Source organism: Shewanella sp. SP1S2-4, assembly GCF_031932075.1.
GTDB lineage: Bacteria > Pseudomonadota > Gammaproteobacteria > Enterobacterales > Shewanellaceae > Shewanella > Shewanella baltica.
Map to the genome: position 1 here is coordinate 1 of NZ_JAUOET010000021.1, position 57,671 is coordinate 57,671.

Genomic DNA, 57,671 nt, shown 5'->3' on the forward strand with positions numbered 1-57,671 from the left:
AGAATATCGACACTTGATAAAGTTAAAGACTCAAACAAAGCAAATCAGCTTTCCGAATTATTATTAACGTGGTCCAGAGATGGACACGGTAATAAACAGAATTTGCTTGGTGACAATAGCCTTGTGGAACCACCTGATCCCATCCCGAACTCAGAAGTGAAACGCAAACGCGCCGATGGTAGTGTGGGGTCTCCCCATGTGAGAGTAGGTCATCGCCAAGCGCCTAATTATCTCGTAGAGATGTAACGAAGCCAGCTTAATAAGCTGGCTTTTTTGCGTCTGAGGTTTGTAAAAATCAGCCTAATACCATTCCGCATTAAAGTTCAGTCACCTTTGCCCATTCCCGAGAGCACATTTTTACCACGCGTTTTGTACAACTGATAAAGCTGTTCCATGCCTGGCTGCAGGCATCCACTATGTCCTCATATCCTTTAAAACAGCGATTGGCGAGATAATGTTGGCGCAGCCAACTCCATACCTGTTCGATGGGGTTTAGTTCTGGGGAATATGGCGGCAGTTTGAGTATAGACAGGTTGGGGATATCAGCAGCAATGTCATTGGTATGCCAACCCGCACCGTCCATTACCACGACAGCATGGCGGCCAGGTTTGGTGCGTTTTGCAATCAGCTCCAAGTGCTGGTGCATGATGTCCTTATTAACGAATGGCGTGATGATGGCTTCAGTTTCTCCTGTTGCAGGACAGACTGCGCCGAAGAGATGCACATATTCAAACTGCTGCTGTCTTAGCGCTCTTGGTCTACTGCCTTTGGGGGCCCAAAGTCGTGTCGTTGTATTTTGCTGGCCGAATCTGGCTTCGTCCTGAAACCAAATATCAATCTGGTGTGGTTGTATATGAATGGGAGCGTGAAGGATCGTTTCCAGAGGAAACTTTTTTAAAAGCGTCCTGTAAGCTCTGAGTTTGTTTTGGATGCCTGGAGCGGCTGGTTATCCAACAGAATCCCATGCTCTTTAGTAGCTTATAGATGTGATTGGGATGGTACTCGACATTAAACTCACTCGAGATGTATTGCTGGATGTCGGCCCCAGTGAGTCTGCCGCTCTCATCTGATTGTGCTTTGAACTCAATGTATCTGGCGAGTCTCCTTTTTTGCTCATTTGACAATGACGGCTTCTTCCCTAGGCGTGGTTTATCTTCAAGTCCTGCCAGTCCTTGCCCAAGATAGCTGGAGACCCATAAGTTGACGCTAGATCTGGCCACCTTCAACTGGCTTGCCACCTGAGTGCGGTTATGGCATTGCAAAAATAGCGATACAGCGAGCAATCGCATGCGCTTATGCGGATTTTTTTCTCTTTTGGAGAGGCTAAGCAGACTTTCAGCAGTTTCAGGTTTCATAATCCAATTTCAAGCTGTTGGGTTGCTTGCTATTAGATCAGACTTCAATGCGGAATGGTATTAAATGACATTAAGCTGTGAAGTGGGAATGGTTTACTGGGCGCATTTTTAATGAGCTTAAGTTTTACTAAGTTCTAATTTTACGAACTGAATAGAGCCGCCAGTTCATATGTGACACTAAGCTGGCGGTCTGAAATAGATAGCCGAAGCGTTGTTGATGGTTGGAGGACAAATATCCTCTACAACGCGGGCGTATTCTATGGGTTATTCTTTATTGATTTTGGCTTTGAAGCTGGCTTTGGTATTGTCGTTTGCTTGTTTGTACCAGTAATCAAGCATTTGACTGATTTCAGTTTGGCTAGGTGCGGTTGTAGAAGTCACTGAAGTCGTTGGCTGAGCCTTGTCATTTACCGCTGCGGCAGCTGACGACATTACTGCTGGCGCGATCAAGTTCGTGGATGTGACTGCTGCTGTTTGGCGTATTTGTGGTTGGCTTGCCAATACTGGTGCAATGGCGTCGTTTGCTTGTGTTGTCGCGGTATTCATAGTGAGATTTAATGAAGCCGGATTATTGCTAAGGTTGTACTGCAGTATCTCGTGTTCGAAATCCCGTCCCAGTTGGATCCCATTCTTAATCAATTTATCGCTGGTAAAACTCACTGCTTCATCTTGAGTATTTGATAGTGTCAGCTTGGGTGACTCATCAAATTTCTTGGCATCTCTGGCTGAGTTGATGGCGGGAAGTGTCAGGGTAAGTGTTTGTGCTGACGCATCAAAACGGACGATAAGTACGTCGGATAGATAATGCACTGAGTCAGCTTGTTGCCGGTATTGCGCGGCATAACGGAAGGCGATTTGATTGATACCATCGGCTAAAACAAGGTTGCTACTCTTTACTGCTGGCTTGCCATTGACCGTTAACACTTCAGCATTTTTAGGCAGATTGAGATTAACATCGGCCATTGCAGGTTGCACAACTCCCAGTATTAACGCGGTGGCACATAAGATTGATTGATATTTCATAAGCTTTCTCTGTTGTTGCGAGGACGCCGCTAAATAATAAGGTAGATATCTGACGACACAAAGCAGGTTTAACCTTTAGTGTGGAGCATGATGAACTAAATGGCGACACGCCGTTTATAGCGCGCAGATTAGCGTTAATTTTATCTGTAGGGAATAAAAAAGGCTCACGAGGAGCCTTTTTAGCATGATATTGCGGGATTAACGCTTATTTGGTTAGGTTGATGCTATAAACGGCGAAACCCAGTTCATCCTTGCTGATCTTCTTCATTTCACGTTGTTTATTGGCTTCAATAAAGGCAGCGGCTTTATCACTGTCTTGGGTTTCGAAGCGAACGTCTAATGTGACGTTAGTAGTGATGGTTTTGAAATCCCAGTTGTAATCGGCACTTGGATTGACCATAGCTTCGTACTTACCCGTGGTTTCGTTGTACTGAGATTGCGCTGTGATATAAGCCGCTAACGCCTCACGGTTGGTATCGGGCAGTTCGAGCACGACGTGGTCACTACCCGTACCGGCAAACTTACCACCAAAGGCGCGGTAGTTATTTGAGGCGACGATAAACTCTTTCGCGGCAAATTCTTCACCTGTGATGACTTTACCGTTTTCGTCTTTATAGCTTAAATCAACGATACGGTTCGCATTGGCATTGACAACGGCGCAATCGCGGTCAAACTTGTTCGGTTGAGTGACATCAATCTTGTAGGTTAAGCCATCGAGTACGTCGAAGTTATAGGTTGGATGACCATCCCAGTTGATTAACCCTTGTGGGGTGGTTTTTGTTGGGTCGATTTGATTGAACTGGTTCGCTGAGCACTCGAGCCAATCTTTCAATTCGGCGCCCGTTGCTTTGACTGCCACCATAGTGTTGGGATATAGGTACAGATCGGCGGCGTTTTTAAAGGTCAGTGGACCTTTATCGACTTGCACAAATTGATCGGCATCACTGGTTGTACCGTGGCGACCGCCCGCTTTAAAAGGCGCAGAGGCTGACAGTACTGGCAACCCTTTTAATTCCGGAGGTAATTTTGCTTTCACGTTTGCGATTTGCGCATCGGAAACGATTTGTACCGTAGGGTCGTCCTGCACTAAGGTAAGGAAGCTATACATGTCCGCCGCGGCGACACCAATAGGCTCATCCACAAAGGCGAGGGTACCTTGGTGCTCGGCGGCAACGGCATCGTGAATAGCAGCATCCGCTTCAACTAATGGGGCTTTATTTGCGCCATCATAGATAGGGCGAGCTTGCGTTTTGGCACTAAGGACATGCCACTTGTCATCTCTACGCTCAAGTTTAAAGTCAACCACCCCTAAGTTATCGCCCCAACGACCTGGCATCACCGCGGGGACGCCGTTCAGTAGGCCTTTTGTGACATCGGTATTGGGTAAGTCGGCATACTTAGCATCTGGGAAGATAGAGTGGCTGTGGCCGAATAGAATCGCATCGATACCGTCAACATAAGTCAAAGCGTAAGTGGCGTTTTCAGCCATAGGATCGCCAGGATTTTCCGTTGAACCAATGCCAGAGTGAGGAATGGCGATAATGATATCGGCCCCTTTGGCTTTCATTTCTGGGACATATTTTTTTGCGGTGGTAACGATATCTTCAACCGTCACTTTCCCCGTCAGATTTTGCTTATCCCACAATAGAATTTGTGGTGGCACAAAGCCAATATAACCAATGTTAATGGTTTGATTATTGCCTTCGCTGTCGATAATATTTTTTTGTTTAATGATATAAGGGGTGAATAAATGCTCACCTTTTTTCACCTCTTTCCAGCAACCCTTATCGTCGGCGCAATAAACGTTTGAGTTGATATAAGGGAAATCTGCACCACTAATGGATTTATTTAAGAAGTCTAAACCATAGTTAAATTCATGGTTACCGATATTACCGACTTCATAATCTAATAGGTTCATGGCTTTATAAGCAGGGTGAACATCGCCCATTTGCAGGCCAACTTTGGCCATATAATCACCCATAGGGCTGCCTTGCAGCAGATCGCCGTTATCAACGAGGACGCTATTCTTGGCTTCGCTGCGTGCAGCGTGGATCAAGCTTGCAGTGCGGGCAAGACCGATAGTGGGATCGTCTTTACCACTGTAGTAGTTGAAATCCATGATATTTGTGTGCAGATCTGTGGTTTCGAGTACCCGTAAATCGGCTTGAACGACTTTGTCGTCATCAGAATTACAGGCGCTGACACCAAGGGCGGCAGTGATCATCACTGCGAGTATTTTCTTATTTAACATAGTTATCTCTATTTATATTTATTTGACCCCAACGCATGTTCCGTCAAGAGCATGCCCATCATCCCGTTAATTCAGCGTCATTTAACTGTTAGGTTAATTTGTCGCTAAGTTAACGAGCGGGAATTATAAAGACATTTGATGATCTGAATGTGACATTAATCGGAGAAAAGCTGTTTCAAATTGTGACTTAGAGTGCGTCTGCCTAAATAATGAGCCATTTGGCCTGTGTATTTGTTACATTGAGGTTTAAATAATCACAGCAAAAAGTTTATTAAGAAGAATTAATATTTGTTATAGAAACGGTGTTTTATTTGCTTATATCGTTTTTTATGTTGAGGATATTTGGCTTAAAAATCCACTTGGATTGTTTTAAATAATTCTTTTTACATTGAATTTTAGCTAATCCTCATCACCTTTGCTTGCAAGCACTTAGTAAGGATCGCAGCACATTAGGTGTAGCTAAGCGTTGGCATAAGCACATATAGACTGGTAATACACATAAAGTGATACAAATTCGCGCCGCTGCTGCGGGGTAAAACTTGGCTGAAATGCGCGTAACTTGTTAAGGTAGCTCATCGAAATTAACGACCGTAGCAACAAGCGTTCGTTAATTCAGACTGTTTTAAACTGAAAGCCAAAATCCGTTAGCGCGCACCTTTCACCTTAAAAATACAAACGAAAGGGCAGCAACATCCAAGGGAGTTAATATGCGTAAGTCCGTTATAACCACAGCCGTGGCCGCGGCATTGTTACTTGGCGCTTGTTCAGACAAGCCAGCCGCCAGTGCCAATGAAGCCAAAAATGCCGTAGCGACTCAAATCGCTGCTAAAGCAGAAGCAACCAATGTATTGCTGAGCAAGAGTCCGCTGCAGGATCAAGCGCCACAATTTAACCTTATCCATACGGCAGATTATGCTCCTGCCTTCGAGCAAGGCATTAAAGCCCATGATGCTGAAATCGCTGCAATTGTGAATAACAAGCAAGCGGCCAGTTTTGACAACACCATTCTGGCGATGGAAACCTCAGGTGAATTATTAACGCGTGTGTCGCGGACCTTTTTTAATCTCGCCGGTCTGATTTCTGATGATGATTTCCAGAAAACCGAAGCTGATCTTGCACCTATGCTATCTGCCCATCGCGATAATATTTATCTCGATCCAACGTTATTTGCCCGTGTTGAAGCGGTATATCAACAAAAAAGCAGCTTAAATGCGGAAGATCAGCGTTTAGTTGAATACTACTATGAGCAGTTTGTTCGCGCTGGCGCGAAATTGTCGGCTGAAGATAAAGCTAAAATGCGCGACTTTAACGCCGAGCTTGCAACCTTAGCGACGGACTTTTCACAAAACAGCTTAAAATCATTTAAAGATGATGTGATTGTTGTGACTGATAAAGCCCAGTTAGCTGGTTTATCTGACAGCGAAATCGCCACCTTAGCCGCTGCCGCCAAAGCTGCTGGAAAAGAGGGCTATTTGATTACCTTAGTGAACACGACACGCCAACCTGTACTTTCTAGCCTGAGCAACCGTGAACTGCGCCAAAAAGTGTGGGAAACCTCGGCGCACAGAGCCGTCGCAATCAATGGTCCATTGATTGTCAAAATGGCGCAAATACGGGCTAAAAAAGCCAATTTACTGGGGTTCGATACTTGGGCATCCTATGCGGTTGCCGATCAAATGGCGAAAACCCCAGCCGCTGTGTATGAAATCCTCGATGATTTAGCGCCAAAAGCTTTAGCTCGCGCCAAAGTGGAAGCGGCTGATATTCAAGCTGAAATCAAAAAGGCGGGCGGTGATTTTGAGCTGCAACCTTGGGATTGGGCTTACTACGCTGACAAAGTGCGTCAAGAGAAATACTCCCTCGATGAAAGCAGTATCAAGCCTTATTTCGAGTTTAATACTGTGCTGCAAGACGGGCTGTTTTTCGCGATGCATAAACTGTATGGCATCAGCTTAAAACCGCGTACCGATTTACCTGTGTGGCATTCCGATGTTTTAGCTTTTGAAGTCTTTGATAAAGATAACAGTTCTATTGGCTTATTCTACCTAGACCCGTATGCCCGTGAAGGTAAAGGCGGCGGTGCGTGGATGGATGAGTTCGTCACCCAAAGCGGTCTGCTCGGCACTAAGCCCGTTGTCTATAACGCGCTTAATATTCCTAAGCCAGCCGATGGCCCAACGCTAATGACCTTCGATGAAGTGACCACTCTGTTCCATGAATTTGGCCATGCGATACACGGTTTATTCTCGCAGGTGAAATACCCAAGCGTGGCTGGCACATCAACCGCACGTGACTTTGTTGAGTTCCCATCACAGGTTAACGAAGATTGGAATATCGTCCCAGCTGTGATTGCTAACTATGCCAAACACTACAAAACGGGTGAGCCAATTCCTAAGGCACTACTCGATAAAATCTTAGCGGCAAATAAGTTTGGCCAAGGTTTTGATACCGTTGAGTACCTGTCAGCGGCCTTGTTAGATATGGAATGGCACTCTATCAGCGCCGATACTCAAATTAGCGATGTAGAGAAGTTTGAGCACCAAGTGCTAGCTAAACATGGTCTTGATTTTGCGCCAATTCCCCCGCGTTATAAGTCGAGCTACTTTAGCCATGCCTTCTCTGGCGGTTATTCGGCTGGATATTACGCGTATTTGTGGACCGAAGTGTTTGCCGCCGATGCCTTTGCCTATATGGGCGAGCATGGTGGATTAAAAGCCGATAATGGTGACAAATTCCGTAAGGAAGTCTTATCTAAAGGTAACAGTGAAGATCTCATGCAAGATTACATTCACTTTACCGGTAAAAAACCGACAACCGATGCACTGTTAAAGCGCCGCGGTTTAGTCGACTAATCGATTCGTTGTAAAAAGGCCCAAAGGCTTGTTAGGGAAACCTAGCAAGCCTTTTTATTGATATCGGGGCGGATTTATTAACCATTTTTTGTTTCAAGATGGAAAGTGTAGAGGATGTAAAATCTACCGATAACGCGCTAATCACAGTTTCAAAATAGTTTGTTGAAAGGCAGCATTGAACCATTTTGTTTTTAATCAAATACTTATGTTTGATTCTCACGCATAAAGTTAGCAATAGTCTCCGCCTTTAAGAAGTTTAAGTGTAAGTTCCGTAGCATCTTTTTCCCAAGATGTTACTTGCCAAGCTGTACTCTGTCATCTTGACCCTTCCTTGCCATTTCCCTATTTGGTATCAGTAAAATAAAAACAGGGAGTGTTAGCTCCCTGTTTATGATATTTAAAACTTCAATTTAGAGGGATGATGTTATGTTACTCGGCCAGTAATCCGCGGCTACGCAGTAGCGGTTCGATACCGGCTTCTTTACCGCGGAAGTTTTTATACATCAGCATAGGATCATCGCTGCCGCCTTTCGACAGGATATTATTACGGAAGGAATCCGCAGTGGCCTTGTCGAAAATGCCGTTTTCTTTAAAGGCTTCGAAAGCATCCGCGCCTAAAATATCCGACCACAGGTAGCTGTAGTAGCCTGCAGAATAACCGCCTGCGAAAATATGCGAGAAGTAAGTGCTGCGATAGCGTGGGCTAATTTCTTCAATCAGTCCCATTGCCGCTAACGAGTCCGCTTCAAACTTGGCCGCATCTTTTGGCGTAGTGTCGGTCAGTGTGTGCCAATCTAAATCGAGCTTAGTGGCCGCCATATATTCAACGGTGGCAAAGCCTTGGTTGAACTTGCTGGCCGCTTGGATTTTTTTCACTAATTCTTGTGGGATCACTTCGCCGGTTTTGTAGTGCTTGGCAAATTGGGCTAACACTTCTGGCTGGGTCATCCAGTTTTCATTCACTTGCGATGGGAACTCAACGTAATCGCGAGGAACGGCTGTGCCGCCCTGTGAGCGATATTCCACATTCGATAACATGCCGTGTAGGGCATGGCCAAATTCGTGGAATAGGGTGCTGGCTTCATCGAAGGTCAGCAGCGCTGGCTCATTGCCCGCAGGGCGAGGGTAGTTCAATACGTTAACAATAATAGGTTTAGAATCAACGCCATTTATATTGTATTGTTTGCGGAAGGAATTCATCCAAGCGCCGCCACGTTTGCTGTCGCGGGTGAAATAGTCACCCATAAAGATGGCCATCAGCTTGCCGTCTTTATCGTAAACTTCCCAAGTACGGACTTCTGCATTGTATTTGGGTAAGTCGGTACGTTCTTTAAAGGTCAAACCGTACAAACGGTTAGCCGTGTAGAACACACCTTTTAGTGTACTGTCGAGGGAGAAATACGGGCGGGTTTGTTGCTCGTTAAAGCTGTACTTAGCGACACGAATTTTGTCGGCGTAGTAATCCCAGTCCCACGCTTGCAGCTTAAATTTGCCACCTTGTGCGTCAATCATGGCTTGCATATCAGCCACTTCGGTTTTGGCTTGGGCTAATGCCGCTGGCCATACTTTGTTGAGTAAGCCATAGACGTTTTCTGGTGTTTTAGCTGTGCGTTCTTCTAACACGAAATCCGCATGGGTTTTATAGCCCATCAACTGAGCACGTTCGGCACGCAGGGCGGCAATCTTCGCGAGGATAATCTTGTTATCGTTGGCGTTATTGTTGTTACCGCGCTCGATATAACCTTTGTAGAGTTTTTCACGTAACTGGCGGTTATCGGCATAGGTTAAAAACGGCGTGATAGAAGGGCGAGACGTAGTGAATACCCACTTGCCTTCATGGCCACGTTTTTTGGCGGTTTCAAAAGCGGTCGCAATCACATCAGCGGGTAAACCTGCGAGATCGGCTTTGTTATCAACCACTAATTCGAAGGCATTGGTTTCGGCCAATAGATTGTCACCAAAGGCTAAATTGAGTTTGCCGATCTCTTCGTTTAATGCGCGCAGTTTGGTTTTATCTTGTTCGCTTAAGTTAGCGCCGCCACGGGTGAAAGATTTATAGGTATCTTCCAACAATTTGGCTTGGGCAGTGCTGAGTTTTAGGCTGTCTTTCGCGTTGTGAACGGCTTTGACTTTTTGAAACAGTTTGTCATTGAGCAATATATCGTCTTCGGCGGACGATAACATAGGCGACACTTCTTTGGAGAGTGCTTGCAATGCTGGCGTAGTATCGGCGCCTGTCAGGTTAAAGAAGACATTAGAAACGCGGGTCACTAGATCGCCAGAAAACTCCATGGCTTCAATGGTATTGGCGAAGGTGGGCTTTGCTTTATTATCAACAATCGCTTGAATTTGCTCGTGTTGCTGAGCTACGCCCGCCTTAAAGGCTGGGAGGAAGTGCTCTGGCTTGATCTTATCAAAGGCCGGAATTTCCATAAACGTATCATAGGGTTTAAAGAATGGATTGGTCGCATTCTGACTGATAATCTGCGCTGACACGGCATTGGGTGCTGCGTTGGCTTGAACACTGGCTTCGGGTTGTTGTGTGCTACAAGCGCCCAAAGTTAAGGCTAAAGCGATGGCACTTAGCGTGAGCTTAGCCGTGCGGGCTTGCGGTTTAAGGGTTAGTCCCTTCATTATTTGTTCCCCGTTAGGTCGATTATTGTTATGGGTGATTGTTTGATGATGGCCATGGATTTCAGCAAAAATTGAAGTCTACGCGCGGCTAAAACCATTAATTTATCTTAATGTGACTGTTTAACATGTATCGGACTAGGGGTTCCATTGATTTTGTGTTTAGTTTGTAACAAATGTTTTGTTTCAGGCTTTTAAGCAAAATAATATGGCAAACTGGCTGCGGATGTTATCGCGTCTCGGTGCGCTTTCTTGGCAACATCATTGGTCAAGGCTGCAGTCGAAGATAATAGCCGCAAACACGTCGCAGATGACTGGCGTAAGCCACACCTTGCACTAAACCAGCTTAATCCATTTTCAACCGTCTCTTGCAGTACGGTCCTAAAACACGAATAACAATAATAGGATCTTCTATGTCTCAATCTGATATTCAACATGCTCGCGTGCGTCGAGCGTTATCCTTGGCATTACTGACAGCGTCTAGCTGGGTTATGCCGCAGTGTATTGCAGCGCCAGCAACAACAGCGGCTCAAACAAACGTCACCCAGTTAAGCCAAAATGTACTAAAGGTCGCCGATTACGCGGTCGCAAAATACGATGCGGCTATGGTGCAGAGTTTGACTCAGTTGGTGAGTTTTAATACCCAAGCGGTTGAAGGGCAAACGCCAGATACCAATCCCGCCTTTGTGGGCTTCAAGTCGAGTTTAAAGCAACTCAGTCAGGATCTCGGGTTAGATTATGCCGATCATGGCTATGTGGTGTTGATTGGCTTAGATGCCAATTCGGCTGTTAACAATGAATCTAAAAAGTTAGGCATAGTCACCCACGGCGATGTGCAACCTGCTAATCCTGCATTGTGGGCGCAGAGCCCTTATCTGCTTGATACTCAATCGGAACCGGGCAAACTGATTGGCCGCGGCACAGAGGACGACAAGGGCGCCATTGTCACTGCCATGTATGCGATGAAGGCGATTAAAGATAAACACATTAAGCGAGATAGACGCATTGAACTCTTGGTTTATCTTGCTGAAGAGTCCGACTGGGGACCACTGAAAACCTTTTTAGCCAGCTACACGCCAGCGGATATGAACATTACTATTGATGCTGAATACCCCGTGGTCACCGCCGAGAAAGGCTGGAGCAAGATTACCTTTACAGTGCCCAATATTACGATCTCCAATAAAGAAACTAAAGCAGAGGCTTCAACTCAAGCGCCCACGTTAACGGCTTTCTCTGGCGGCTATTTCGCAAGCCAAGTACCGCAGCAGGCTGAAGCAGAAATTGAGGCGGTTTCACCTGCATTGCTGACAAAGTTACAGACCAGAGCAGCCGCGCAGCAGGGGATGAAATACCGTTTTGAAAACCATTGCGTCGATAAGCTGTGTAACTTGCATATTTTTGCCGACGGTAAAGCCGCCCACTCATCCACCCCTGAGGATGGAGTGAATGCTGTGACCCATTTAGCGGCATTATTAAGTCCCGAGTTGAATGATAAACCTTGGCCGCAAACCAGCGCCTCCTTAACCGTTGCCGCCATGAACGAGCTGGTGGGTTTAGGCATTTACGCCGAGCAGTTTGGTGACTTAGCTTATAAAGATGATTTTATGGGACCGCTGACCTTAGCCCCAACTGTGGTTGTGCAAACGCAGAAGGGTACTGAGGTGACTATTAACTTACGTCGCCCTGTCGGCAAGACGCCAGAGTTACTCGCTAAGCAAGCCCGTGAAGCCCTAGCCCTGTGGCAGGAGAAACACCAAGTGCAGCTAGCTGATATCGAAAGTTATTGGGGCGAGCCTATGGTGATGAAAGGTGCGCCGCAGCAACAAACCCTGCTTGACGTGTTTGCCCACTTCACTGGCATAGTCGACCCTAAACCCGTTGCAATTGGCGGCTCAACCAACAGTAAATTATTCCCCAATGCCTTAAGTTTTGGCCCAGCCATGCCGGGCGTGGAATACACTGGCCATACCGAAAAAGAGTTCATCACCCATAAGCAATTTATGCTGAATCTAAAAATGTACACAGCTGCATTTATCGAGCTATCGGCGGCAAAATAGTGCTCTTTGTTAAAGTGATTGTGGAATGGCATAAAAGTGTAGGGGAGCAATAAAGTCTGATATCAAGTATTAAGCCAAGCATTAAGGGTTAATAGAACAATGGCGGTTAAATCTTAGATTTCCGCCATTCCAACTCTAAATACTCAAAGGCAGAAAGGCTCTGAAAGAAAAATGGACATCCAGTCTCAATGGCATGGTAATTAACCTCCGACTATGCTTGGTTAAGCATTTAACAAGGAGGTTTGTATGCCGCGCCCACGTAGAACTCAGATAAGTGTTGAAGACACACCCTATTACCATTGCTGTAGCCGCGTTGTGCGGCGTGCGTTTTTGTGTGGTGACGATGCCTATTCGGGAAAAAACTATGACCATCGCCGCGCATGGGTAGAGTTGCTACTGTTTGAACTCGAAGCGGTTTTTGCTATTGATGTGGCGGCCTTTGCAGTGATGTCCAATCATCTGCATGTGGTGCTGCGGGTCGATATCGACAGCGCCAATCGTTGGACTGACCGCGAAGTACTTGAGCAGTGGCATAAGCTGTTTAAAGGCGATGAATTAACGCAAAAATTCGCCAAAGGTGAATTAGTTGAGGCGCATGAAGTTCACAGATTAAAGCATTCAATTGCCATTTATCGCAGCCGATTATGCGATATTTCATGGTTTATGCGCTGCCTTAATGAACCGATAGCAAGACAAGCAAATCAAGAAGATAACTGTACAGGTCGTTTCTGGGAAGGTCGCTTTAAATCGCAAGCCCTGCTCGATGAAGCCGCTGTGTTAACTTGTATGGCCTATGTTGATTTGAATCCTATTAGAGCGCAACTAGCTGATACACCAGAACAATCCGACCATACCAGTATTCAGCTGCGTATTCGGGCCGCATTAAAAGGTGAGCAACCTAAAAATCTACTGCATTTTATCAGTAATGAGCGCGACAACCAGCCCAATGGCATTGCGTTTTTATTATCGGATTACCTTGAATTGGTCGATGATACAGGTCGAATTATTCGAAGTGATAAACGTGGGGCAATCAGTATAAATAGCGCTAAGTTACTGGCAAGATTAAATATCCCACATGACAATTGGCTCAAGCTCACCACTGAGTTTGGCAAGCTATTTCATGGTCCGGTGGGTACGCTGCAAGCACTCACTGATTACTGCGAACATCTAGAAAAGCGACGACGGCACTTTGCGGCAAGCTGTCAGCACTTTCACAGCAACTAACTGTAATACTGCTTAACCAAACCAATCTCTACCCATTTGTTTTATTGGGTGGGTTAGCATGTCTTAAATACACTATTTTTTAATGAGTTAGCTCATTTTTATGCCTCAGCTTTAGCCCTTCAACTTTTGATGACTCTCATTCAAGCAATTTTAGCTCGTACAAGTTGTAGACAAACCAAAAGTGCATTATGTTGTTGATCTAAAATGGGTGGCAAGATTTTCGTTGTGCGCCGTCCTGTCGGCAAAACACCAGAGTTACTCGCTAAACAAGCCCGTGAAGCCCTAGTCTTGTGGCAGGATAAACACCAAGTGCAGCTTGCTGATATCGAAAGTTATTGGGGCGAGCCTATGGTGATGAAAGGTGCGCCGCAGCAACAAACCCTGCTCGACGTGTTTGCCCACTTCACTGGCATAGTCGACCCTAAACCCGTTGCAATTGGCGGCTCAACCAACAGTAAATTATTCCCCAATGCCTTAAGTTTTGGCCCTGCCATGCCGGGCGTGGAATACACTGGCCACACCGAAAAAGAGTTCATCACCCATAAGCAATTTATGCTGAATCTAAAAATGTACACCGCAGCGTTTATCGAGCTATCGGCGGTGAAATAATACTCTTTGTGAATGTGATTGTGGAATGGCATAAAAGTGTAGGGGAGCAATAAAGTTTCTTATCAAGTATTAAGCCAAGCATTAAGGGTTAATAGAACAATGGCGGTTAAATCTTAGATTTCCGCCATTCCAACTTGAAATGCTCAAAAGCTCAAAGCTAGTGAGTTATATCGTCAGTTGTGCTGCATGAATTGTCATTGTTTCCCCTGTGACTCGCCATAAACTCGTCCCTGAGGGCTCGACGACGGCATCCATGCCGCCAACGGTCACAGTTGCAACAATGCCAATCTTAACTAACACTTTTGCTGTTCGTTTAGCTAAAAAGATATTGCCCCTTTATGATTCAGAGCAAAGGCTCATACACACTTTGTTCATAACAACTTTGCCCTACCAGTAGTTATCCGAATGCGACAGCTCAAAGTGCTATTGGCTGATGGTGTTCGGACGGGATATTTCGAAAAAAACTTGAGTTTAATTTTGCCGAGTATTTATCGTATTGCCAAAAATAATGACAATGAAATCTATTCCCAGTGAGGGCCATCAAGCTTTTTTAGTTTGCTGGATAACAGTATTCAGTATAATCTTATTATTTATAGTGGCTTATGGTGGTTGAATGTCTAAAACAAGAGATAATCATTACGTACCTCAATGGCATCAAAAGGGTTTCTTTAGTGAAAGAGAAAATGAGCTTTGTCATCTCAAGGAAAAATCAATTGGATTGCCTAATGGGGACGTCAAAATTATCCCTCCATCTAAAAAGTGGCAGACTCCGACCCAACGTTTTTATCAAAAAGACCTATACACGACTTTCTTTGGAGATGAAATCAACGATGAAATTGAGAAGAAACTGTTTGGGTATATTGATGACAATGGCTCACATGCTGTAAGGGCGTTTCTAACTGATGACCCAGCTGAGTGGCATCAGCATTTTGAAAGTTTCTTTTCGTATTTAGATGCCCAGAAAATCAGAACTCCAAAGGGCTTAGATTGGATAAAAAGCCATTACCCAGAGCTTAGCCAAAATGACCTGATGAAAGAAATGCAGTCAGTAAGGTCGTTGCATTGTACTCTGTGGACTGAGGGAGTACGAGAACTCGTTTCAGCCGAAGATTCAGCGGTTAAATTTATCGTTTCAGACCATCCCGTAACTGTATACAACTATGCGTGCCCACCTGACTCAAAGTTATGTGAATACCCCAACGATCCAGATATTTCCCTAAAGGGCTCACAAACTATTTTTCCATTGGATAAAAATAGATGCTTAATTTTGACCAATCTTGAATATGCAAAAGCCCCTGAATCAGTAAACCCTTTAGAGCCTCGCACTAACGCTGTAAAGATGCGTCAAAGCATGGTTAATACAATAGAGTTTATCAATACTCGAAAGTTGTCAGATGAAGAAGTAACCAAGATTAACTATATAATCAAAAGTCGTTCAAATGAGTCTGTAGCTGCTGGCTCTGATGCTTGGCTACATCCTGATAAAGAAGTTGATTGCGATTGGGCTGATTTAAAACATGTATTGTTACCACCATCTAGCGAACTTTATCGTTATGGTGGGGAGATGTTTGCAAAATTTGATGATGGCCATGTTCATTATCAAGACGCATTTGGCCGAAAAAATCCCGAAAGTAGTTTTCTCAAAAAGACAATTGATGAAAAAATGCTAGGCCCCAATGACAATTGTGGGTGCGGTAGTGGTAGAAAGTACAAGAAGTGCTGTAGAGATATACCGATAGAGAAGCGTTCAACTTGGTCGGTGCTAAGTATTAGGGAACGAAATCTAGCATTGTGTAATGCAATCAGACATGTGCTCGGGCTCAACAAAGGAAAGTCGTGGGATGATGTTAGGCGCGAATTGTCAGATGATCAGGTGTCAGAAATCTATAAATTCTATTCCGTATTATGGCCCGCTGATACCGATATCTATTCTATGTTGCCTAAACCAGATAGTAAGTTTCGTGGACTTTATACTGGCCCATTAGATGTTAGAAGGATAGGTATACACGCACTTACTATGGCTCCTCATTTTGAGGAGTTTCTGATTCAACACCCATTTATCAATCCTAATAATGTAAAGCCTGAATTTAGTCCTGTTGAAACACCTAGTAGTTACAAATATCAGGCCATGAAAGATTTTTACTTCATGTTAACTATTGAGCCATATATTGGTTTAGGGTTGGTAAATCTTATTCCTGATCCTTGTTGCTTCGACTATAGCTTGCATCGTGAAATGCTAGACATGGCAACTTCTAGAAAAGGAACTTTCATTAGTCCGTCAGATCGTCAGCTGTACTTGCATTTGATGACAGAAGACCTTTTAAACTCTACATATTCGAAGCCTAGAGATGTTCGAAAGAGAATGTTATTAAGTGAGTTTCCTCATTTGACGGACAAGCAAGCTGAAGATGTTAATGATACTTTAGATGAGAAAGCTCAAATTGATCCGTTAATCCCCCTACAAGACTTAGTCAGTGGACAAGGCGGTCAGTTTATGCCCTTTAGCATGGCCCCAAACTACGAGATGGGCTTATTTTTAGCACAAGTAACAGGCTCGGTAATTGTAACCGACAGTGAATCTAGATGGGCTGAGTTTCATGCCGCTCAACATCGGAACCAAGGAATAGCTAGTTATCCTTGGAGTGAGGTTTACGATACAGTCACGATGGCTCCTGTAGACTCTCAAGCATTGAATTCGTTTTGTAAATCAACAAGTGCGAATTTTGTTATGTACCGAGATTGGCTTAAGTCTTCCCATGAGTTAGTAGCTTCAAATAACTCAGAGCAAAATTCACTATCAGTGAAGAGGATGCAGGCGGTTGAACTAGATAAAAAAATCAAAGCTCATGATCTTGGGGGTGATTCAATTAACTTTAAAGCTTTAGTCCCCAAAGGAGGGTTTTATGACAAAAATGTGCAGCGGTTACTTCTTAAGTCAAACTGTACTGATTATAACGACAAGGCATTAGCTGTGTATTACTTGTCTTCGTAGCATTTCATTTTTAAGGTATGAATTGCCACCCACTTTGTAGACCTTAACAAGTCCATTTTGCCCAAATTCAGCTTATCAATATCTAACAGTTTAGAGCGACAGATCTAAACTGTTTCTGTCCCAAAGCGTGCTGGGTATCTCCTTTATACAGACAGGTTACACTAGTGCCAAAAAGGTGAGCCATGGTGATTAGCGAGACGACCGTCCGCCCCATGGACGGGGCGGTCGAGCATCCAAGGACGGACTAGCTGCGTGTCGGAGAGTGAATGCCATGGCAAGCCTATATGATTGGATACAAGCCAACGCTACGATCCCAACGACTGAAATAACAGGCCACCCAGTACAGTTTGCCTAAACTATTAGGTCTAAAAGTCAGCTATGTTCAGTACGATTACTTGTTGCCACACAATAAAAAGCCCTGCTTATACAGTGATGTATAGCAGGGCTTTTTGATTGCGAGTTTGCAATAGCTGAGCGGAAGTACGAGCTTTACTCAGGATTTATGACCTAGATCGAATAGGTCATAAATCCTTTTATCTCATCCACCTATTTCTCTCACTCATCTCTTTACATCCATATCTTTTACTAACATTGGCATCAGGAGATGCTAGTAGCCGATGGCTTCGCTACCCGAGTGGCGTGGATCAGACGCGCCAAAAATCCCTTGTTCAGTCACCATGATTGATTGTGTGCTGCCCATAGCGGACTGTACTTTCACTTTGTGGCCTTTGGCTTCGAGCAGGGAAATGGTATCGCGGTTTAAGCTGGATTCTACTCGTAGCTCATCGGGCAGCCATTGATGGTGTACCCGCGCTGCATTACTGGCTTCGGCGATGTTTAATCCATGGTCGATCACATTCATGATGATCTGCAGTGTGGTGGTGATAATGCGTGAGCCGCCCGGGCTGCCAGTGACGAGGAAGGGTTTGCCATCCTTCATCACTATTGTTGGGCTCATGGAGCTCAATGGGCGCTTATTGCCTTCGACCGCATTGGCATCACCGCCAACTAAACCGTAGCCGTTTGGCACGCCGGGTTTGGCCGAGAAATCATCCATCTCGTTATTGAGCAAAATGCCAGTACCCTTGGCCACTAAACCTGAGCCGTAGCTGAAGTTTAAGGTGTAAGTGTTTGAAACCGCATTGCCCCATTTATCCACTACCGAGAAGTGAGTGGTTTGGTCGCTCTCATAGGGCGCGAGTTTACCTGGCTTGATTTCGGCGCTTGGCGTTGTTTTATTCATCGCGATTTGGCTGGCGATTTTTTGGGCGTAGTCCTTACTGGTTAAGGCTTTGACGGGCACCTTATAAAAGTCGGGATCGCCTAAGTATTCGCTGCGATCGCTATAGGCATGCTTCATGGTTTCTGCCATCAGATGAATCGTCTGAGCCGTATTGTGGCCGAGTTTATCAATCGGGAATTGTTGCAACACATTAAGCATTTCTATGATGTGTACGCCGCCCGATGATGGCGGTGGCATAGACACAACCTCGTAGCCACGGTATTCGCCACGTACGGGTTCACGTTCCACAACCTTATAATTTTTAAGGTCGTCTAAGGTCATAATGCCGCCAGCGTCTTTCACCGCATTGATAAGCTTAGTGGCGGTTTCACCTTCGTAGAATCCTTTGGTGCCTTTTTCAGCGATCAGACTTAATGAATGGGCAAGCTCAGGTTGTTTAAGAATATCATCAACTTGATAGTCACTGCCGTCGGCTTTGTAGAAGATAGCAGCCGTGGTTGGCCATTGGGTCATGCGGCGTTTTAGACCTGCAAGAGATTCGGCAAGATCTGGCGTGACGCTAATGCCTTCCTGCGCCATTTTAATTGCGGGCGCGGCGACTTGGGCGAGTGTCATAGTGCCATATTTTTCAAGTGCTAAGCTCATGCCCATGACTGTACCTGGGACACCAACAGCAAGGCCGTGTTCGCGGCTCAGCTTTTCCACTGCATCGCCATTCTCATCGAGGAAAATGTCTTTCTTGGCTTTAGACGGCGCCATCTCACGGTAATCGATTGCTATAGTTTTGTTTTCTTTAGCAATATGCACCAGCATAAAACCGCCGCCACCGATATTGCCGGCACGTGGTAAGGTGACTGCCAAACTGAAGGCCACGGCCACGGCCGCATCAACGGCATTGCCGCCTTGTTTTAGGATCTCAACGCCAGTGCGACTGGCGAGTGTTTCTTGGCTGGCAACCATGCCATGCTTGGCCCACACAGGTTGTGCTGTGGCCATCTGGCTGAAAATTGACGATTCTTCGGCAAGCAGACTGGGTGATGATAGTAGGGGAAGCGCCATGGCAATGGCGAGAATAAGAGGTCTAAAAGGTTTTGTTGGACGCATACTCAATCCTGAATTTATTTTCATTATGGCTATGCAATGTGCCGAGAATTAGGCTTAATTGCAACCTTGTATATTAGTTAAGATCCGTAAAGGACGAGAATTTACCCAATGAGACAGCTTATCTTGGCCTTTGCGAGCTCAATGTCGGACATATCGGCCAGTGCGTGGAATGCCGTTATGGGGGAGGCGAATCCCTTCTGTCGCCATGAATTTTTGCTGACACTAGAGCAAAGCCATTCGGCTTGCGCTGCAACGGGTTGGACGCCGCGGCATTTATGCGTGTTTGATGTGGGTGACATATTAAGTGATGTCGTAAGCACCGATAAAAGCTTGTCACCTTTGGCTGCAGGAGCCCTGATAAGCCGGCAAGCGGCCAAGCACTTCAATCCTTTATCGCTGGTGGCGGTGATGCCCTTGTATCAAAAGTCCCACTCCTACGGCGAGTACGTGTTCGATTGGGCGTGGGCCGAAGCCTATGATCGCCATGGACTCGATTATTATCCTAAATGGGTGAATGCGATTCCTTTTACCCCAGTGCAAGGGGGAAGGATAGGCATTCATCCTGCATTAGATAGCGTTGAGCAACTGCGCGTGGCGCAATTACTGCTGCTGACATTGAATCGTCGGCTAACATCAGAGCTGTTTGCGTCAGAGCCCTGTGTGTTAGAGCAAGGTGATTCGTTTTTTGATGAGTCAGAGCTTGATGAGCCCGTAGTTGATGAAGCTGATCTTGATGGGTCAGTGCAAAGCGCTAAAGAGCAGGGCGACAGCCCGATTTCTTCATGGCACAGCTTGTTCGTTCCCCCAAGCCAAACGCCGTTATTTGAAGGCTCGCCCAATCCACTGTTAAAACGCTTAGGCACGCAGTTTCATTGGCATAATCGCGGTTATCGCGACTTTGATGATTTTCTGGCGGGCTTTAGTTCGCGCAAACGTAAGAATATCTTGAAGGAGCGGGCGCAGTTACAGCCTTTTAATCTTAAGTTTCACTTTGTCGAAGGGGAGCAGATTACCGCTTTACAATGGCAGACGTTTATCCAATGTTATCAATTAACTTACCTTAAGCGCTCCGGTCATCGCGGCTATTTAACGCCAACTTTTTTTCAGCAGTTGGGGGAACAACTCGCCGCGCAAGTTTTACTGTTGGTGGTCGAAGATGCCAAGGGCGAGATGATGGCTGGTGCCTTGTATCTCAAAGGCGAGAATACTCAAGGGCAGAAATGCTTATATGGCCGTTATTGGGGCACCACGGTTGAGCTCGACGGCTTGCATTTTGAGGCATGTTATTACCAAGGTATTCAATACTGTATTGAACATGGGTTCCAGATGTTTGATGCGGGCGCACAGGGGGAGCATAAGGTGCTGCGCGGCTTTGAACCTGTTGAAATGTATTCCTACCATAATATCACCCACTTAGGATTTAGGGCGGCGATTGCCGATTTTGTAGAGCAAGAAGCACAGCAAATGCAGCAATATATGGCGCAGATGCGAGCTGTTTTGCCCTACAAAAAAGAGCCCTAATAAAAGACCGAGTTAACGGGGCTTTATTGGGCTCTCATTTATGTCGTGCATGTTCAACCTATGTTGTACAACCTAAGCAGTTCTATCTAAGCTGTTAATTCAAACGGTTAGCTATGAATATTGGCTATGAATGTTAGCTCATGGCTAACCACACGCCCACACCTATCATCAGGCTGCCTGCAATGCGGTTTAACCAGCGAATATTATCGCCACGACTTAGGAAAATACGCAGGCTTTTGCCGCCGCTGGCGTAGGCGAGCATAGAGGTAAACTCGGTCACCATGATAATGCTCAGCAGTGCGAGCAGCTGCGGCGCGACTTCGCGCTCGGCATTGATAAAAGGTGGTAGTAGCGACACCATAAATGCCCAACCTTTAGGATTGGCAATGGCGGTAATAAAGCCTTGGGAGATCAAGGTAACATTGCTGGCTCTGGGGTTAGTGTCGTCATCGCTTAACATGGCCATCTTACCGCGGGCGCGCCACATTTGTACGCCGATAAAGCCTAAATAAATTCCGCCAACCCATTTAAAGATTTGAAAGACTTCGGGATAGTTGAGCATGATACTGGCAACGCCCATCACGGCGGCTGTCGCCACTAACGCTACGCCTACCAGTTCACCCAGCATCATCCACAGGGTGCGGCGCACACCTATGCTCATGCCCAAGGTCATGGCGAGCGTCATACACATGCCCGGGGTGATAGAAACAAAGAAGAAGGTCGGGATAAACACTGCAAGTAAGGCAAAATCTGGCATGGTTTGGTCTGTCTTGGGTGAAGATGGGAAGGCCGATAGTGTAATGAAAACTGCGGGTTTAGCCAATGCGCTTGTTTTGGCCTGACAACACATAAATGTAATCGGTTGTGTTAGCGAACGATATTTTTTGTCGGTTACCCATTTGGGGTGTGAGCGGTTAGTGCACTGGCGTGAATTATGTGCAGAGTCATCCTGCTGCTAACAAGATAAGATTTTGATTTCAGGTTTTGTTTCAGTATCGATCAAATACACGCTATCGGCACCCACAATATAATAACTGTATAGACTCTGGTAAATATGTTCGCCTAATTCGCCATAATAAGGACGACGTGCATTTTTTACCGACTTCCATATTGGCCAAGGTAAAGAAAAATAATCGGACCTGGATGGGTTTGTCATATTTAAATCGGTATCGATAGGGAATGGCGTATTGATTTTTTCATTATTGATATTACTGCCTAAATCATCATTCAGATTAACATGGATGCTATTTGAAAAAGTTTGATAACTTGATTCATCAATCACCAGAATACCTGCGATCGTTGGGAAGTGAATTTCCATCGAGAACGCACAGTCATTAAGCTCTTGCCACAGTAAGGTCAACGATACCCCCTCTAATCTGCAGCTCAAATCAGGATGGGGTTTAAGCTTTCTTTCTACGGGGAACCAAGGCTGATAGCTTGCCTGAGTCATAGCGCATTCTTGTTCGGTCATTAGGTTACTCGCTTCATTATCGTTATCTTGCGGCTTACCGTTATTCATTCACTCGTGCCGCCAATACTATAATCGAAAAATAACGCTGAAGCATGTTTAGATTATCTAATAATTTTTGAAACTCATATCAGCGAGACACGACTTATCAATATTTATTTGATTGATATGCTAACCCCATTCTTAAATTAATTATCAATAACTGTTATAGAACAGTTTAATAATGGATTCTGTATATGATCAAATCATCTCTATCCGCAAGTAAATATACCTTCTTACTGAGTGTTATTTTGGCTGCCAGCATTAATAACGTTATGGCTGACAACAGTACCAAAGTGTTTAGTTTACAAAGTAATCTTGCCGATAATTCAAGCTTCCCTCCTGAGTATTATTGGAATCAATTTGGTTGTTCGGGCGAAAATATTGCGCCGCGTTTAACTTGGCAAAATGTACCTGCCGGTACCAAGAGCTTTGCTGTCACTTTATATGACAAAGATGCGCCGACTGGCAGTGGTTTTTGGCACCGTGTTGTGTATGACATTCCGGCACAGGTGTTGACTCTCGCAGGTGGTGTGAATGGCGGAGCGCTACCCAGTGGTGCCATTGAAGCTAATACCGATTTAGGTAAACCTGGATTTTTTGGACCTTGTCCACCAGAGGGACGTGAACACAGCTATGTATGGACAGTGCATGCTCTGGATGTGGCGAAGTTGCCGATAGACAAGGGATCAACACCCGCTTTGGTGGGATTCTATCTTTGGCAGCATAGATTAGGCGAAGCAAGTTTAACGCTTTTAGCTGGCCCACGTTAGGAGGAATGAAGATGACCATATTATCTACGCGCATTACATACCCACTGCTATCAAAGGCTTTTACTCTACTGGCAAGCAGTTTGTTGTGTTCTCACTCATGGGCGACACAGACTGAGCCGCTGGCAAAAATGGAAGTCTTTGCCGAACTTGATGGGGCTGTGGGCGGTATTACTTTCACATCAGATGATCGATTGATTTTCAGTTATCACCCTTTCTATCAACCTAACATTAAGGTGGCAGAGCTTTTAGCGGATGGTAGTACTAAGCCATTCCCTAATTCGGATTGGCAGCAATGCCATGATCCGCAGGGCAAAGCGAAAGAACCTGACACTTGCCTTAATTGGGTGTTGGGGCTGCGAACCGACGATCAAGACAGAGTTTGGCTATTAGACTCTGGCCAGCAGGTGCCACGTATTGAGCCTAAATTAGTGGCGTGGGATACCAAGAAAAACCAATTAGATCGCATTATTCATTTGCCCGCGCCAGTCTCTCTTCCTGAGTCACAACATAATGACTTTGTTATCTCATCTCGACACCAAGCGATTGTGATTGCCGATGAGGGGATTGGCACGGGTCCCATTGGTGAAAAGGCTGCGTTGGTGGTTGTGGACTTAAATACAGGGAAAAGTCGGCGCCTATTACAGGGTGATAACAGTGTGATGCCAGACTTACAGCGGCCACTGATTATCGATAAAGACTCAAAAGATAGAAAGCAGATTGAAGTCTATGTGGGTGCCGATGGCATTGCTTTAGATAAAACCCAAACATGGCTCTACTTTGCCCCGATGAATAAAGACAAAGTTTACCGTGTGCGGATGACAGATCTCATCAATCCTTCGTTAACGCCTGCGGCACTCTCTGCCAAAGTGGAGGCTTATGCCGATAAGCCCGACAACGGTGGCTTAAGTATTGATGAAGCGAATAATTTGTATCTAACAGAAGTGGGAGAGCGGGCCATTGGCGTGATCCCTGCTGATTCTCGCCAGTATCGCACTTATGTCCATGATGAGCGTATGGTTTGGCCCGACGGTGTGAGTTATGGCAAGCAAGGTTATTTGTACTCTGGGGCTGCGCAATTACCGTTATCGGCACCATTAAATAATGGCAAAGCTGAAAACAGTCCACCTTATTATATTTTCCGTTTTAAGCCGTTAGCGGCGGGCGTTCGTGGTAATTAATCCGAACAATTAATCTCATCAATTAATCTCATCAATTAATTTTATAACCTTACGCCAAGTGCTTATCTGAACTGAATTTATTCACACGATTTTTGCGGATTAAAACGGTTTGGATTTGCACTTGGTTATACCGAGTCACTGAGTCACGACATCCAGAGGATGACAATATGAACATTATCGGATTGGATCACTTTACCATCAGAACGCCCAAACTGGTTGAAACGCTGTTGTTTTATCAAGTCATCCTTGGATTGAAATTAGGTTGGCGGCCACAGTTTGGTTTTCCTGGACATTGGCTCTATGCCTCAAATAAGCCCATTTTGCATTTAGTGGAAGCGGGCGATCAGGCGCTAGATGCCTACTTAGGGGAAAGCAGAAATATTTATGGCTCGGGACGTGTTGACCATTTGTCGTTTCGTGGCACGGATTTACAGCAGATGCAGCAGCATTTATGCCAGCAGAGGATGATTTTTCAGGAACGAATTGTGCCTGAGATTGGTGAGCATCAGTTGTTCCTTGAAGATCCGAATGGCATCAAAGTAGAGATGATATTCCCCTATGCAAAGGATAACGCCATCGTAGGGATTGTGATGGATAGGCTCACTATTTTAGACACCAAGGAGCATGAACATGACGGAGATTAATCACAGCAGGCGGCAATTATTGCAAACGCTGGGATTGGGCAGTTTGGCATCATTGGCATTATTTCCTCGAGGTGTGATAGGTATGAATTCATTGATTACGAGTACAAATATGGAGAGCTCACAGGGTAAGCCGATGATTCGCATGGGAGTGACAGACTTAAGTTTTCATCGTGTCACCGCCGCTGTGGTGGCTCATGTGATAGGGATTATGGGCAAAGAGGTGCAACGAAGCTATGCATTGCACGAGGCTAATTTTGAGAAGCTAGGTGAAGGCACAGTGGATATGCTGTGTTCAGCATGGCTGCCCCATAGCCATGGGATTTATCGACAAGGTGTCGAAGAGCGAGTTGCTACGCGGCAACTCGGGCTGCATTATGAGCCCTATGCGCTCTGGGGCGTACCCGATTATGTGCCTGCTGAGCAAGTGTCGAGCATTGAGGATTTACTCAAACCTGACGTGCAGCAACGTATGCGGCCCATCATTCAAGGGATTGGTGAGGGGGCGGGGATCTCGCGATTTTCTAAAAATATCATGACGCAATATGGATTAACGGCGGCAGGTTATCAATTTAGAACAGGCACTCAGGCCGACTGTGTCGCCGCTTTTGAGTCTGCCGTAGCGGTAAACGATTGGGTGGTCGTTCCTTTGTGGCATCCACAATTTTTACACCATCAATACGGTATTCGAGAGCTTCAGGACCCCAAAGGTTTACTCGGGGGAAAAGATAAAGCGGTATTGCTCGCCCGTGAACGCGAGTTAGTGGTTAATTTCTCGCCCGCGCAAATTCAGGTACTTGATAACATAGTATTATCGAATCAAATGGTTGCAGAACTCGATTATGCGGTTAATCGACAAGGAATGACGGAAGATGAGGCCGCTGCGAACTGGCTGACAGTCAATCCTCAGCATTTGACGACCTGGTTAGCCCCGTTGCTTAATTCTGCGAATGTCTCATCTCAGGAGGTGAATTATGATGATCACACCTGAATCGCGGCTTGTGGCGGCTGGGCTTGAACTACCTGAGGTTGCTGCGGCTCTTGGGAATTATGAACCCTATTCAATTGTCGGCAGCCAGTTAATGACTTCGGGTCAGTTTCCCTATTTAGAGGGCGAGCTTCAGTATCAAGGACAATTGGGCGCCGATCATACTGTGAGCGAAGGCTACGCTGCCTGTCGTCTTGCGACCCTAAATGCCATTGCCCAATTGAAACAGGCTTGCGGTGAGCTTTCGCGGATAAAACAAATTTATCGCTTGGAAGGGGTGTTAAATGTGCATCAATCTTGCTTTGAACATCCTAGAGCGCTCGATGGGGCTTCGGATTTATTGCTTGAAATCTTCGGTGAAGCAGGGCGTCACAGCCGAATGATTTGGACAAATCCGGTCATGCCGCTGAACAGTTTGTGTCTAGTGTATTTATTTGCAGAACTCTATTGTGATGACGAACAAAGGCAACGACCTTTGTCTCGATTGAAATCGAGTTCTTGAATGTGACTCACATTGGCTGTTAGTTAAATGTTCTGTCAGCAAGATGGGTAGTTCATTCAATAGCATATAAGGCAGTTCTTGAACTTTCATTAATCGATTGTTAGGGTTAGGTCATCATGGATGGAATGTTGACAATACGATGACTGAGAAACAAAAAATGTTAGCGGGTCAGCCCTATAAGGCTTGGGATGATGAGTTATTGGCTGAGCGGATGCGGGCGAAATCAGTTTGCCATCAGTTTAATCTGGCCGAACCGACTCAGCTTGATGCGCGTATGGATCACCTTCGTGGCCTGCTTGATATTCAACATTGCGCCCATATTGAGCCCAACTTCTTTTGTGACTACGGGTATAACATTCATATTGGCAAACAATTTTACGCCAATCATAATCTAACCATATTGGATGTTTGCTCAGTCTCGATTGGCGATAACGTGATGTTTGGTCCCCATGTGATGATTTCTACCGCCACGCATCCTATCGATCCCATCGCACGGCAAACGACGGAATACGGCGCGCCAATTCAAATCGGCAATAATGTTTGGCTTGGCGGTAACGTCTCTGTGTTGCCCGGTGTGACCATTGGCGATAATTGTGTCATTGGTGCTGGTAGTGTCGTGAATAAGAGCATTCCGGTGAACTGTGTGGCGGCAGGCAACCCTTGTAAGGTTATCAAACCCATCAATGTGGCATAACGCTGGAAGGTCGATGCAGAGTGATTGGCGTCAATGCTGATGCTGATTGAGATGACGATTTAGATCGTCGTAGAAACAAAAACGGTACGCAGTGCGTACCGTTTTTTATTGGCATGATAAAAACTTACAGTACGCCGCGGCGCATTTGATCCCGTTCAATCGATTCAAACAGGGCAGTAAAGTTGCCTTCGCCAAAACCTAAGTTATTTTTGCGTTGGATGATTTCGATAAAAATCGGTCCGAACAGGTTTTTAGTGAAAATCTGCAGTAAATAACCGGATTCATCGCCATCCACCAAAATTTGGTGATGTTTGATGCGCTCACGATTCTCAGTCACCTGCGGCAACTTCTCAAATATGGTGTCGTAGTATTCAGGGATAATGTCTAGGCATTGGATTGAACTGCCTTCCATCGCATCCAGAGATTTTACGATATCGCGACTTCTAAAGGCTAAATGCTGCACACCTGGGCCATTGTATTCCTTCAGGTATTCATCGATTTGGTTCTTATCGCTGCCTTTACCTTCGTTGATCGGAATACAGAAGCTGCCATCGGGCGAACGTAGGGCGTAGGACACTAGCGCGGTTTGTACGCCGCTGATGTCAAAGTAGCGCACTTCAGTAAAACCAAAAATGTTTTTATAGAAGTTAGCCCAATGTTCCATTGTGCCTTTGTAGACGTTGTTGGTTAAGTGATCGACCTCGATAAAGCCTTTCTCTTGGGTGATAATTTGCTCGTCTAAATCTTCAAAATCAGCGGCATAGATATTGTTATCTGCGCCAAAGGTGTCGATGAAATAAATTAAGCTGTCACCAATGCCGTAAATCGCAGGATAAGGCAGATCTTTGTTGGCATCATCGGCGGGTTTTGCACCACGTTCAACGGCAACGCGATAGGCAAAGCCGGCATCTTCTACCCGCCAGCCCATAGAGCAAATGGCTGGGCCGTGGGATTTAGCAAACTTAGCTGAGAAACCTTCGCGCTCAGTGTTGAGCAGAAAATTAATGTCATTCTGTTTGTAGTACAGGATGTCTTTGTTCTTGGCTTTTTTCAGCAGAGAAAAACCAAAGTCGATAAAGACTTTGTGCATAAAATCAGTATCAGGGCTGGCGAATTCAGTGAATTCGATACCTAATAAGCCCAGTGGATTTAGTTCGCTTGCCATGATGTTTTCCTCATTATTTTAGTTCAACCGCCGACACTCTTTATCCCTTTAATTATGTTGGGATACGCAACCGTTTCGGTGCGCTGGTGGCTTAGGGCTAGTCTTCTAGCCAAGAGCGGTTGTAGTCTTTGCTCATGCAATTTTGTACATGTTCGGTTAATTTAAGTGGGGCGAATGTGTCCACCATCACTGCGTATTCATAGGTTTCTTTCTTGCCAATCGAGGCTTCAGTGCGGCCCGGTTGTGGTCCGTGGGCCACGCCTTTTTGATGTAAGGTCATGTAACCCGCTTCAATGCCCGTGCGGCTCATAAAGTCGCCATCGACGTAATACAAAACTTCGTCGCTATCTATGTTGTTGTGGTAATAAGGCGCTGGAATCGATTTCGGGTGGAAATCGTAGGGGCGCGGCACGAAGTTACAAATCACAAAGTTATGGGCAGTAAAGACTAAGTGATCAGAAGGCGGCAGATGGATTTTGCCCACCTTTGGCGCGTATTCGGTAATGTTGAATGCCCAAGGGTAAACACAGCCATCCCAACCCACTAAATCAAAGGGATGCCATTCGAGCGTGGTGAGTTGGTATTTATCGCCAAACTTACACACTAAGGGGAAGGCACCGCGCTCAACCACAGCATCTTGCAATGTAGGTACGCGTAAATCGCGCTCGCAATAAGGTGCCGATTCTAATAGCTGACCATACTCGTTACGGAAATGTTTAGGCACTTCCACCATAGAGAATGACTCGATAACGAACAGTCGCACATTGCTGTAATCGTTGAATTTAAGTTGATAAGTCGTGCCACGTGGGATCACGAGATAGTCCCACTTTTGGACCTTAATCGTGCCGTACTCGCTGTAGAGTGTGCCTTCGCCTTCGTGGATAAAAACCACTTCATCGGCGTAGGCGTTACGGTAAAACTCGTCAGTATCGGCGCTGACTTTGGCGGTATAAAGTGCTAAGTCATTGTTATAAAAAATCTTGTTACGGGCGCTGAAAAAATTACCTTCACGGTCGGCATCGCGGGAATCGAGTTTATAGTTTTGGACCAGTGAGTCTTCCCAATTGGCACCATGGCTTAGGCTATAGGGCGCTACTTCCAACGCTTTGGTTGGCATGTTGTGGTGATATTTATTGGAATAAATATTGGAAAAACCATGGGTTGAGAACAACTCTTCACGGTAAAGCTCGCCGTTCTCCTTTTCAAATGCGATATGGCGCTTATGGGGGATCTGGCCTTGTTTCACATAAAATGGCATGGTTATTCCTTCAATATTGCGTTGCAGGATTACCTACATCGCTGGTCGTTATGCTGCAAGTTGCATTAGTGTGATCTTGTTATCAATTTAGTTGCTTGAATGAACAAAAAAAAGAATAATAAATCCGTTATCTCAATCTAAAAATTAGATGGTATTCTAATCTTTACGAATCGTAGTGTTTCCGTGACATGTTCATAAGAGCCAAGGAGTGACCATGCGCATCGATATTGATGCTTTTAATGTGCTGCAAGTGCTGGTGGAAGAGGGCAGTTTTGCCAAGGCGGCGGAGCGGTTACACAAGGCGCAATCGGCGGTGAGTTATCAAGTTAAAAAGTTAGAAGAGCACTTAGGCGTACAGCTTTTTAGCCGTGAGCAATATCGTGCAGAGCTGACGCAAGAGGGCCGGGTGATTTTGGCCGAGGGGCGAAGATTGTTGCAACACCTTGCAAACATTGAACATCTTGCCAGTCGTTTCAGTGAAGGCTGGGAGCCAAAGCTAGAGCTAGTGATAGACGGAGCCTTACCAATGGAGCCAATTATGACGGCTTTAAAGCGTATGGCTGAACATCAGATCCCCACAAAAATTCAGCTCAATATGGAGTTTTTAGGCGGCGTACAACACAGATTTGAGCGGGATAATGCCGACTTGATGTTGGTAAAAGATTATCGCACTGGCCCCTATTATCATCCGCAACCTTTGCCAGCCATCACCAGTGTGCTGGTGGCAAGTGCTTCGCATCCTTTGTCTTTTATTCGCGAAATTAGTTTGTCTGAACTGCAGCAACACGTGGAATTGACTATCGAAGACTCTTCGCCCAATAAAAGTTACCGCGATGAAATGCAATTTGGCGGCGATAAAGTGTTTTATCTTTCAGGCTTCATCATGAAAAAGAACGCCTTGTTAAAAGGCTTAGGTTTTGGTTGGTTGCCGGACTTTTTAGTGCAAGAAGAGTTGGCGAAGGGGGAGTTAGTTGAAATCGACTTTGTCGGTGGCAGCCGTTTTACCTTTATTCCACAACTCGTCTCGACCTTAGAGCGGCCGTTAGGCCGTGCAGGACAACTTTTTACTGAGTTGATATTAGAGGAGTTTGCTAAGGCTGAGCAGTTTAATGGCGTGGGTTTAGGTTGATAAGTCGCCGTTTGTCATCTTTTGATACAAGTTACCGCATAAAATAATCGCATTGTGACATTTTATGTCATAGATTAATGCCGAGGTTTGATTAAGGTTTCGATTCAGGCTTAGCTTAGATTGAGACTTCGAATAAGTCCTAGATTCAGACTTAGCTTAGATTCAGACTTAGCTTAGATTTAGGTCAAAATTAAGGCATAAGTTAGGGTATAAGTTAAGGCATAAATTAAGCGCTAGATTAACAGTGAAATTGAGCCGCGATAGATAAAGAGTCGTCCATCGGGATCAATCTAAAGGCTAGTAACAAGGAACTGACAGTTAAGGGGAACAGTATGTCTAGACGTTGTCATGAAGTGGATTATGAAATCATCGGCCACAGTATGCAGTTGGTTGAAGTGGAGCTCGATCCTAACGAAACCGTGGTTGCCGAAGCAGGCGCGATGAATTACCTAGAGCAAGATATTAGCTTTGAGGCCAAAATGGGCGATGGTTCTGAACCTGAGTCAGGCTTTTTTGGCAAGTTGGTGGGCGCGGGTAAGCGGGCGTTAACGGGGGAGAGTATTTTTATGACTCACTTTACCAATCAAGGCAACCAAAAGCGTAAAGTCGCCTTTGCTGCCCCATATCCGGGCACAATCCTTGCGATCGACTTAGCCGAATATGGTGGCGAGCTTATCTGCCAGAAGGATAGTTTTTTAGCCGCGGCTTTAGGTACACGGGTGACGATGAAATTTAATCGCCGTTTAGGCACGGGATTTTTCGGTGGCGAAGGGTTTATTCTGCAAAGCTTACAAGGTGATGGCATGACTTTTATCCATGCGGGCGGCACCTTAGTGAAGAAAGAACTACGAGGCGAAACCTTAAGGGTTGATACAGGTTGTCTGGTTGGATTTACGCCTGGGATAGATTACGACATTGAGCGCGCAGGCTCGTTAAAGTCCATGGTATTTGGCGGCGAAGGCTTATTTTTAGCGACGTTAAAAGGTCACGGCACGGTTTGGCTGCAAAGTTTACCGTTCTCACGAATGGCAGACCGCATTATCGCCCATGCCCCATCTGCGGGTGGCAGTGATCGCGGTGAAGGTTCAGTGCTTGGTGGTCTTGGCCGCATGCTTGATGGGCGTTAAGCCGTAAGCTCAATCGATGTAAGTCAATTAAAGCACCATTTTGCAATCATGCAGTCTCTTCCTAAGGCATTCCAGATAATCCTCTGGAATGCCTTTTTAGTTGCTAGATGTTATTTTCTTCATCGTTTTAAGTTTTGTTAGCTGTCGTTAAGGCTGTGTTTGGCTATTGTTAAGACTATGCTGAATGCGTCTTTCCACCAGTTTTGATATCAGATACATCATCAAATAGCCTGTGCCCAAGGCTAAAATCACTGCGACGACATTCTCGGTATACAGGCGATAAGCGTAGAAAGTACCGACCAGTATTGCGATACCTGCGAGGCGAATGAGTAGGCTTTGGGTAAAATAGCCGTGGGCTTTGATATAGGCCAACTGATATCCATTGAGCATCATGAATATAAAAAACATGGAGAAATGCATTAATACTGGGGCCGCTTTTATGTATTGCTCGGGGAATAGCCAAGCGACTAATGGCTTGCTCGCAAAGACCATAACGACAAAAAAAATACCGCTGATCCACAAAGAAACTTTAGTCAGCCATGACTTAATTTGTTGGACTTCGTCAAAGCGTTTTTCTCTTACGCACACAGCGACTTCGGGCAGCACAAAGCGGTAGATGGGGAAGACAAACAGCAAGGTGAGGTAAGTGATCATCGGCCGCACCACCACTTGGAAATCACCCAGTTCATCTATGCTGAAATAGGCAATGGTTAGCAATACTGTGATGTAAATCATCAAGATACTGGCACCCGCTTCCATGGACGCTGTCAGGCTTTTTTTCATGAAACTACGTAAGCCCGTATCAAAATGCACCGCACTTAAGGGCGGAGTGGCGATATCCTTACGCCGTTTTAAGTACATATATAAGGCAACGATGAGCGATGACAATGTCATGCTGTAAAAGAGTGACGCTATGGCCGTTTGTTTTAACGCATAGAAACACAAGAAAAAGCTGCTCACTTGCGCTATCGGTTCCAGCCAAGTCACTCGATTGGAGATGGCATATAGCCGGTACATAGCGATTTGATTGGTAAAATACACCTTGAGCCCCATGCTCAAAACAATGCCAACCAATTGAAAATATTCAACGTTAAGGTGAAGTTTGTGTTTGATATAGGGCAAGACTAAGCCCCATGTCAGCAGCACCATAGCGATCAAGCTGTAGCGGAATATATTGGTTATATCCACATCTTGCTTGGTCTGGGAGTAAGTCACCACCATAGAGGAGCGAAATCCTGTCATCAGGATCAGCGACAGTGAGATGATATCGATAACCGTGTGATAAAGCGCAAGATCGGCTTTGGCAACCCATTGTGCTAACCAAAGCTTAAAAAGAAAACCCACAGAAATACTGGCAAGTGAAGCCCAGAACCCCGCAATAATCGCCTGCTTAACCCGTTGAAGTGAGGTGTGTTTCATTTTCAAAAATCCAGCGTCAGTCTACGGTCATTGGAGAGTAATAATAGATATGCTATGGGTGGCGTTAAGGTTATGCATTAGTCGCTGCTTTGGCTGCTTTAGTTGTAAGAGAGCTTTGATAACGCTTAACTTACTCAAAATTATACGTATGAGTTTATGCAGAGCACTTGGTATCAATACTTCGATGTCAGGAGCTTAGTTTTCGGTCTCGACTATAACGTCTGACCTCATCGAAGAAGTTTTATCTGAGTTTACACACATATTAGCACTGGCTGAGTCTAGCATTCAGCTCATGAGTGACCAAGCATCAGAGAGTAAAGATATGATAAATATCAGTATGTTGCTTAATTGTAACTACGGCCGTTAATTTGCTAGGGATTGCGGGATACATAGCAGTTCAGATAAGGGCGCGAACTGTGCAAGCGTCATGGTTTTGAATGCTTGCACGCCCTACTTAGAACTGGGCGTGCTAATAAAACTGCCGTGATTAGCCATTTCGCACATGTTATGCGTGACTATTCGGTAATAATATTGACGATATCGAGGATTTTACGGCTGTTATTATCGAGTTTGATCAATGCGCCTTCAACTTGAATGCTAATAATCCCATCTTTGTCTAAGGGCACAATGATACGGCCGCGGTCATAAATATCATGCTCAAGCACATCACCACGATGGAGTTTTTTCTGCCAGCCGGGTGGCAGTGGTTGACCACGGTTAACTTTTTTCTGTAATCCCGGTGGTAAATCTTTATCATTTTTATGGTGTTTATGCTCTTGGTCGTCTTTAGCAAAAACAGAGATAGGCGCCATTAAGCTGAGCACTAGCCCTGCGACAACCATTGACGTGAATTTATTCATCTGTGCTCCAAAAGGTGTTTAGTCGATGCTGTGACAATAGAGTCTCTTAAATGAACCTTAGCTGAACGTTTTACGTTGAGATGCTAACTCAAGGGGTTAACATTAGCACAGCTTGCCATTGCTCGGCGGTCACAGGTTGGATACTTAGCCTTGAACCCTTAGTCACTAAATACATGTCAGCTAATTGCGGCAGGTTTTTAATCAAGCTTAAGGGAATAATATCGTTAAATTTTTCGACAAAGCGGATATCTACTCGTAACCATCTTGGTTTAGTTGGATCTGACTTAGGGTCGAAATATTTTGATTCGGGATCGAAGGCCGTGCTGTCGGGATACGCATTGGTCACGACTTCTGCGATACCGACAATACCGGGTACTTTGCAGCTTGAATGGTAAAAAAATACCTTGTCGCCAATCTGCATCTCATCGCGCATAAAGTTACGCGCCTGATAGTTACGTATCCCATGCCAAGCTTCGGTTTGGTTCGGGCAAGCCTTAAGATCATCTATGCTGAATTCGTCGGGTTCCGATTTCATAAGCCAGTAGTTCATCTTGTTTCCTTTATTCATAGTTGCCGTTAAGCGCTTCAATATCCCTGAGTTTATCTTAATTTAGTCGAACACCCCAGTTCGTCACTCATATCAAGCATTGTGAGTTTGATTAAGTTTCGGTTCAGATAAGGTGGCTTAGCCTGTGGGCAGCAATCTTATTTGGTATGCCTTATGCAGATTCTCGTTACTAAGGCAAAGCGTCAAATTCGATCTCGGTTTGTGATTGGTGCCATACAAGTTGTGGTAGCAGTGGCAATCAAAACCTGTGAGGTGTGTGATGGGAACTTCAACAATGACGTCCGACTGTGGTTTATACACTAAATATCTTAAGGATTTTACAGCGGGTGATGTGATCCTAAGCCATGAGCGGATGCTGGAATTTATTAATGACCTGACAACCCAAGGTTGGTTATTGGCAAATTTCACTTGGGACTATTGGTATAACAACAGTTACTTAGTCGATAAACCCGCCTACATTCGTGAAGCGAGCATAGCACAATGCAAGTTGCTGCTGACCGCCATGACGCGACTTGAGGTCTTTAGCCCTGGCGTGTTAGAGAATATGCGTCGCCAAGGGATTTTACTGGCCATTGTTGAGCGCTTGCAAAGCTTAAATGTGCCTAAGTCGAGTACTCATCTTGAATTTATCAGCCGCTAACCCCGCACTTTAATGGATTGTTATTTAATCGATTATCTTACTCTTTAGTCTAATAAAGTGCTTTTTTGCTTGTGACATTATCCGTGGATTGGTTAGTTTGGACCTCGCTAACCATAATAATAAATGCACGGAGGCCTTAATGTCAGTTCCAACAAGCCAAGTTATCAGTCCGCTCAACGTTAGCGAGTTTCATGGTGTGCGATCACCGAAACTCGTTGAGAAAACCATAGGTCAATATCTTGATGAGGTTGCGGTAACCTATCCCGACCAATTAGCGGTTGTCGTACATCATCAACATATCCGCTGGAATTACCGTCAATATCTCGCTCAAATCGAGGCGCTCGCCACCGGATTATTAAAACTCGGTATTAAGTCCGGCGATAGGGTGGGCATTTGGTCACCCAACAATATTGAATGGTGTTTAACCCAATATGCGACCGCTAAAATTGGCGCCATCATGGTGTGTATTAACCCCGCTTATCGACCGGAAGAGTTGCAATACGCGCTGAGTAATGTGGGGTGCCGCGCGGTAATTTGTGCCGACAAGTTTAAATCCAGCAATTACCTCGAAATGCTATACGAATTGGCGCCTGAGCTAACTTCTTGCCCTGCGGGTCAATTACAGGCGAAGGCCGTTCCTGAGCTCGAGTTTGTGATCCGTATGGGCGCTGAAAAATCTGTCGGCATGTTGAATTTTGATGACTTGCTCGTCGATGTGACCGCCGATGACAAGGCGGCACTCGAGAGTATCGGCAAAGCATTAAGCCCGTATGATGCGATTAATATCCAGTTTACCTCTGGCACCACGGGTAGCCCAAAAGGTGCGACCTTATCCCACCATAACATTTTGAATAATGGTTATTTAGTCGCAGAGGCGATGAAGTTTACCTGTCACGATAAACTCTGTATTCCTGTGCCCTTATATCATTGCTTTGGCATGGTGCTCGGCAGTTTAGTTTGCTTAGCCAAAGGCGCCGCGGCTGTGTTCCCCGGCGAATCCTTCGATCCCATGACGACATTGCAAGTGATTGAGCAAGAGCGTTGCACCGCTTTACATGGCGTACCGACCATGTTTATTGCCGAGCTTGAGCATCCTGAATTTACGCGTTTTGATTTAAGTTCTTTACGAACCGGCGTGATGGCGGGGGCAACTTGCCCAGAAGAAGTGATGCGCCGAGTACAAAATCTCATGTATATGAAGGAAGTACTAATTGGTTATGGTCAGACTGAGTGCAGTCCGCTCAATCATATTACTGAAATTGATTCGCCGGTTGAGAAACGGGTGCTCACTGTTGGCCGTGCTTTGCCCCATACCGAAGTGAAAATAGTCGACGAATTTGGTGAAGAGTTGCCAATTAATCAACCCGGTGAAGTCTGTAGTCGGGGATATTGCATAATGCAGTGCTATTGGAACGATCCCGAAAAAACAGCGGCGACCATAGACAGTGCGGGTTGGCTACATTCTGGCGATATTGGCCAAATGGATGAGCAAGGTTATGTGCAAATTGTGGGTCGCATTAAAGATATGATCATTCGCGGTGGCGAGAATATCTATCCCCGTGAGATTGAAGAGAAACTTTACACCCATAAAGATGTGCAGGATGCGGCTGTTTTTGGCGTTCAAAGCGATAAATACGGGGAGGAAGTGTGTGCTTGGATTAAAGTCCGCTCTGGCGCGACGATTACCGAGGAAGATATTCGCCATTTCCTCACCGAGAAGTTTGCCTATTTCAAGGTGCCACGTTACATCAAGTTTGTGGATCAGTACCCAATGACAGTAACGGGGAAAATTCAGAAATTCAAAATGCGCGAGCTGATGTATCAAGAGTTATATGAAGATATTAATGCTTAAGTGATGTGATTTGGCGAGCCTGCTTTTTTGACTTCAAGCCGCGCAATGCGGCTTGAATTTTATTCAGTCTATAGGTGTCGTTTAACCGACAAGTTAACGAGTTAACGGAAGAGTCGACGGGTCATGCCATCAAGCCAAGCCGCACTTTGAGTTAACTTTCGCTGACTGCGACGTAGCGCCAGCTTTGCCCAGGCATATTGTGTGCTGAGCAGCGCTAACCCTAAGATGATCAGGAGTAAACCTGGGCCGGGTAAGAGTAAAAAGACCAGCCCGAGCAAGGTTAAAGCTGCGCCAATCACAGTGATCCCCGCTTTAGTTATCGCGCCTTTTGCATGGGAGGACGGCGCGTGATTGAAAAAGGAAACTTTACGCATAGGAGTTGGCCTTATGGTGAGTTAATTGAATCAAGATCTACTGTCAACTGACTATCAGTTGTGTGCTAACTGTGTATCAGTTTTCAGTCTAATCCTTTGCTCATTTATTGGCAGCTTATGTCGTCAGCCTAATTGTAACAAAACTTCACTTCCCCGCAGTGGCTTCATGGCTATACTAAAACCAGAGAAAAAATCTTGGCAGATAAAAACTAAAGCTCAATTTGTCGATGATTTAGTAGTCAATCCATTCTGCAGGCTAAGGAGTCCCAAATGGTTCGATGGCGTTTAATGCTCCTTGCGTGTTGCCTTTCCTCCATGGGATTGAGCACAGCGAAAGCGGATACCTTAATGCTGACATCCTTACTTTGGCCGCCTTATTCTGGGCAGCAATTATCCGAGCAGGGCGCGAGTATTGCTGTGGCACGGGCGGCGCTCAAAGTGATGGGGCACCAATTAGAAGTGGATTTTTACCCATGGAGCCGCGCTGTAAAGCTCGCCAGTATGCCTAATTCTGACTATCTGGGTTATTTCCCTGAGTATTACTTTGAGACTGAAAAGTTTGTTTTTTCTAAATCGATTGGCGACGGTCCTTTGGGACTGGTGGAGCAAAAAGCCCATCCTGTGAGTTGGAATTATGTCGAAGATCTGAATCGCTATACCTTAGGTGTGGTGAAAGATTATGTAAATACTCAGGCGTTAGATCGCATGATTTCCACAGGCGTTCAGCCGACTGAAGCCGTTACTTCAGATGAGCACAATATTAAGAAAGTGGCCGCCGGCCGTATTGATGCGGCGGTAATCGATGTCAACGTGCTGCACTATTTACTTAAGCAAAAGCCTTTACAACCGCTGGCGGACAAACTGCAAATCAACCGCCAAATTTTAGCGAATAAGCAGCTTTATATCGCGTTTCGTAATACCGAAGAAGGCAGACGTTGGCGGGATATTTTCGACCAAGGCTTGGCGCAAATAGACGTCGAAACCATCATCGGAGAGCTACTGTATCGTGAAGACTAATGCATGATTTAGGTTAGTGAACTCTCTATTCTACCCCTTATTTTTTCCTCTATTTTCAGCCAATTCCTCTCAAAATTACATCAGATATTCCGCTTGTCATCATTCTGTCTTTGTTCACTATTAGCATCACCTTAACGGCATGAGTTGCTTTCTCATTTTATTGTTTAAGGTGACATGAATAAACTTCCCTTTGAGTTAGATACGCTGCAACAACTCATTGATACTCATCATCTTAAGTTGCAGTATCAAATTCTTGCCGACATCCCATTTCGTCACGAACATTTTCCTCTCTACAGTGTTGAACTGGGCGGGGGAGATAAGCCCTGTCCGACAGTACTCTTTGTGGGCGGCGTGCATGGGGTTGAACGTATTGGCTCTCAAGTCATCTTGGCATTGCTGAACAGTTTGTTGCAGCGGCTGGTGTGGGATAAACATCTACAACAGATGTTAACGGGCGTGCGGTTAGCTTTTGTGCCTGTGGTGAATCCCGTTGGTTTATTTATGGGAACGCGGGGTAATGGCAATCAAGTGGATTTGATGCGTAACGCCCCGATAGAATCCAGCGAAAAAGTCTCCTTTATGGTGGGAGGGCAGCGGATATCGTCGCGGCTGCCTTGGTATCGCGGCATGGGGGGAATGGAGCTTGAAACTACTGGCTTAGTTGCCTATGTACAGCAATTGCTGAGCCGCAGCACTAGTTTGATTTCCCTCGATGCTCACTCAGGCTTTGGCTTGAGTGATCATATTTGGTTCCCCTACGCCCATACGCGTACCGCCTTCGAAAATGCCAATTATATTTTTCATCTAAAACAATTATTTGAACAGAGTTATCCCCATCATGGCCATTATCGGCTCGCACCCCAGAGTCAGTTTTATCGCACCCATGGGGATATTTGGGATTACCTCTATCGCCAACATCAAGTGGCCGATCCCCATGCGCAGGTACCGTTTCTGCCTTTGACATTAGAGATGGGATCCTGGGCTTGGATTAAGAAAAATCCCAGACAAATATTTAATTTTGCAGGTTTTTTCAATCCGCAGAAAACACATCGTCATCACAGAATTTTACGCAGGCACACAGTGCTGATGCAATTTATGATGGAAGCGGCCTACGCCCAATCGTTAGAGCACTTAACGCCTGAACGTTTGGCTGAACTCACTGAGTGCGCGCGGCAGTATTGGTATCGGGAGCCACAGTCATGACAACTTGGGTGTTATTGCGGGGATTAATGCGTGATCAGCGCCACTGGAATGGCTTCGATCAGCGACTGCGACAAAAGGGGCTGCGAGTACTGACTCCTGACTTGCCGGGCAATGGAACGCTATCAACCGAGGCCAGTCCGCTTAAGATTGCTGACTATGCCCATGCAGTGTGGCAGCAATTGGATGAGCAGGTACAAGAAGGAGAAGGCATTTACCTTCTCGGTTTGTCTATGGGCGGTATGTTGGCACTGGAAATGGCGCGTCAGCGACCTTGGCAGATAAGGCATGTATTTGTACTAAACAGCAGTGCGGCTAATTTATCGGCTTGGTATCAAAGATTTAATCCACTGAATGCATTGAAGGCGTTTTTCTTGCGGGCTCGAGGTAAAGCCTTACATCCCATCGAGTCGACGATAGTGCGTTTAACCAGTTTTCGTCATCGGCGAGACTGCAGTTTAATTGCCGAATGGAGTGAATTTCGCCGCCAATCGTCGCCAACTATTCGTAACGCCTGGCGGCAACTGTGGGCGGCTTTTCAATATCAGTGTCCATTGACCGTGGAAGTGCCGATAAGTGTACTCTGTGGCGACCGTGATGCGTTGGTGAGCATGGCATCGAGCAAAGCCTTGGCACAGCACTTTCACACGGATTTGATAGTATTAGCGTATTGCGGCCATGATGCGGCCATTGATGCCCCTGCAAAACTGGCACATTATCTGTTGGCAATTGTGGCGCCGACTAAGTCGCAAACTGAGGTTCAAGAGGATGATGAACCTGCCCATGCGCAATATGTCCATACTCAATACAGTTGCAACGATTTACTGGAGGAAGAAATGGCCTTTAACGAGGCGATATTTTCAGTGTGGGATGAAAAAGCCCTATCCATTCTCCACAGTAAATCATCGACAGTAAATCATCGGCAATGAACAGCGCTAAGACGGATAACTCACTGCCGATTAGGCTTTAGCCACGACGGTTTGTCCTATCGGTGTTAGGCTGAGTAATGCCAGTTTAAGATGCTGTATTCCAAAGGGAATACCGATAATAGTCACAAAACAGGCTAAGGCATGGACCAGGTGGCCTATGGCTAACCAGATCCCAAACAGCAAGAACCAAATAATATTTCCCACCATGCCTAGGGCACCTGTGCCTAAATCGTCACGTCCGGTTAAGTGACGACGGCTGATTTGTTCTTGACCAAAGGGCCAGAAGGTCATTTCACCGATAACAAAGCAGGCGCGGCCAAAGGGAATACCAATAATGCTGATAAAACACAGGATACCTGCGAGCCACCAAGCGAGTCCCATTACAAATCCACCGAGCACAAACCAAGCGATGTTGAATATTAAGCGTAATACTGCCATTGAAAACTCCTTATGTTACTTTTTTAGCCTTTATCGTTAGCTGTAATGAATGCTGTTAGCTTTGATAAACTGAATATATGCCAATGACTAAGCGAGAAACGTGCCAATTATTTTGTTTTCAAAAATCAATGCCTTACATCCACCTGTTTAAGCTTTATTTGTGATTTTCACTAATTCTTCGCTAAATTGCTAATTTCTTAAGAGCAGAAGATCAAAGGTGGCGTTAAACTAGCCATTCCATCCAATGGCTTAAAAGCCAGAGTATTTAATCGTTTGAGTAGCCTGATGTTTGCAAATTCCCCCGTCGATATTTTTGCCTTTGCTGGTCGAGAAATATTTCTAAAACGTGATGATTTATTGCATCCAGCGTTTAGCGGCAATAAAGCACGTAAATTCGGCTACTTTTTAGATCATGAGTTTGCCGGCATCACCAAGGTGATAGGCCATGGCTCACCCTTAGCGAACTCTTTGTATTCCCTATCAACATTGGCCAAGATGAAAGGCTGGCAGTGTGATTTTTATGTTGACCATATTGCCAGTCAGATTGTTAAGCATCCCACGGGGAATTACGCTGCGGCATTGGCAAATGGCGCCAATATTATCGACTTAAGTGAGTTAATGGCGCAAAAGCTGGCGTTTACTCAGTCGCAGGATGAACCTCAGGTTTTATCTGACCTTAATGTTAGTTGTGACCCTGCTTTGCAAACGGGTGGTGCGCGACTGAGTTGCCAAGAGTATATCGAGACTCAAGTACTCGCGAATGAGCCGACGGCGCTTTTTATCCCAGAGGGTGGGCGTTGTTCCTACGCTGAATACGGGGTAAATGTATTGGCGCAAGAAATAGTGCAATTTGCGCAGGCGAATGATTTAGTCGATTTAACAGTATTTTTACCGTCGGGGACGGGGACGACGGCGTTATTTTTAAATCAGTACTTTATTCGTCAGCAAACGGCGATTCGCGTCGTGACTTGCGCCGTGGTGGGCGGCGATGATTATTTACGTTTACAATTCTCTATGCTTAATCCAAATACTCTCGAGCATCCACAGATAGTGAATGTCGGCAAAAAATATCACTTTGGTAAACTCTACCCTGAATTCTATGCCATGTGGCAGCGGGTTTGTGCCTCAGGAGTTCAGTTTGAATTAATCTACGATCCCTTAGGTTTTATTGTGCTTGAGGATTACTTACAGCGTAGTGAATTAGGTCATGTGATGTATTTGCATCAAGGCGGATTATTGGGGAATGAGACTATGTTGCCGCGTTATCAGCGTAAATTTGGCTAAAGTAGCTAAGCCCACGGTGCAGGATATTTACTTAGTGACGCTAAGACATAATGTGTTTGAAGCTGTGTCATGCCTAAGTTAAGCTTATGATATTGAATGATGGGGAATACTCATGACTGAAGCGGAATATCTTGCCAATTACGATCCTAAGGCTTTCAAGGCTCAGCTACTGACAGTGGATGCCGTATTGTTTACCTACCATAATCAGCAGCTTAAAGTACTCTTAGTGCAACGTTCAAACCATCCTTTTTCAGGTTTGTGGGGATTACCCGGAGGCTTTATCGATGAAAATTGCGATCAATCCTTAGAACAAACCGTACTACGTAAACTGCATGAGAAAACCGCGGTAGTGCCACCTTATATTGAGCAGCTTTGCACTGTGGGTAATAGCTGTCGCGATGTGAGAGGTTGGTCGGTGACAGTGTGTTACACCGCCTTGATGAGTTATCAAGCCTGCCAAATCCAGATTGATTCAGTGAGTGATGTTAAGTGGTGGCCGTTAGAGGATGTGTTACGGATGCCATTAGCGTTTGATCATCTGCAGTTAATTGAGCAAGCGCGGGAACGCTTAACACAGAAAGCCTTATATTCTTTAGTGCCAGGCTTTGCACTGTCTGAACCTTTTACCTTGCCAGAACTGCAGCATGTACATGAAGTTTTACTCGGTAAGCCTATCCAAGGTAAATCTTTTCGTCGGCGGGTTGAACAGGCCGATTTATTGATCGATACCGGATTAAAGCGCACTGAACGGGGGCGTCCTGCGAATTTATACCGCTTGAAACCCGATACCGCATCGTACCGATTCTTAAGAAATTTAGAATGTTGATCAAAGTCGTTGCAGATTGAAACGCGTTTTCATGGGGCTAATGACAACTGCTTATGTTTTAGATTTTGATATTACTCAACAGCTTTTTTCCTATTCAGTTACCTAAATTGCATATAATGTCTAAAGGACACTATATGCAATTTAGGTATATCAATGGCTTTTATTTCGTCATAAATAGTCTAAAAATCAACTTTACATAATAATGTCTTTAAGACACTATTTGTTCTGTAGACAACAAGGGCGCCGTTAATTGCGGTAATCTTGCCATAGACAGGAGGTTAGTATGTCTCAACGTATTCAAGCATCTAAAAGCATTCAAGCGTATCAAGGCACAGTTAACACTCAACAACTGCAAGCCGATTTTTATCAGTTACCCGCAGCTAGTGATGAGGCTCATTACCGTTTATTTCAATTTGGCGCGGGGGAGAATCATGTTCAACTACTGGTTCCTCCAGCGAAACGCGTCACACTTTTCTTCGGCTATCGTGGCGATCATTCCATCATGCAGCTCTTGTTGTTAACTGATGCATTACGCCGCAGCGGTGCAGAGCAAATCGATCTGTTACTGCCTTATATGCCGGGCGCTCGCCAAGATAGAGTGTGTAATGTGGGCGAGGCCTTATCGGTAAAAGTCTATGCCAGCCTGATTAATCAGCAGCAATATGCTTCAGTCAGCATTTTTGACCCGCACAGCGATGTCACCGCCGCATTGTTAGACCGAGTGCAAGTTATTGACAACCAAAGCTTTGTCGCCGCGATTGCAGCTCAATTATCGGGTGAGCTAGTGTTAGTCTCACCCGATGCGGGGGCGAATAAGAAAGTATTCGGCTTAGCGAAAGCATTACAGGGAATGCCGGTGATCAGGGCCGATAAACATCGTGATGTGGTCAATGGTCATATTATCGCTACCGAAGTGTTCTGTGATGATTTATCGGGTAAAACCTGCTTAATCGTCGATGACATTTGTGCTGGTGGCAGAACCTTTATCGAACTTGCCATCAAGTTAAAGCAAAAGGGGGCTCAAAGCGTCATTTTGATCGTGTCACATTATGAAGATAAGGCCAGCGAATCGGCTCTGCGCGAGGTGGGCATCGACAGATTATTTTGTACCGATAGTTTAGGTGTCCCTGCACATATTTCGAGCGAGTTCTGTGATTGCCATGCTGTTTTGAGTTATATGAATCATTAAGGAAAATATTATGTACTTGAATCCCGTTACCGCCATTGATGGCTACAAAGTCGACCACCGTCGTCAGTATCCCGATAATACTCAAGTGATTTTTAGTAACTTGACCGCCCGTAAATCCCGTCGTGGTTATACAGACCAAATGGTGTTTTTTGGCTTGCAGTATTTTATCAAGCATTTCTTGATCGACAGTTGGAACCGTGATTTCTTTCAACAACCCAAAGATCAGGTCATTCGCCAATTCTCCCGCCGTATCAATAATTATCTCGGGCCAAATAATGTGGGTACTCAGCATATTGAGGAATTGCATGATTTAGGTTATTTACCAGTAAAAATCATGGCATTACCTGAAGGCTCAGTGTATCCACTAAAAGTGCCTTGCTTGGTTTTGTACAATACCGATGAGCGGTTCTTTTGGTTGACCAATTATCTCGAAACCATCCTTTCCGCGAATGTGTGGGGTATGTGTACCAGTGCCACTACCGCGCTGCAATACCGTAAAATATTTGAGACTTACGCGCTAGAAACCGATGGTGACATCGCATTTGTTGATTGGCAGGGCCATGATTTTAGTTTCCGCGGCATGTATGGTGCAGAGGCTGCGGTAATGAGCGGCGCTGCCCATTTACTCAGTTTTACGGGTACAGATACCATTCCCGCGATTGATTTTCTTGAGCAATATTACCGTGCCGATAGTGATCATGAACTTGTCGGTGGCAGTGTGGCCGCAACGGAGCACAGTGTGATGTGTGCGGGTGGTATGGAGAATGAATTAGAGACGTTCCGCCGTCTGATAGAAGATATTTATCCTAGCGGCATTGTGAGTATCGTTTCTGATTCTTGGGATTTTTGGCAGGTGATGACAGAGTTCACCGTTGCCTTAAAAGACCATATTCTTGCGCGTGAGGGCAAAGTGGTGTTTAGGCCTGATACGGGTTGTCCGGTGAAGATCATTTGTGGCGATCCACAAGCAGCTGTGGGGAGCCCTGAGTATAAAGGCGCTATCGAGTGTTTGTGGGATGTCTTTGGGGGCAGCACAACTGCCAAAGGTTACAAATTACTCGATAGCCATGTCGGACTTATTTATGGCGATTCAATCACTATTGAGCGGGCTGAAGCCATTTGTGCCGGCTTAAAGGCTAAAGGTTTTGCTTCAACCAATATCGTGTTTGGGATTGGCAGTTTTACCTATCAACACGTGACCCGAGATACCGACGGTTACGCGGTGAAAGCGACCTTTGCGAAAGTTGATGGTAAAGACAGAGAAATATTTAAAGATCCTAAAACCGATGACGGTACTAAAAAATCAGCTAAAGGACTGGTTGCGGTGTTTAAAGATGAGCAAGGGCAATTTTATCTTAAAGATCAAGCGAGCTGGCAAGATGTTAACAATTGCGAGTTTGTCCCCGTATTTGCCGATGGTGAACTCTTAACTGAATATTCTTTGGCAGATATTCGCGCAAGGTTGGCAGAGTCCAGACGTTGAGCCTATAGAATTGTAATTTTTAACGGCTATAGACAATAGCTAAGATAAAACTGGCAATGTGATTTCTATCAGGATCATATTGTCAGTTCAGTTCAGTTCAGTTCAGTTCAGTTCAGTTCAGTTCAGTTCAGTTATGAATTGATGTTCAGTCGTATAAGTAAAACGCCCCATAAATAGTTAAATGCAAATACAAGCGATTAAGGCAGCAACTGGTTTCGCTTAAGGATTTTATAGGTACGTTGGCCTATCTTTTCGAGGTTTTTTAAATCTTTTAGGCTGGGTATCGCATCTGAATATTGCCAATAGCTGATTTCTGCATCGGGCATTTCAAGCATTTTTTTCGAACAACCTAAACATTGTCCCTGGCACAATTGTGCTTCTTCTAAGTTGAGTGGAATAGTCGCTTTGATCTGGCTTATCAAGCTTTGCATGGCGATTTGGGTATTGGGTTTTGGCATAGGTGAGGTGCTGTACAGTATTCATGGTGATGAATATTAGCGGATGCTGCAGTGGAAGTAGGTGATCTAAGCTGGATTTGACTCATTTGGTTCGGCAGGTATCTGTGTGAGAGAGATACAGCCTGAACCAAATGTGTTCGTCATGATGACGTAAAAAAGGATAGCGTGTTCGTGACATTCGGCTATCAGTTTACTTAAGTGCTCGGTACTGCGAAGAGAATGGAAACCGATTAAATACACTTGAGCAAACGGGGTATTACAGTACTTATTTCTAACTTATCGTCTAATTTACTTTTTGACTTATTTGTTTGCGGACAATAACCATTTCATAAAGCTGATGGCTTCTGTACGTTTTGAAAAAGTCTGTCTGTTTTTACCTTGACGATCGGTAAAAGCAATTGAGGTTTTATTTACTGAGATTGAATCTACAGGGAAGTTCACTGTAATTTCATGTCCATTAATTTTGTATGACATATGCCACACTCCTTTTTGTTAATTCACCCATAGGTGAGATAGTTGTAACTATAAAATATCCTTAGCAATTTGCGAAAGATTCGTTCTATTGAGTATCGAGGTTACCCCATCTTTGATTCATTAATCAAGAGATGCTTAATCGATAAATAATACATGCTGTCGATTATGCCAATGGACTAACTTGATTCTGCCAGTTGACCATAGCTTAATGACAATACTATGACAGTGTGGAGAACAGTAAGTTCACAGACATAACCACATGATTTTAGTGGTATCGAATGCTTGAGCTTATGGGGTTTTGCTTGTAGTAGGCTTTCTTTATGAGGACCGAACTCTGATTGCTAATAGTCAGGCTGGTTTAAAAAGGTAAACAACAAGGTGTTTCTCAAAACGACGTGCAGTATATCAATAAAAATAGCTTATGCAAGTTTAATTTTTATTCAATGTGATTATTTGTTGATTGATGTTGAGTTAACGTGAATTGTTTCTGGCTATTCATTTGATTTAAAGAGTGAAGCTTAGCATGGAACATGTCCTTATCTTGTATTTAGCTGCAATGCTGGGTGTCCATATTGCGGCTTTTTAGGCGAATAGGATGTGGCTACTGCTAGCCAATTTAATTAAAAATTCTAGTAAACTGAATAAAAAACTCACGCAAATAGAATAAAAAATCCCACTGAAATAGGTTATTTCAATGGGATTAATGGCTGTCATTTAGTAACTGAAAATTTAGTAATTGATGATTCAGTAACTGAAAAATTAGCAACGGACTCATTTAAAAAAACGGAGTAAATAAGTCATGTTAAAGCACTGGCTACAGGCTTAATAAATCAGTTCACCTATGGGGTTAAGCAACTTGCTTAGGCCTTTGGTAAAATGCAGCGGCGCATCTAACACTGTGTAGCATAAGCAACCGTCAACGGTTTTAGGTGAGTGGTGATGTTGGCTATCGAGCACAATAAAATCACCTGGCACATAGTCACCGTTAAGATCCGAAAACGCTCCCGCTAACAATAGGGTTAATTCATAGCCCTTATGGGTATGTTGGGGGATTTCACCTTGCGCATCTATGTGCAATAAGCTCGCGCGGGTGTTCATTTCATCGACATCAAAACGCATACGACTGACTTTGCCTAATATTTGCCAAGGACGGGCCAAATGCTGGCGAAATACCGACGGCACTGTGTAATGCTGTTGTTTTACTTGAACATCCAGAGGAGCATTATTAGGTACATCCGTCGCCGCAGGCTGAGCCATGATTTGCGCCAGCATAGCGTCAATATCCATCACTGGTACATTAGTCGCTTGAGTGTTTCCAGCATCAATATGTGCAGTGTGAATCAACTCTTGGCCTATATGATGCTTTGCAGCATGAGCATGAGCGCCATCTGGATTTAATGCCGAATTGGCAGCTTGCTCGGTTAATAGGGCTAGTTGCTCACGACACGTCTCACACAATGCGCAATGTGCTGATACCGCGATGGCCATCGATAAAGGTAAGACCCCATTTGCATGGCTCACGAGTAATTCTTGTTGGGGATGATGCTTAATCATTGTGTGTCTCCAAGAAACTTTTCAACTTTTCTAGCCCGAGTCTTAATCGTGACTTTATGGTGCCTATTGGCACCTTGAGGGCATCGGCTAGCTCTTGTTGAGTGAGTTCTTGCATGTAGATACCTTGCACGACTTGTCGTTGCGCTAGGGGAAGGGCATCAAGATGTTGGAGGAGTTTAGCCGTCAATTTATGATCAGTGAGTGTGTCTTGAGCCATGGTCGCATCGCACAGCGGCCAAATATCATCTCCAAAGGTATCTTCTTTATTGTGCTGTACTCGTCTCAGCATATCGAAACACTGATTACGCATTATGGTAAACACCCAAGTCGTCACTGAGCCTTTTTCGGCATTGTACAGATGGGCCTTAGTCCACACGCTAGTCATGGTTTCTTGAACTAAATCCATGGCTAAGCCTTGTTGATTCAGTCTTTGTAAACCAAAGGCGCGGATCTTGGGCATAAAATGCTGGAATAAATGCCCAAAGGCGGCTCTGTCCCGTTTGTCTGCTACTTGTAGCATAAACGTGATCAAAGTATCCGCTTGAGGCTCGCAGGTTTTGAGAGCGGGAATGTCGTTATCCATAGCCGAATGAGTCAGAGACGTGATAGGGCCATGATACCGATTTTGCCTGCTTTGTGATTGAATATTTTCCATTATTTTCGCTCTTATCCCAGTCGTTAGTGCTAAGTTTGAGATCAGTAACGACAAAATTGAGAGGCTTGTTTCACTTCTGAGCCCAGTTTTACTGTCAAACTGTCAATCAATACGGAGTGGCTTAAATAAAGGATCATTCACAGGATTATTTTATTACGGCCCGCAATAGATCTCGGGTCATAATATGATCTAAGGTATTAATGCAGTTGTACTTTTCAGAGGCTTGCACGGGCAATATTTCTAGCCAGCGTTGGCAGACCCAAGCAATGTCTTCAAACTGTTCCGCTTGGTAGTGCTTGAGATGTTGCGGATATTCCTTGAGGATGTTTTGTAACATTTGGCTCAAGTAACGCTCATCGGTCGCAATACGTGTCGCAGGCCAATTGTCGATAAAGCTAACATCGCCGCGCTTCAAGCCATCGTCTTCGACACTGATTTCATTAACTTTAAAGCGCTTTGAACCTTGAATGCTGATCCCTAATAGTCCATCGGGTAGGGTTTCAAAATCAATAATATGCACTAAGGTGCCTATGGGCTGAATGGTTTTGCCATCCTCTTCGAGCATACATAAGCCAAAGCCTTCGCCTGACTTTAACGATTCGGCGACTAAACGCTTATATCTAGGTTCAAATACCCGCAGTTGTGTGTAACCTTCGGGCAATAAACAAATGGGTAGTGGAAAAAGAGGTAATTTCATCGTGGCCTCTGGTGAACTTATGTTCCTATCATTACGTACCATAGTGGCAGTTCGATCAGTAAAATTATTCAACAATAGTTTACCCATATTTAGAGGATGGCATGAAATTAAATCCATTTGAGAAAAAGCTCGTTCAGCATCCAATACGTTTTTGGCTACAAAATCATGTCGAAGCGCCTTTACTAACGTCTATGATGCCTAAACCTATGGCTCGCTGCGAGCGTGCATTAGAAATCGGTTGTGGGTTTGGTAATGGAATTCAGTTGATCCGTGAGCATTTTGGCGCAGGACATATCACGGCTGTGGATATCGACCCTGAAATGGTCGCAGCGGCGCAATCTCGCTGGCAAGCTCGGCCACAAGGTTTGAAAGGGCTGAGTTTCTCTGTTGCCGACGCCTCTTGTCTTCCCTTTGCCGATGGCGAGTTCGATATAGTCTTTGATTTTGCCGTATTCCACCATATTCCAGATTGGCAGGCAGCCATTAAGGACGTTGCCCGAGTACTGAAACCAAACGGTTACTTTGTGGTAGAGGACTTATATCGCGCTGCAATTTGTAATCCACTGAGTCGACGCCTATTTGAGCATCCACAACAAAATCGCTTTAATCACCGCGAGTTGTTACTTGTGTTGCGTCAAGCGGGTTTTGAGATAGTCTGCGACAGAAATGCCTTGGATCTTGCGGGCATGGTGCTTGCCCAGAAAGTGCAGCGTTAGGCGGCAGCGCCGCTGACGCAAATTGAATGTTCGTTTTGAATGGATTGAATATTCGTGCTTTTGCTAATATTCACACTTATGCCAAAGCCAAATGTTTTGGCTATTTCGCCGCTTGAGCACAGACATGAGCCAGCAGCGCCATTGATATTCGGGGTGGAGTAAACCAAGTTAGCGGCGTGATTTTGCGAGAGTGGTTGTAATTTTTAGATAAAATAGCACCTCGGCATGGTTCTTCATGGGAGTTTACCGCTATAATTTGAGCTAATCCGTCGCATGTGAGGAAAGGATTTTCCTCAAGAGTAGAGAAGCAGCATTATGGCAAACGTACTTGCAACCGTAGATCAGCGTACCAAACTCGTGGGTGAGAACCGCCTCGAGTTGTTGCTCTTTAGCATTAATTCCACGCAGTTATTTGCCATCAACGTCTTTAAAGTCAAAGAAGTGGTTAAGCTTCCTCCCCTTAATGCCATGCCTGGGAGTCATCCTCATATTTATGGTGTTGCTAATATTCGCGGCATTTCTATCCCTGTGATTGATTTACGTTCGGCGATTGGGTTTAAACCTGTGCCGCCGGATGATGATGCCAATATGATCATCACAGAATATAACCGCAGCGTGCAGGGCTTCTTAGTCGGCAAGGTTGAGCACATTATCAACATGACATGGAGCGACATCATGCCGCCGCCGAAAACGGCGGGGCGTAATAATTATCTGACGGCAATTACCCGCATCGAACATCAAGGCAAATCGCAATTAGTGTCGATTATCGACGTAGAGAAAGTACTGGCGGAGATCATTCACTACGATATTAGTTTATCTGAAGGTGTGCTCGATGAAACCTTAGTCCATGAAATGCCAGGCAGAAAAATCTTGATTGTGGACGATTCATCGACAGCAAGGCGTCAGGTGCGTGAGACTTTAAGCCAACTAGGCATAGAAATCATTGAGGCTTCTGATGGCTTGCAGGCATTGAATTTATTACAAAAATGGCGTGATGAAGGTAAGCAAGTTTCCAAAGAATTGTTGATGATGATTACTGATGCAGAGATGCCAGAGATGGACGGTTACAAGCTGACGTCTGAAGTCCGCGGTGATAAAGCTATGTCAGATTTATATATTACCTTGAATACTTCGCTGAGTGGCAGCTTTAACCATGCCATGGTTGAAAAGGTGGGCTGTGATAAGTTTATTTCTAAGTTCCAGCCGGATCTGCTGGTGGAAGTGGTACAAGAAAGATTAAGACAAGTGATTAATCACTAAGCATTTTGAGATTCGAACTATCGGTGATTGACCTTGTGTTGGTCATCGGTAGGCTCAGCGCTTTTAACAACCGCTTTTAACAACCGCTTTTAATGACTGTTTTTAAATGTGGCCTGTTTATATCAGACTTTTAATATCAGCCATTCAATCGTCACCTTTCCATCGCTTCTGTGCAAATCCTACCAGATTACCTTTTTATTTAACGCTCAATTACGAGGCGAATTCGGCTTCTACATCTTGTAATACTTGGCGTTTCATTTCTTTGGCGGCGGCAATATGGATGCGGGCGAGTCGTAGGGCGTAGTTGAATCTTGATCGGCCGACGAGGCGCACCAGTTCGGCAAAAAACTGTGGTTCTAAGGTGAATTGCGTCGAGTAGTACTGGATTGCAGCATTGACTGAGTTAAAGGTCACGCCATCAAATTCGAAACCTGCGTTATAACCTTGGTCGTCAATTTCTTCGCCTTCTAATACCAGTGGCCAGCCGGGTGCATTGATACGGTCGCGGGCAATCTGGTACATCATCCAAGCACTTTTCTTAAAGCCTTCAAACACTTTGCAGGAAAATTCAGACTCGGCAAGTTCTTCTTCGGTCCAATTAATTCCAATCGCGAGGTGTTTTGCATAAATGCGCATCAGTGCATCTTTGACGGCCATACGACAATCCCATATTGAGCTCAAAGGATGTTGTTTGGCTAATCGTAAGCATTCGCTGCAGGCGGGCACAGCTAATGAAGGATGTGGCGTATGTGTGTGGGCAATATATTCGAAGTGTTGATTGCTCGGTTCGCCGCAAAACCAACAGGTATGACGTTGGTCGAAGGGAATATCGATAAGCGGGATAGCAGACATCAAGGGATGAGCACCTCAGTCCTTGATGTCATTAATGGCACATTGAAGGGATTAAACTTCTTCAACATCAACCAAATCTTTTGCTAAAACAATAGGATCAAGTTCGAGGCAATCTTCATCAGTCTGCCAATCCACACCGATCAACACACCATCGTCGTTGAGATCCGACACCCAATATTCCAGAAATTCTTCTAATGAAATAGCAACGGGTTGGTAGTCGTGCCATTCGTCGCTGCAATGGGATTTTGCAGTGGCTTCACTTGACCACAATGGCATCACATCTGTGTCTTCAAATTCTGAAGAGTCACAAACGACCCAGCCTTCGCCAGTTTCATCCATTAGACCCCAAAGCGTCTGATGTTGTTTTACATTTTTGATAAAGCCAGCCAAAGCCGCATTGATTTCAGTCATGATAGGTCTCTTTGATGTGTGCTGTTAACTTATCCATTATACGGTAACATGCTGCGATACCAAGGGATTCTTTGTTAAGATTTTTCTTGTGTTGGATAACTGAGCAATAAGCCGATGCCACAAGGTATTTATGGCGATAAGGATTGTGTTACGTGTCGCTATGGGTCAGGATTATTGGCAATGATAAGCCTTGATGCAGTGTGCTTTACTGTTCAAGTGTGGCTCAGATAGAGGCTTTCCGTGGGGGAGAAACATGTCTTCTATACCATTGGCCGTTAAAGGTTTTTTTGTAGTAGAACCTTTAACTCGTTATGCCAAGGTGAATATCTCTCTAGGGCAATGCCTTCTCGAAGAAGGAAGATTGCCGTTTTTAGCCACAGCAGTGTGATTACTGTGTCATTGTTGTGAAATCAAATATTGGAGTTGTTGATTTGATTAAAATTAAAGGGTTAACTTATCTGTTTGCGAGTATTGCCGCCTGTGTCAGCTTGAGTGCCTGTTCAAGCGTGCCAGCGGCGAGTGCCAGTTCCAACACTAGCGCAACTGCTAACGCAGTCAGTAGCAACGCCAGTGGCATAGCTGCTGAAGCCAATCAAATGTCTGATATTAATGCTAGCGTACAAGTAAATGCTGAGGCATTTCCGAGTTGTCTGGCTGGGCTACAAGCGCGGGCACGCTCTAAAGGGCTGTCAGAGGCGACCATTAACTCGACCATTGCAAATTTGAAATTTGTGCCGCGGGTGATTGAGCTTGATCAGCAACAACCCGAATTCAGCCAGACCTTCGATAATTATTTCAGTAAGCGCGCTACTGAATGGCGCGTTAATGAAGGCCGTCGCTTACTGAAAAAACACAGCGTTTTACTCAATCAACTAGCTAAAGAATATGGCGTGCCGCCACAATATATCTTGTCTTTTTGGGGGCTTGAAACCAACTATGGTTCCTATAAAGGCAAGATGTCGGTATTGAATTCGCTCGCGACTTTGGCCTGTGAGCCACGCCGTAGCAATTATTTCACCATAGAACTGATACAAGCCTTAAAGCTGAAAGAAAAGTATCAGTTCGATGATGACACTATGGTGGGATCATGGGCTGGCGCCATGGGACACACGCAATTTATGCCGTCGGCCTATGCCAAATATGCCGTCGACGGTGACGGCGATGGTAAAGCCGATTTATGGAATAGTACCACTGACGCGCTGACGTCCGCCGCGAACTTTTTACAGCACTTAGGCTGGCAGCGAAATGAACGCTGGGGCCGTGAAGTCTTATTGCCAAAGGATTTTAGTTACAGCCATTTAGGTGCAAAGCAGCCCTTGGCGTTATCGGAATGGGCCGCCCTTAATGTCACGCAAGCGAATGGCCAACCTTTGCCCGCCGTGGATATTCAAGCCGCGCTGTATTTGCCAGCAGGGCATACTGGGCCTGCCTTTTTAGGCTATGAGAACTTCAATGTGATCATGCGTTGGAATCGCTCTGAGTATTATGCCATCACAGTTGGGCATCTTGCCGATCGCATTAATGGGGGGTTACCTTTGACAGTGAGCCCGCCAGAACAGCCACGCTTAAGTCGTGAGCAAGTTAAGCAATTGCAAGCAAAACTGAATGAGGCCGGATTTGATGTTGGCAAGCCAGATGGTGTGTTAGGGCGTAACTCTGTGGCAGGATTGCAAGCCTTTCAACGGAGCAAACAGATGATTGCCGATGGCTTCCCAAGCCCAGAGGTGTTTACTGCTTTAGGACTATCACTGTAGCCACTGTCACTGTCGTTACTGCAGCCAAAGAGCGCTCGCCGCGGGTTTTGAGCGCTTTTAGGCCGGATAAAAAAGTGGAGTGAAAAGCTCAGTTTTGTTAAGCTCGGCCCACAATTGAAATCGAAGAAAATCAAAGGATATTCGATGAGCATTAAAGACGATATGGTTGTGCAGTTTAACTACACACTGCGTGACGAGAAAGGCGAAGTGATTGAGACGAACGAAGGTCGCGATCCGATTGCCTATTTACACGGTCATGACAACATGATGCCTGGTGTAGAAAACGCGATCAATGGTAAAGCCATCGGTGAAAAATTCACTGTGACTTTACCTGCTGCCGAAACATACGGTGAGCGCGTAGCGGATGCTGATGCGCACCAACGTGTGTCGGTTAAGCACTTATTGGGCGCGACTGCGTGGAAACCGGGTATGACTGCTGTGGTCAATACTGACCAAGGTCAACGCCAAGTGACTATCGTTAAAGTGGGTAAGTTTATGGCGACTGTGGATGTCAACCATCCATTAGCGGGCCGCGAACTGACATTTGATATCGAAGTCGTTGGTGCCCGTGACGCGAGTGATGAAGAAATCGCCCACGGCCATGCCCATGGCGCTGGTGGTCATCACCACTAATTTTCAGGCTTCGAACTTGGCTTTTATCTGACTCAATGTGAGATGAATATAAGTTCAGTATGAGTTGAATGAATCGAGGCAGAAGATTGAATAGCAAAAGCCCAAACCTAGGTTTGGGCTTTTTGTTTTTATGGCGCTAACGGCTAACGGCTAACGGCTAATGGCTAACGGCTAATGGCTAATGGCTAATGGCTAATGGCTAATGGCTATGTTCATGCTCGAGTGGTTTGTCGGCAAACATCATATCTAGGCTTGATTGGGTTTGTGGATGATAACCGCTGCGAGCCTTGAGATAGACACTCTTGGCCCAGTCGTATTGATCTGTGCTTGCAAGCTTTTGATATAACGGCACGATTAAGCGCATGCGACCAATATGGGTCAAGTGCTGTTTTAATGCGGGTAATACCGAGTAATAGCCGTTGTCTAGGGCGAGTGAATACCATGCAAAAGCGATTTCACTGTTGCCTGTGCCCGTAAAATGGAACGCATTATCTAGCTCGGCAAGCTTGACTTGGTCTAGATTGACTCTTGGCATTTCATTGATAAACCTTAACCACTGGTGCACTGTCCAAGTACTGGTTTTCAACTCGCTTGCGCTAAGTTTTCCGTCAAGCCAAGTTTGTCTTTGGGCATCGATATCATCGAAGGCGTGGGAATTGGGCGGCACTAAAAATGACGGCAAACCTTGACCTTCAATCCAAGTATCCACTTCGGCCTCACTGACAACATTGGGATATTTGTTTAATAGATTCAAAGATAAATACTCACGGAACTGCGCCGTGGTAATGCTTTGAAATGCAAAATGATTGAAGTAGCTTTTCACAAAAGTATCGAAGCGTTCGCGGCCAAATTTCTGCTCTAAAAAGATTAAGAACAACTGGCCTTTCACATAAGGGACACCGCTAAAGGCTTCGTCGGGTGAGCGCTTACCGAGATCTATATGCAACACTGAATCGCTAGGCGTGAGTTCTGCAAGCTCGGCAAGCAGCTCTGAATAGCCGATGGTTTGCTCCATCAGCGCTCGGTAGCGGCCGTAGAGATCTTCCATGATGCGGTTCTCAACATAGGTCGTAAAACCTTCATTAAGCCAGAGATCGCGCCAAGTGGCGTTGGTCACCAAGTTCCCCGACCACGAGTGGGCAAGTTCATGGGCAATTAGACTTACTAAACTTTTATCACCCGCGATCACCGTTGGCGTAATAAACGAAAGCCGTGGATTTTCCATCCCGCCGAAGGGGAAGCTTGGCGGCAAAATAAGCAAGTCATAACGTCCCCAACGGTAATCGCCGTAACGTTTAGCGGCGATTTTGATCATCTCCGGCGTGTCGGCAAATTCCTTGCTGGCTTTGTCGAGGATTTCTGGCTCAGCCCAAATGCCCGAGATGTTATCTAAAGGGGCGAACTTTAAATGCCCGGCTGCGATGGCGATTAAATAAGCTGGGATCGCCTGCGGCATAGTGAATTGGGTCTGCGTGCTCGACAGGGTTTTACGATCGGCACTCATGACCACAGTAATGGCTTTATCGGCAGTAATCGTTGCGCTATAGGTTTGGCGCACGGCTGGGGTATCTTGCAGTGGGATCCAACTGCGAGCATGAATCGCCTGACTCTGACTGAACATAAAAGGTAACTGTTTACCTTGGGTTTGCTCAGGAGTTAACCATTGAATACCAGATGGATTATTCGACGTGTGGTAATTGATTTTAACTTTTTGGGTATCTTCATCGGCAAGTTTGATGGTCAGCGCCGCGCCTTTTACAACGTCCGCTTTGGCTAAGGTAAAGGGCACGCTTTGCCATTTCCCTGTTGTATTCAAAGCACTCACACTGTTAATCGTCAGATCTCGAGTATCTAAGATGAGTTCTTTCCCCGCCTTATACCAAGCTAAATCGAGGATGGCTTCACCGGATAAGCGGTTCTGCTTAAAATCGACGGCAAGGGCTAGTTCAACATGACTCACGCTGACTTCAGTGTAATTGGCGAAGGTCAGTGCATCTTGGTTCTGCTGCGCCTGTGCTTGTACAACAGTGGCAGTCGGTTCAGCGGCTAGCGTATTAGTAGCGCTATTGGCATCAGTGCTAGGAAGGAGTTGCAGCGCAAAAAGTAGGGCGCTGCTCAGGACGGTACTGCGAAGTGAAAGCATTATTTAACAGCCTAATGATGAAGTATTTTAGTTCGAGTTTGGGCCGATAACAGCATCAATGCTGCTTGGTTTTCTATCGGCTCTATCTATATAGGGCAAAAGTTTACCTGATAATCCAGTGGATTTGTTATCTCACTGTTAGCTCAAATGTAATCAAACTT

Annotated in this window: 49 protein-coding genes, 1 rRNA gene and 1 pseudogene; 28 read left to right on the forward strand and 23 right to left on the reverse strand. The window is 45.2% G+C overall.

Translation table 11 applies throughout. The features are described from left to right. Positions 1-105 precede the first annotated feature (105 nt). A 5S ribosomal RNA gene (rrf, locus tag Q4Q52_RS16575) occupies positions 106-221 on the forward strand. 95 nt (positions 222-316) lie between these two features. On the opposite strand, the gene Q4Q52_RS16580 is transcribed toward rrf, so the two are convergent. From Q4Q52_RS16580 to Q4Q52_RS16590, 3 genes are all read right to left on the reverse strand, one after another. Continuing rightward, positions 317-1,355, reverse strand: a protein-coding gene (locus tag Q4Q52_RS16580) for an IS630 family transposase (protein ID WP_311991126.1) whose coding sequence is annotated in 2 segments (ribosomal slippage) — positions 317-895 and positions 897-1,355 — 1,038 coding nt in all. Because the reading frame shifts where the segments join, the coding sequence is not laid out codon by codon here. A gap of 264 nt (positions 1,356-1,619) precedes the next feature. After that, on the reverse strand, positions 1,620-2,378 hold the full coding sequence (locus Q4Q52_RS16585; RefSeq protein WP_311991127.1) for a DUF2057 domain-containing protein: 759 nt from the start codon (positions 2,376-2,378) through the stop codon (positions 1,620-1,622). A gap of 205 nt (positions 2,379-2,583) precedes the next feature. After that, complete coding sequence (locus Q4Q52_RS16590) at positions 2,584-4,629, reverse strand: bifunctional 2',3'-cyclic-nucleotide 2'-phosphodiesterase/3'-nucleotidase (protein WP_311991128.1); 2,046 nt, start codon at positions 4,627-4,629, stop codon at positions 2,584-2,586. Between the two features lie 707 nt (positions 4,630-5,336). Between Q4Q52_RS16590 and Q4Q52_RS16595 the strand changes: the two genes are divergently transcribed. Next, complete coding sequence (locus Q4Q52_RS16595) at positions 5,337-7,481, forward strand: M3 family metallopeptidase (protein WP_311991129.1); 2,145 nt, start codon at positions 5,337-5,339, stop codon at positions 7,479-7,481. 429 nt (positions 7,482-7,910) lie between these two features. Here the strand turns inward: Q4Q52_RS16595 and Q4Q52_RS16600 are convergent, their stop codons facing one another. Then, the gene (locus Q4Q52_RS16600; RefSeq protein ID WP_311991130.1) at positions 7,911-10,115 is read right to left on the reverse strand and encodes a M3 family metallopeptidase; all 2,205 of its coding nucleotides are present in this window, start codon (positions 10,113-10,115) and stop codon (positions 7,911-7,913) included. 410 nt (positions 10,116-10,525) lie between these two features. Between Q4Q52_RS16600 and Q4Q52_RS16605 the strand changes: the two genes are divergently transcribed. From Q4Q52_RS16605 to Q4Q52_RS16615, 3 genes and pseudogenes are all read left to right on the forward strand, one after another. After that, a complete protein-coding gene (locus Q4Q52_RS16605; RefSeq protein ID WP_311991131.1) occupies positions 10,526-12,169 on the forward strand; it encodes a dipeptidase in 1,644 nt (547 codons plus the stop codon). Between the two features lie 246 nt (positions 12,170-12,415). Beyond that, complete coding sequence (locus Q4Q52_RS16610) at positions 12,416-13,393, forward strand: transposase (protein ID WP_311991132.1); 978 nt, start codon at positions 12,416-12,418, stop codon at positions 13,391-13,393. A 225-nt stretch (positions 13,394-13,618) separates the two neighbouring features. After that, positions 13,619-14,002, forward strand: a pseudogene (locus tag Q4Q52_RS16615) (hypothetical protein); the annotation flags it as partial. A 165-nt stretch (positions 14,003-14,167) separates the two neighbouring features. On the opposite strand, the gene Q4Q52_RS16620 reads toward Q4Q52_RS16615, so the two are convergent. Beyond that, entirely contained in the window at positions 14,168-14,302 is a 135-nt protein-coding gene (locus tag Q4Q52_RS16620) for a hypothetical protein (RefSeq protein ID WP_259563962.1), read from the reverse strand. Positions 14,303-14,615: 313 nt separating this feature from the next. On the opposite strand from Q4Q52_RS16620, the gene Q4Q52_RS16625 reads away from it, so the two are divergent. Beyond that, positions 14,616-16,994 (forward strand): DUF4238 domain-containing protein, encoded by a 2,379-nt coding sequence (locus tag Q4Q52_RS16625; protein ID WP_311991133.1) that lies wholly within the window; start codon positions 14,616-14,618, stop codon positions 16,992-16,994. Between the two features lie 607 nt (positions 16,995-17,601). On the opposite strand, the gene ggt is transcribed toward Q4Q52_RS16625, so the two are convergent. After that, positions 17,602-19,341, reverse strand: a complete 1,740-nt coding sequence (gene ggt / locus Q4Q52_RS16630) for a gamma-glutamyltransferase (RefSeq protein WP_311991134.1) — start codon at positions 19,339-19,341, stop codon at positions 17,602-17,604. Positions 19,342-19,449: 108 nt separating this feature from the next. Between ggt and Q4Q52_RS16635 the strand changes: the two genes are divergently transcribed. After that, a complete protein-coding gene (locus Q4Q52_RS16635) occupies positions 19,450-20,862 on the forward strand; it encodes a GNAT family N-acetyltransferase (protein WP_311991135.1) in 1,413 nt (470 codons plus the stop codon). 133 nt (positions 20,863-20,995) lie between these two features. Here the strand turns inward: Q4Q52_RS16635 and Q4Q52_RS16640 are convergent, their stop codons facing one another. Both Q4Q52_RS16640 and Q4Q52_RS16645 read right to left on the reverse strand, forming a co-directional pair. Continuing rightward, positions 20,996-21,619, reverse strand: a complete 624-nt coding sequence (locus Q4Q52_RS16640; RefSeq protein WP_012089517.1) for a LysE family translocator — start codon at positions 21,617-21,619, stop codon at positions 20,996-20,998. Positions 21,620-21,817: 198 nt separating this feature from the next. After that, on the reverse strand, positions 21,818-22,381 hold the full coding sequence (locus Q4Q52_RS16645; protein WP_063883074.1) for a hypothetical protein: 564 nt from the start codon (positions 22,379-22,381) through the stop codon (positions 21,818-21,820). Between the two features lie 185 nt (positions 22,382-22,566). Between Q4Q52_RS16645 and Q4Q52_RS16650 the strand changes: the two genes are divergently transcribed. The 6 genes from Q4Q52_RS16650 to Q4Q52_RS16675 all read left to right on the forward strand — a co-directional run bounded on the left by Q4Q52_RS16650 (position 22,567) and on the right by Q4Q52_RS16675 (position 27,145). Further along, entirely contained in the window at positions 22,567-23,142 is a 576-nt protein-coding gene (locus tag Q4Q52_RS16650) for a YbhB/YbcL family Raf kinase inhibitor-like protein (protein ID WP_311991136.1), read from the forward strand. A gap of 11 nt (positions 23,143-23,153) precedes the next feature. After that, positions 23,154-24,320 carry an L-dopachrome tautomerase-related protein gene (locus Q4Q52_RS16655; protein WP_311991137.1) on the forward strand — a complete coding sequence of 389 codons (1,167 nt, stop codon included), beginning with the start codon at positions 23,154-23,156 and terminating at the stop codon, positions 24,318-24,320. Positions 24,321-24,487: 167 nt separating this feature from the next. Then, complete coding sequence (locus Q4Q52_RS16660; RefSeq protein ID WP_311991138.1) at positions 24,488-24,964, forward strand: VOC family protein; 477 nt, start codon at positions 24,488-24,490, stop codon at positions 24,962-24,964. Further along, on the forward strand, positions 24,951-25,952 hold the full coding sequence (locus Q4Q52_RS16665) for a glycine betaine ABC transporter substrate-binding protein (protein WP_311991139.1): 1,002 nt from the start codon (positions 24,951-24,953) through the stop codon (positions 25,950-25,952). Before Q4Q52_RS16660 ends, Q4Q52_RS16665 begins: the two co-directional genes overlap by 14 nt. Further along, positions 25,936-26,451, forward strand: a complete 516-nt coding sequence (locus tag Q4Q52_RS16670; protein WP_311991140.1) for an Atu1372/SO_1960 family protein — start codon at positions 25,936-25,938, stop codon at positions 26,449-26,451. Before Q4Q52_RS16665 ends, Q4Q52_RS16670 begins: the two co-directional genes overlap by 17 nt. A gap of 139 nt (positions 26,452-26,590) precedes the next feature. Then, the gene (locus Q4Q52_RS16675) at positions 26,591-27,145 is read left to right on the forward strand and encodes a sugar O-acetyltransferase (protein ID WP_311991141.1); all 555 of its coding nucleotides are present in this window, start codon (positions 26,591-26,593) and stop codon (positions 27,143-27,145) included. 124 nt (positions 27,146-27,269) lie between these two features. Here Q4Q52_RS16675 and hppD read toward each other — a convergent pair whose 3' ends face one another. Together hppD and Q4Q52_RS16685 are read right to left on the reverse strand one after the other, a co-directional pair. Further along, positions 27,270-28,310, reverse strand: coding sequence for a 4-hydroxyphenylpyruvate dioxygenase (gene hppD, locus Q4Q52_RS16680; RefSeq protein ID WP_311991142.1), 1,041 nt, complete (start codon positions 28,308-28,310; stop codon positions 27,270-27,272). Positions 28,311-28,407: 97 nt separating this feature from the next. Further along, on the reverse strand, positions 28,408-29,568 hold the full coding sequence (locus Q4Q52_RS16685; protein ID WP_106650846.1) for a homogentisate 1,2-dioxygenase: 1,161 nt from the start codon (positions 29,566-29,568) through the stop codon (positions 28,408-28,410). 214 nt (positions 29,569-29,782) lie between these two features. Between Q4Q52_RS16685 and Q4Q52_RS16690 the strand changes: the two genes are divergently transcribed. Together Q4Q52_RS16690 and Q4Q52_RS16695 are read left to right on the forward strand one after the other, a co-directional pair. Next, positions 29,783-30,697, forward strand: a complete 915-nt coding sequence (locus Q4Q52_RS16690; protein WP_006082119.1) for a LysR family transcriptional regulator — start codon at positions 29,783-29,785, stop codon at positions 30,695-30,697. A gap of 332 nt (positions 30,698-31,029) precedes the next feature. Continuing rightward, entirely contained in the window at positions 31,030-31,824 is a 795-nt protein-coding gene (locus tag Q4Q52_RS16695) for a TIGR00266 family protein (protein ID WP_006082118.1), read from the forward strand. A gap of 147 nt (positions 31,825-31,971) precedes the next feature. Here Q4Q52_RS16695 and Q4Q52_RS16700 read toward each other — a convergent pair whose 3' ends face one another. The 3 genes from Q4Q52_RS16700 to Q4Q52_RS16710 form a co-directional block, all read right to left on the reverse strand. Further along, a complete protein-coding gene (locus Q4Q52_RS16700) occupies positions 31,972-33,243 on the reverse strand; it encodes a hypothetical protein (protein ID WP_311991143.1) in 1,272 nt (423 codons plus the stop codon). A 515-nt stretch (positions 33,244-33,758) separates the two neighbouring features. After that, on the reverse strand, positions 33,759-34,103 hold the full coding sequence (locus Q4Q52_RS16705) for a hypothetical protein (RefSeq protein WP_106650843.1): 345 nt from the start codon (positions 34,101-34,103) through the stop codon (positions 33,759-33,761). 88 nt (positions 34,104-34,191) lie between these two features. Further along, positions 34,192-34,653, reverse strand: a complete 462-nt coding sequence (locus Q4Q52_RS16710) for an EVE domain-containing protein (RefSeq protein ID WP_311991144.1) — start codon at positions 34,651-34,653, stop codon at positions 34,192-34,194. A gap of 277 nt (positions 34,654-34,930) precedes the next feature. Between Q4Q52_RS16710 and Q4Q52_RS16715 the strand changes: the two genes are divergently transcribed. Continuing rightward, positions 34,931-35,311, forward strand: a complete 381-nt coding sequence (locus Q4Q52_RS16715; protein WP_006082114.1) for a DUF6508 domain-containing protein — start codon at positions 34,931-34,933, stop codon at positions 35,309-35,311. A 139-nt stretch (positions 35,312-35,450) separates the two neighbouring features. Continuing rightward, the gene (locus tag Q4Q52_RS16720; RefSeq protein WP_311991145.1) at positions 35,451-37,163 is read left to right on the forward strand and encodes an AMP-binding protein; all 1,713 of its coding nucleotides are present in this window, start codon (positions 35,451-35,453) and stop codon (positions 37,161-37,163) included. Between the two features lie 101 nt (positions 37,164-37,264). On the opposite strand, the gene Q4Q52_RS16725 is transcribed toward Q4Q52_RS16720, so the two are convergent. Next, on the reverse strand, positions 37,265-37,537 hold the full coding sequence (locus Q4Q52_RS16725; RefSeq protein WP_311991146.1) for a PGPGW domain-containing protein: 273 nt from the start codon (positions 37,535-37,537) through the stop codon (positions 37,265-37,267). 270 nt (positions 37,538-37,807) lie between these two features. On the opposite strand from Q4Q52_RS16725, the gene Q4Q52_RS16730 reads away from it, so the two are divergent. The 3 genes from Q4Q52_RS16730 to Q4Q52_RS16740 all read left to right on the forward strand — a co-directional run bounded on the left by Q4Q52_RS16730 (position 37,808) and on the right by Q4Q52_RS16740 (position 40,683). Beyond that, positions 37,808-38,554 carry a transporter substrate-binding domain-containing protein gene (locus Q4Q52_RS16730; protein WP_311991147.1) on the forward strand — a complete coding sequence of 249 codons (747 nt, stop codon included), beginning with the start codon at positions 37,808-37,810 and terminating at the stop codon, positions 38,552-38,554. A gap of 174 nt (positions 38,555-38,728) precedes the next feature. After that, complete coding sequence (locus Q4Q52_RS16735; RefSeq protein ID WP_311991148.1) at positions 38,729-39,757, forward strand: M14 family zinc carboxypeptidase; 1,029 nt, start codon at positions 38,729-38,731, stop codon at positions 39,755-39,757. Beyond that, the gene (locus Q4Q52_RS16740) at positions 39,754-40,683 is read left to right on the forward strand and encodes an alpha/beta fold hydrolase (RefSeq protein WP_371824895.1); all 930 of its coding nucleotides are present in this window, start codon (positions 39,754-39,756) and stop codon (positions 40,681-40,683) included. The genes Q4Q52_RS16735 and Q4Q52_RS16740 overlap by 4 nt, the downstream gene beginning before the upstream one ends. A gap of 30 nt (positions 40,684-40,713) precedes the next feature. Here Q4Q52_RS16740 and Q4Q52_RS16745 read toward each other — a convergent pair whose 3' ends face one another. Next, a complete protein-coding gene (locus tag Q4Q52_RS16745) occupies positions 40,714-41,121 on the reverse strand; it encodes a YccF domain-containing protein (RefSeq protein ID WP_006086172.1) in 408 nt (135 codons plus the stop codon). 285 nt (positions 41,122-41,406) lie between these two features. Between Q4Q52_RS16745 and Q4Q52_RS16750 the strand changes: the two genes are divergently transcribed. From Q4Q52_RS16750 to Q4Q52_RS16765, 4 genes are all read left to right on the forward strand, one after another. Then, positions 41,407-42,405, forward strand: coding sequence for a pyridoxal-phosphate dependent enzyme (locus tag Q4Q52_RS16750; RefSeq protein ID WP_311991149.1), 999 nt, complete (start codon positions 41,407-41,409; stop codon positions 42,403-42,405). Positions 42,406-42,517: 112 nt separating this feature from the next. After that, entirely contained in the window at positions 42,518-43,231 is a 714-nt protein-coding gene (locus Q4Q52_RS16755; RefSeq protein ID WP_311991150.1) for an NrtR DNA-binding winged helix domain-containing protein, read from the forward strand. Positions 43,232-43,514: 283 nt separating this feature from the next. After that, entirely contained in the window at positions 43,515-44,420 is a 906-nt protein-coding gene (gene prs / locus Q4Q52_RS16760; RefSeq protein WP_311991151.1) for a ribose-phosphate diphosphokinase, read from the forward strand. Between the two features lie 10 nt (positions 44,421-44,430). Further along, on the forward strand, positions 44,431-45,903 hold the full coding sequence (locus tag Q4Q52_RS16765; RefSeq protein ID WP_311991152.1) for a nicotinate phosphoribosyltransferase: 1,473 nt from the start codon (positions 44,431-44,433) through the stop codon (positions 45,901-45,903). A gap of 197 nt (positions 45,904-46,100) precedes the next feature. Here Q4Q52_RS16765 and Q4Q52_RS16770 read toward each other — a convergent pair whose 3' ends face one another. The 5 genes from Q4Q52_RS16770 to Q4Q52_RS16790 form a co-directional block, all read right to left on the reverse strand. Further along, positions 46,101-46,361 carry a hypothetical protein gene (locus tag Q4Q52_RS16770; RefSeq protein WP_311991153.1) on the reverse strand — a complete coding sequence of 87 codons (261 nt, stop codon included), beginning with the start codon at positions 46,359-46,361 and terminating at the stop codon, positions 46,101-46,103. Between the two features lie 300 nt (positions 46,362-46,661). Then, positions 46,662-46,835: a hypothetical protein gene (locus tag Q4Q52_RS16775; RefSeq protein ID WP_006082106.1), complete on the reverse strand. Its 174-nt coding sequence runs from the start codon at positions 46,833-46,835 to the stop codon at positions 46,662-46,664. Positions 46,836-47,657: 822 nt separating this feature from the next. After that, on the reverse strand, positions 47,658-48,389 hold the full coding sequence (locus tag Q4Q52_RS16780) for a ChrR family anti-sigma-E factor (protein ID WP_311991154.1): 732 nt from the start codon (positions 48,387-48,389) through the stop codon (positions 47,658-47,660). Beyond that, a complete protein-coding gene (locus Q4Q52_RS16785) occupies positions 48,382-49,044 on the reverse strand; it encodes a sigma-70 family RNA polymerase sigma factor (protein WP_006086176.1) in 663 nt (220 codons plus the stop codon). The genes Q4Q52_RS16780 and Q4Q52_RS16785 overlap by 8 nt, the downstream gene beginning before the upstream one ends. 145 nt (positions 49,045-49,189) lie before the next feature. Next, positions 49,190-49,741 carry an LON peptidase substrate-binding domain-containing protein gene (locus Q4Q52_RS16790; protein WP_006086177.1) on the reverse strand — a complete coding sequence of 184 codons (552 nt, stop codon included), beginning with the start codon at positions 49,739-49,741 and terminating at the stop codon, positions 49,190-49,192. A 101-nt stretch (positions 49,742-49,842) separates the two neighbouring features. Here Q4Q52_RS16790 and Q4Q52_RS16795 point away from each other — a divergent pair, with 101 nt between their 5' ends. Then, on the forward strand, positions 49,843-50,457 hold the full coding sequence (locus Q4Q52_RS16795) for a class I SAM-dependent methyltransferase (RefSeq protein WP_006086178.1): 615 nt from the start codon (positions 49,843-49,845) through the stop codon (positions 50,455-50,457). A gap of 315 nt (positions 50,458-50,772) precedes the next feature. Next, positions 50,773-51,717, forward strand: a complete 945-nt coding sequence (locus Q4Q52_RS16800; protein ID WP_006082100.1) for a chemotaxis protein CheV — start codon at positions 50,773-50,775, stop codon at positions 51,715-51,717. 210 nt (positions 51,718-51,927) lie between these two features. On the opposite strand, the gene Q4Q52_RS16805 is transcribed toward Q4Q52_RS16800, so the two are convergent. Together Q4Q52_RS16805 and Q4Q52_RS16810 are read right to left on the reverse strand one after the other, a co-directional pair. Next, on the reverse strand, positions 51,928-52,569 hold the full coding sequence (locus Q4Q52_RS16805) for a hypothetical protein (RefSeq protein WP_311991155.1): 642 nt from the start codon (positions 52,567-52,569) through the stop codon (positions 51,928-51,930). A 51-nt stretch (positions 52,570-52,620) separates the two neighbouring features. Beyond that, on the reverse strand, positions 52,621-52,980 hold the full coding sequence (locus tag Q4Q52_RS16810) for a DUF2750 domain-containing protein (RefSeq protein WP_006082098.1): 360 nt from the start codon (positions 52,978-52,980) through the stop codon (positions 52,621-52,623). Between the two features lie 431 nt (positions 52,981-53,411). Here Q4Q52_RS16810 and Q4Q52_RS16815 point away from each other — a divergent pair, with 431 nt between their 5' ends. Further along, positions 53,412-54,734 (forward strand): lytic murein transglycosylase, encoded by a 1,323-nt coding sequence (locus Q4Q52_RS16815; protein ID WP_311890668.1) that lies wholly within the window; start codon positions 53,412-53,414, stop codon positions 54,732-54,734. A gap of 144 nt (positions 54,735-54,878) precedes the next feature. Continuing rightward, positions 54,879-55,367, forward strand: a complete 489-nt coding sequence (locus tag Q4Q52_RS16820; protein ID WP_006082096.1) for a peptidylprolyl isomerase — start codon at positions 54,879-54,881, stop codon at positions 55,365-55,367. A 199-nt stretch (positions 55,368-55,566) separates the two neighbouring features. Here Q4Q52_RS16820 and Q4Q52_RS16825 read toward each other — a convergent pair whose 3' ends face one another. Then, positions 55,567-57,510: a M1 family metallopeptidase gene (locus Q4Q52_RS16825; protein WP_311991156.1), complete on the reverse strand. Its 1,944-nt coding sequence runs from the start codon at positions 57,508-57,510 to the stop codon at positions 55,567-55,569. Positions 57,511-57,671: the final 161 nt, after the last annotated feature.

Coding starts and splice junctions, on each gene's coding strand:
- Q4Q52_RS16585 (WP_311991127.1), bottom strand. CDS start 2,378: ATGAAATATCAATCAATCTTATGTGCCACCGCGTTAATACTGGGAGTT.
- Q4Q52_RS16590 (WP_311991128.1), bottom strand. CDS start 4,629: ATGTTAAATAAGAAAATACTCGCAGTGATGATCACTGCCGCCCTTGGT.
- Q4Q52_RS16595 (WP_311991129.1), top strand. CDS start 5,337: ATGCGTAAGTCCGTTATAACCACAGCCGTGGCCGCGGCATTGTTACTT.
- Q4Q52_RS16600 (WP_311991130.1), bottom strand. CDS start 10,115: ATGAAGGGACTAACCCTTAAACCGCAAGCCCGCACGGCTAAGCTCACG.
- Q4Q52_RS16605 (WP_311991131.1), top strand. CDS start 10,526: ATGTCTCAATCTGATATTCAACATGCTCGCGTGCGTCGAGCGTTATCC.
- Q4Q52_RS16610 (WP_311991132.1), top strand. CDS start 12,416: ATGCCGCGCCCACGTAGAACTCAGATAAGTGTTGAAGACACACCCTAT.
- Q4Q52_RS16625 (WP_311991133.1), top strand. CDS start 14,616: ATGTCTAAAACAAGAGATAATCATTACGTACCTCAATGGCATCAAAAG.
- ggt (WP_311991134.1), bottom strand. CDS start 19,341: ATGCGTCCAACAAAACCTTTTAGACCTCTTATTCTCGCCATTGCCATG.
- Q4Q52_RS16635 (WP_311991135.1), top strand. CDS start 19,450: ATGAGACAGCTTATCTTGGCCTTTGCGAGCTCAATGTCGGACATATCG.
- Q4Q52_RS16640 (WP_012089517.1), bottom strand. CDS start 21,619: ATGCCAGATTTTGCCTTACTTGCAGTGTTTATCCCGACCTTCTTCTTT.
- Q4Q52_RS16645 (WP_063883074.1), bottom strand. CDS start 22,381: ATGAATAACGGTAAGCCGCAAGATAACGATAATGAAGCGAGTAACCTA.
- Q4Q52_RS16650 (WP_311991136.1), top strand. CDS start 22,567: ATGATCAAATCATCTCTATCCGCAAGTAAATATACCTTCTTACTGAGT.
- Q4Q52_RS16655 (WP_311991137.1), top strand. CDS start 23,154: ATGACCATATTATCTACGCGCATTACATACCCACTGCTATCAAAGGCT.
- Q4Q52_RS16660 (WP_311991138.1), top strand. CDS start 24,488: ATGAACATTATCGGATTGGATCACTTTACCATCAGAACGCCCAAACTG.
- Q4Q52_RS16665 (WP_311991139.1), top strand. CDS start 24,951: ATGACGGAGATTAATCACAGCAGGCGGCAATTATTGCAAACGCTGGGA.
- Q4Q52_RS16670 (WP_311991140.1), top strand. CDS start 25,936: ATGATGATCACACCTGAATCGCGGCTTGTGGCGGCTGGGCTTGAACTA.
- Q4Q52_RS16675 (WP_311991141.1), top strand. CDS start 26,591: ATGACTGAGAAACAAAAAATGTTAGCGGGTCAGCCCTATAAGGCTTGG.
- hppD (WP_311991142.1), bottom strand. CDS start 28,310: ATGGCAAGCGAACTAAATCCACTGGGCTTATTAGGTATCGAATTCACT.
- Q4Q52_RS16685 (WP_106650846.1), bottom strand. CDS start 29,568: ATGCCATTTTATGTGAAACAAGGCCAGATCCCCCATAAGCGCCATATC.
- Q4Q52_RS16690 (WP_006082119.1), top strand. CDS start 29,783: ATGCGCATCGATATTGATGCTTTTAATGTGCTGCAAGTGCTGGTGGAA.
- Q4Q52_RS16695 (WP_006082118.1), top strand. CDS start 31,030: ATGTCTAGACGTTGTCATGAAGTGGATTATGAAATCATCGGCCACAGT.
- Q4Q52_RS16700 (WP_311991143.1), bottom strand. CDS start 33,243: ATGAAACACACCTCACTTCAACGGGTTAAGCAGGCGATTATTGCGGGG.
- Q4Q52_RS16705 (WP_106650843.1), bottom strand. CDS start 34,103: ATGAATAAATTCACGTCAATGGTTGTCGCAGGGCTAGTGCTCAGCTTA.
- Q4Q52_RS16710 (WP_311991144.1), bottom strand. CDS start 34,653: ATGAACTACTGGCTTATGAAATCGGAACCCGACGAATTCAGCATAGAT.
- Q4Q52_RS16715 (WP_006082114.1), top strand. CDS start 34,931: ATGGGAACTTCAACAATGACGTCCGACTGTGGTTTATACACTAAATAT.
- Q4Q52_RS16720 (WP_311991145.1), top strand. CDS start 35,451: ATGTCAGTTCCAACAAGCCAAGTTATCAGTCCGCTCAACGTTAGCGAG.
- Q4Q52_RS16725 (WP_311991146.1), bottom strand. CDS start 37,537: ATGCGTAAAGTTTCCTTTTTCAATCACGCGCCGTCCTCCCATGCAAAA.
- Q4Q52_RS16730 (WP_311991147.1), top strand. CDS start 37,808: ATGGTTCGATGGCGTTTAATGCTCCTTGCGTGTTGCCTTTCCTCCATG.
- Q4Q52_RS16735 (WP_311991148.1), top strand. CDS start 38,729: ATGAATAAACTTCCCTTTGAGTTAGATACGCTGCAACAACTCATTGAT.
- Q4Q52_RS16740 (WP_371824895.1), top strand. CDS start 39,754: ATGACAACTTGGGTGTTATTGCGGGGATTAATGCGTGATCAGCGCCAC.
- Q4Q52_RS16745 (WP_006086172.1), bottom strand. CDS start 41,121: ATGGCAGTATTACGCTTAATATTCAACATCGCTTGGTTTGTGCTCGGT.
- Q4Q52_RS16750 (WP_311991149.1), top strand. CDS start 41,407: ATGTTTGCAAATTCCCCCGTCGATATTTTTGCCTTTGCTGGTCGAGAA.
- Q4Q52_RS16755 (WP_311991150.1), top strand. CDS start 42,518: ATGACTGAAGCGGAATATCTTGCCAATTACGATCCTAAGGCTTTCAAG.
- prs (WP_311991151.1), top strand. CDS start 43,515: ATGTCTCAACGTATTCAAGCATCTAAAAGCATTCAAGCGTATCAAGGC.
- Q4Q52_RS16765 (WP_311991152.1), top strand. CDS start 44,431: ATGTACTTGAATCCCGTTACCGCCATTGATGGCTACAAAGTCGACCAC.
- Q4Q52_RS16770 (WP_311991153.1), bottom strand. CDS start 46,361: ATGCCAAAACCCAATACCCAAATCGCCATGCAAAGCTTGATAAGCCAG.
- Q4Q52_RS16775 (WP_006082106.1), bottom strand. CDS start 46,835: ATGTCATACAAAATTAATGGACATGAAATTACAGTGAACTTCCCTGTA.
- Q4Q52_RS16780 (WP_311991154.1), bottom strand. CDS start 48,389: ATGATTAAGCATCATCCCCAACAAGAATTACTCGTGAGCCATGCAAAT.
- Q4Q52_RS16785 (WP_006086176.1), bottom strand. CDS start 49,044: ATGGAAAATATTCAATCACAAAGCAGGCAAAATCGGTATCATGGCCCT.
- Q4Q52_RS16790 (WP_006086177.1), bottom strand. CDS start 49,741: ATGAAATTACCTCTTTTTCCACTACCCATTTGTTTATTGCCCGAAGGT.
- Q4Q52_RS16795 (WP_006086178.1), top strand. CDS start 49,843: ATGAAATTAAATCCATTTGAGAAAAAGCTCGTTCAGCATCCAATACGT.
- Q4Q52_RS16800 (WP_006082100.1), top strand. CDS start 50,773: ATGGCAAACGTACTTGCAACCGTAGATCAGCGTACCAAACTCGTGGGT.
- Q4Q52_RS16805 (WP_311991155.1), bottom strand. CDS start 52,569: ATGTCTGCTATCCCGCTTATCGATATTCCCTTCGACCAACGTCATACC.
- Q4Q52_RS16810 (WP_006082098.1), bottom strand. CDS start 52,980: ATGACTGAAATCAATGCGGCTTTGGCTGGCTTTATCAAAAATGTAAAA.
- Q4Q52_RS16820 (WP_006082096.1), top strand. CDS start 54,879: ATGAGCATTAAAGACGATATGGTTGTGCAGTTTAACTACACACTGCGT.
- Q4Q52_RS16825 (WP_311991156.1), bottom strand. CDS start 57,510: ATGCTTTCACTTCGCAGTACCGTCCTGAGCAGCGCCCTACTTTTTGCG.